51 protein-coding genes and 1 pseudogene (1 of these 52 cut by a window edge) are annotated in these 55705 nt (G+C 68.5%); 30 read left to right on the top strand and 22 right to left on the bottom strand.

The genetic code is table 11. The features are described from left to right. The 3 genes in view from ABEA07_RS16755 to garD are tightly spaced (at most 34 nt apart) and all read left to right on the top strand, a layout consistent with a single transcriptional unit that may run on beyond the window. Positions 1-808, top strand: the 3' portion of a protein-coding gene (locus tag ABEA07_RS16755; RefSeq protein ID WP_345539246.1) for a Bug family tripartite tricarboxylate transporter substrate binding protein. It extends 152 nt beyond the left edge of the window; 808 of the gene's 960 nt are visible here — the last part of the coding sequence; its start codon lies off the left edge, out of view; the stop codon is at positions 806-808. A 34-nt stretch (positions 809-842) separates the two neighbouring features. Continuing rightward, on the top strand, positions 843-2000 hold the full coding sequence (locus tag ABEA07_RS16750; RefSeq protein WP_345539244.1) for an L-talarate/galactarate dehydratase: 1158 nt from the start codon (positions 843-845) through the stop codon (positions 1998-2000). A 16-nt stretch (positions 2001-2016) separates the two neighbouring features. Further along, complete coding sequence (gene garD, locus ABEA07_RS16745; protein ID WP_345539243.1) at positions 2017-3606, top strand: galactarate dehydratase; 1590 nt, start codon at positions 2017-2019, stop codon at positions 3604-3606. Positions 3607-3631: 25 nt separating this feature from the next. Here the strand turns inward: garD and ABEA07_RS16740 are convergent, their stop codons facing one another. Beyond that, positions 3632-4531: a ketopantoate reductase family protein gene (locus ABEA07_RS16740; RefSeq protein WP_345539242.1), complete on the bottom strand. Its 900-nt coding sequence runs from the start codon at positions 4529-4531 to the stop codon at positions 3632-3634. A 159-nt stretch (positions 4532-4690) separates the two neighbouring features. Here ABEA07_RS16740 and ABEA07_RS16735 point away from each other — a divergent pair, with 159 nt between their 5' ends. Next, positions 4691-5068, top strand: a complete 378-nt coding sequence (locus ABEA07_RS16735; RefSeq protein WP_345539241.1) for a nuclear transport factor 2 family protein — start codon at positions 4691-4693, stop codon at positions 5066-5068. Between the two features lie 91 nt (positions 5069-5159). On the opposite strand, the gene ABEA07_RS16730 is transcribed toward ABEA07_RS16735, so the two are convergent. Together ABEA07_RS16730 and ABEA07_RS16725 are read right to left on the bottom strand one after the other, a co-directional pair. Then, the gene (locus ABEA07_RS16730; protein WP_345539240.1) at positions 5160-6383 is read right to left on the bottom strand and encodes a DUF418 domain-containing protein; all 1224 of its coding nucleotides are present in this window, start codon (positions 6381-6383) and stop codon (positions 5160-5162) included. Positions 6384-6423: 40 nt separating this feature from the next. After that, a complete protein-coding gene (locus tag ABEA07_RS16725; protein ID WP_345539238.1) occupies positions 6424-6867 on the bottom strand; it encodes a carboxymuconolactone decarboxylase family protein in 444 nt (147 codons plus the stop codon). Between the two features lie 171 nt (positions 6868-7038). On the opposite strand from ABEA07_RS16725, the gene aspA reads away from it, so the two are divergent. Continuing rightward, a complete protein-coding gene (gene aspA / locus ABEA07_RS16720) occupies positions 7039-8457 on the top strand; it encodes an aspartate ammonia-lyase (RefSeq protein ID WP_345539237.1) in 1419 nt (472 codons plus the stop codon). Here the strand turns inward: aspA and ABEA07_RS16715 are convergent, their stop codons facing one another. Together ABEA07_RS16715 and ABEA07_RS16710 are read right to left on the bottom strand one after the other, a co-directional pair. After that, the gene (locus tag ABEA07_RS16715; protein WP_345539236.1) at positions 8458-8784 is read right to left on the bottom strand and encodes a thioredoxin family protein; all 327 of its coding nucleotides are present in this window, start codon (positions 8782-8784) and stop codon (positions 8458-8460) included. 96 nt (positions 8785-8880) lie between these two features. Beyond that, positions 8881-9996 (bottom strand): helix-turn-helix domain-containing protein, encoded by a 1116-nt coding sequence (locus tag ABEA07_RS16710; protein WP_345539235.1) that lies wholly within the window; start codon positions 9994-9996, stop codon positions 8881-8883. 342 nt (positions 9997-10338) lie between these two features. On the opposite strand from ABEA07_RS16710, the gene ABEA07_RS16705 reads away from it, so the two are divergent. The 7 genes from ABEA07_RS16705 to ABEA07_RS16675 are packed head-to-tail and all read left to right on the top strand — an operon-like array spanning position 10339 to position 17948. Next, on the top strand, positions 10339-10833 hold the full coding sequence (locus tag ABEA07_RS16705; RefSeq protein WP_345539234.1) for a (2Fe-2S)-binding protein: 495 nt from the start codon (positions 10339-10341) through the stop codon (positions 10831-10833). An 11-nt stretch (positions 10834-10844) separates the two neighbouring features. Further along, positions 10845-13289 carry a xanthine dehydrogenase family protein molybdopterin-binding subunit gene (locus tag ABEA07_RS16700; protein WP_345539232.1) on the top strand — a complete coding sequence of 815 codons (2445 nt, stop codon included), beginning with the start codon at positions 10845-10847 and terminating at the stop codon, positions 13287-13289. A gap of 18 nt (positions 13290-13307) precedes the next feature. Next, positions 13308-14099, top strand: a complete 792-nt coding sequence (locus ABEA07_RS16695) for an FAD binding domain-containing protein (protein ID WP_345539231.1) — start codon at positions 13308-13310, stop codon at positions 14097-14099. A gap of 1 nt (position 14100) precedes the next feature. After that, complete coding sequence (locus tag ABEA07_RS16690; RefSeq protein WP_345539229.1) at positions 14101-15027, top strand: AAA family ATPase; 927 nt, start codon at positions 14101-14103, stop codon at positions 15025-15027. A gap of 2 nt (positions 15028-15029) precedes the next feature. Further along, positions 15030-16283: a vWA domain-containing protein gene (locus tag ABEA07_RS16685; RefSeq protein WP_425584146.1), complete on the top strand. Its 1254-nt coding sequence runs from the start codon at positions 15030-15032 to the stop codon at positions 16281-16283. 29 nt (positions 16284-16312) lie between these two features. Then, complete coding sequence (locus tag ABEA07_RS16680) at positions 16313-16912, top strand: SRPBCC family protein (protein ID WP_345539228.1); 600 nt, start codon at positions 16313-16315, stop codon at positions 16910-16912. 25 nt (positions 16913-16937) lie between these two features. Then, positions 16938-17948 carry an XdhC family protein gene (locus ABEA07_RS16675; protein WP_345539226.1) on the top strand — a complete coding sequence of 337 codons (1011 nt, stop codon included), beginning with the start codon at positions 16938-16940 and terminating at the stop codon, positions 17946-17948. 25 nt (positions 17949-17973) lie between these two features. Here the strand turns inward: ABEA07_RS16675 and ABEA07_RS16670 are convergent, their stop codons facing one another. From ABEA07_RS16670 to ABEA07_RS16650, 5 genes are all read right to left on the bottom strand, one after another. Beyond that, positions 17974-18915, bottom strand: a complete 942-nt coding sequence (locus tag ABEA07_RS16670; RefSeq protein WP_345539225.1) for a hypothetical protein — start codon at positions 18913-18915, stop codon at positions 17974-17976. 118 nt (positions 18916-19033) lie between these two features. Then, entirely contained in the window at positions 19034-19252 is a 219-nt protein-coding gene (locus ABEA07_RS16665) for a hypothetical protein (RefSeq protein WP_345539224.1), read from the bottom strand. Positions 19253-19336: 84 nt separating this feature from the next. Beyond that, positions 19337-20974, bottom strand: coding sequence for an alkaline phosphatase family protein (locus ABEA07_RS16660; protein WP_345539223.1), 1638 nt, complete (start codon positions 20972-20974; stop codon positions 19337-19339). Continuing rightward, positions 20971-21558, bottom strand: coding sequence for a YceI family protein (locus tag ABEA07_RS16655; protein WP_345539221.1), 588 nt, complete (start codon positions 21556-21558; stop codon positions 20971-20973). Before ABEA07_RS16655 ends, ABEA07_RS16660 begins: the two co-directional genes overlap by 4 nt. Further along, positions 21555-22334, bottom strand: coding sequence for a CDP-alcohol phosphatidyltransferase family protein (locus ABEA07_RS16650; protein WP_345539219.1), 780 nt, complete (start codon positions 22332-22334; stop codon positions 21555-21557). The genes ABEA07_RS16655 and ABEA07_RS16650 overlap by 4 nt, the downstream gene beginning before the upstream one ends. A 65-nt stretch (positions 22335-22399) precedes the next feature. Between ABEA07_RS16650 and ABEA07_RS16645 the strand changes: the two genes are divergently transcribed. The 5 genes from ABEA07_RS16645 (at position 22400) to ABEA07_RS16625 (ending at position 26822) form a co-directional block, all read left to right on the top strand. After that, positions 22400-23401 carry a zinc-dependent alcohol dehydrogenase gene (locus ABEA07_RS16645; RefSeq protein ID WP_345539218.1) on the top strand — a complete coding sequence of 334 codons (1002 nt, stop codon included), beginning with the start codon at positions 22400-22402 and terminating at the stop codon, positions 23399-23401. A gap of 18 nt (positions 23402-23419) precedes the next feature. Then, entirely contained in the window at positions 23420-23818 is a 399-nt protein-coding gene (locus ABEA07_RS16640) for a 6-pyruvoyl trahydropterin synthase family protein (protein WP_345539217.1), read from the top strand. 5 nt (positions 23819-23823) lie between these two features. Then, complete coding sequence (locus ABEA07_RS16635) at positions 23824-24897, top strand: glycosyltransferase family 4 protein (RefSeq protein ID WP_425584145.1); 1074 nt, start codon at positions 23824-23826, stop codon at positions 24895-24897. Continuing rightward, complete coding sequence (locus ABEA07_RS16630; protein ID WP_345539215.1) at positions 24894-25766, top strand: class I SAM-dependent methyltransferase; 873 nt, start codon at positions 24894-24896, stop codon at positions 25764-25766. The genes ABEA07_RS16635 and ABEA07_RS16630 overlap by 4 nt, the downstream gene beginning before the upstream one ends. 69 nt (positions 25767-25835) lie before the next feature. Beyond that, positions 25836-26822: a quinone oxidoreductase family protein gene (locus tag ABEA07_RS16625; protein WP_345539213.1), complete on the top strand. Its 987-nt coding sequence runs from the start codon at positions 25836-25838 to the stop codon at positions 26820-26822. A 39-nt stretch (positions 26823-26861) separates the two neighbouring features. Here the strand turns inward: ABEA07_RS16625 and ABEA07_RS16620 are convergent, their stop codons facing one another. The 4 genes from ABEA07_RS16620 to ABEA07_RS16605 all read right to left on the bottom strand — a co-directional run bounded on the left by ABEA07_RS16620 (position 26862) and on the right by ABEA07_RS16605 (position 33071). Continuing rightward, positions 26862-28520, bottom strand: a complete 1659-nt coding sequence (locus ABEA07_RS16620) for a Na/Pi cotransporter family protein (RefSeq protein ID WP_345539211.1) — start codon at positions 28518-28520, stop codon at positions 26862-26864. Positions 28521-28562: 42 nt separating this feature from the next. Further along, positions 28563-29066 (bottom strand): signal peptidase II, encoded by a 504-nt coding sequence (gene lspA / locus ABEA07_RS16615; protein WP_345539209.1) that lies wholly within the window; start codon positions 29064-29066, stop codon positions 28563-28565. Next, on the bottom strand, positions 29066-31909 hold the full coding sequence (ileS, locus tag ABEA07_RS16610) for an isoleucine--tRNA ligase (protein WP_345539207.1): 2844 nt from the start codon (positions 31907-31909) through the stop codon (positions 29066-29068). Before ileS ends, lspA begins: the two co-directional genes overlap by 1 nt. Positions 31910-32033: 124 nt before the next feature. Further along, positions 32034-33071 carry a bifunctional riboflavin kinase/FAD synthetase gene (locus ABEA07_RS16605; protein WP_345539206.1) on the bottom strand — a complete coding sequence of 346 codons (1038 nt, stop codon included), beginning with the start codon at positions 33069-33071 and terminating at the stop codon, positions 32034-32036. 168 nt (positions 33072-33239) lie between these two features. On the opposite strand from ABEA07_RS16605, the gene ABEA07_RS16600 reads away from it, so the two are divergent. Continuing rightward, on the top strand, positions 33240-33797 hold the full coding sequence (locus tag ABEA07_RS16600; RefSeq protein WP_345539205.1) for an HNH endonuclease: 558 nt from the start codon (positions 33240-33242) through the stop codon (positions 33795-33797). 9 nt (positions 33798-33806) lie between these two features. Here ABEA07_RS16600 and ABEA07_RS16595 read toward each other — a convergent pair whose 3' ends face one another. The 3 genes from ABEA07_RS16595 to ABEA07_RS16585 form a co-directional block, all read right to left on the bottom strand. Further along, positions 33807-35186 (bottom strand): alpha/beta fold hydrolase, encoded by a 1380-nt coding sequence (locus tag ABEA07_RS16595; RefSeq protein ID WP_345539203.1) that lies wholly within the window; start codon positions 35184-35186, stop codon positions 33807-33809. 90 nt (positions 35187-35276) lie between these two features. Next, a complete protein-coding gene (locus ABEA07_RS16590) occupies positions 35277-36392 on the bottom strand; it encodes an acyl-CoA dehydrogenase family protein (RefSeq protein ID WP_345539202.1) in 1116 nt (371 codons plus the stop codon). Positions 36393-36418: 26 nt separating this feature from the next. Continuing rightward, on the bottom strand, positions 36419-37612 hold the full coding sequence (locus ABEA07_RS16585) for an acyl-CoA dehydrogenase family protein (protein WP_345539201.1): 1194 nt from the start codon (positions 37610-37612) through the stop codon (positions 36419-36421). Between the two features lie 153 nt (positions 37613-37765). On the opposite strand from ABEA07_RS16585, the gene purN reads away from it, so the two are divergent. Further along, complete coding sequence (gene purN, locus ABEA07_RS16580) at positions 37766-38350, top strand: phosphoribosylglycinamide formyltransferase (RefSeq protein ID WP_345539200.1); 585 nt, start codon at positions 37766-37768, stop codon at positions 38348-38350. 73 nt (positions 38351-38423) lie between these two features. On the opposite strand, the gene ABEA07_RS16575 is transcribed toward purN, so the two are convergent. Beyond that, positions 38424-38669, bottom strand: coding sequence for a DUF1653 domain-containing protein (locus ABEA07_RS16575; RefSeq protein ID WP_345539353.1), 246 nt, complete (start codon positions 38667-38669; stop codon positions 38424-38426). A 73-nt stretch (positions 38670-38742) separates the two neighbouring features. Here ABEA07_RS16575 and ABEA07_RS16570 point away from each other — a divergent pair, with 73 nt between their 5' ends. Beyond that, positions 38743-40014: an RsmB/NOP family class I SAM-dependent RNA methyltransferase gene (locus ABEA07_RS16570; RefSeq protein ID WP_345539199.1), complete on the top strand. Its 1272-nt coding sequence runs from the start codon at positions 38743-38745 to the stop codon at positions 40012-40014. 132 nt (positions 40015-40146) lie between these two features. Further along, a complete protein-coding gene (locus tag ABEA07_RS16565; protein ID WP_345539198.1) occupies positions 40147-41361 on the top strand; it encodes a DesA family fatty acid desaturase in 1215 nt (404 codons plus the stop codon). A 237-nt stretch (positions 41362-41598) separates the two neighbouring features. On the opposite strand, the gene rpmG is transcribed toward ABEA07_RS16565, so the two are convergent. From rpmG to trxB, 3 genes are all read right to left on the bottom strand, one after another. After that, positions 41599-41772, bottom strand: coding sequence for a 50S ribosomal protein L33 (gene rpmG / locus ABEA07_RS16560; RefSeq protein ID WP_007830291.1), 174 nt, complete (start codon positions 41770-41772; stop codon positions 41599-41601). A gap of 11 nt (positions 41773-41783) precedes the next feature. Next, positions 41784-42017, bottom strand: a complete 234-nt coding sequence (gene rpmB / locus ABEA07_RS16555) for a 50S ribosomal protein L28 (RefSeq protein WP_159857024.1) — start codon at positions 42015-42017, stop codon at positions 41784-41786. A gap of 180 nt (positions 42018-42197) precedes the next feature. Further along, positions 42198-43160 (bottom strand): thioredoxin-disulfide reductase, encoded by a 963-nt coding sequence (gene trxB, locus ABEA07_RS16550; protein ID WP_345539197.1) that lies wholly within the window; start codon positions 43158-43160, stop codon positions 42198-42200. Positions 43161-43327: 167 nt separating this feature from the next. Between trxB and ABEA07_RS16545 the strand changes: the two genes are divergently transcribed. The 8 genes from ABEA07_RS16545 to ABEA07_RS16510 all read left to right on the top strand — a co-directional run bounded on the left by ABEA07_RS16545 (position 43328) and on the right by ABEA07_RS16510 (position 52459). Beyond that, entirely contained in the window at positions 43328-44002 is a 675-nt protein-coding gene (locus tag ABEA07_RS16545) for a Crp/Fnr family transcriptional regulator (protein ID WP_345539196.1), read from the top strand. A gap of 132 nt (positions 44003-44134) precedes the next feature. After that, a complete protein-coding gene (locus tag ABEA07_RS16540; RefSeq protein ID WP_345539195.1) occupies positions 44135-46528 on the top strand; it encodes a DNA translocase FtsK in 2394 nt (797 codons plus the stop codon). Positions 46529-46538: 10 nt separating this feature from the next. Beyond that, positions 46539-47183 carry an outer membrane lipoprotein periplasmic chaperone LolA gene (lolA, locus tag ABEA07_RS16535; RefSeq protein ID WP_345539194.1) on the top strand — a complete coding sequence of 215 codons (645 nt, stop codon included), beginning with the start codon at positions 46539-46541 and terminating at the stop codon, positions 47181-47183. 83 nt (positions 47184-47266) lie between these two features. Beyond that, a complete protein-coding gene (locus ABEA07_RS16530; protein WP_345539193.1) occupies positions 47267-48556 on the top strand; it encodes a replication-associated recombination protein A in 1290 nt (429 codons plus the stop codon). A 260-nt stretch (positions 48557-48816) separates the two neighbouring features. Next, entirely contained in the window at positions 48817-49746 is a 930-nt protein-coding gene (locus ABEA07_RS16525; protein ID WP_345539191.1) for a branched-chain amino acid ABC transporter permease, read from the top strand. Positions 49747-49759: 13 nt separating this feature from the next. Continuing rightward, positions 49760-50953 carry a branched-chain amino acid ABC transporter permease gene (locus tag ABEA07_RS16520; protein WP_345539189.1) on the top strand — a complete coding sequence of 398 codons (1194 nt, stop codon included), beginning with the start codon at positions 49760-49762 and terminating at the stop codon, positions 50951-50953. Positions 50954-50970: 17 nt separating this feature from the next. Beyond that, positions 50971-51741 carry an ABC transporter ATP-binding protein gene (locus ABEA07_RS16515; protein WP_345539188.1) on the top strand — a complete coding sequence of 257 codons (771 nt, stop codon included), beginning with the start codon at positions 50971-50973 and terminating at the stop codon, positions 51739-51741. Between the two features lies 1 nt (position 51742). After that, positions 51743-52459: an ABC transporter ATP-binding protein gene (locus tag ABEA07_RS16510; RefSeq protein ID WP_345539187.1), complete on the top strand. Its 717-nt coding sequence runs from the start codon at positions 51743-51745 to the stop codon at positions 52457-52459. A gap of 33 nt (positions 52460-52492) precedes the next feature. Here ABEA07_RS16510 and ABEA07_RS16505 read toward each other — a convergent pair whose 3' ends face one another. Beyond that, positions 52493-53470: a Bug family tripartite tricarboxylate transporter substrate binding protein gene (locus tag ABEA07_RS16505; protein ID WP_345539186.1), complete on the bottom strand. Its 978-nt coding sequence runs from the start codon at positions 53468-53470 to the stop codon at positions 52493-52495. 410 nt (positions 53471-53880) lie between these two features. Here ABEA07_RS16505 and ABEA07_RS16500 point away from each other — a divergent pair. Next, positions 53881-55705, top strand: a pseudogene (locus ABEA07_RS16500) (hypothetical protein); the annotation flags it as partial.

Below are 55705 nucleotides of genomic sequence, written 5' to 3'. Positions count from 1 at the left end.
CGAACAACTCAAGCAGAGCTTCCTCGTCGACAACAAGGCAGGCGCGACCGGCACCATCGGCGCCACCTTCGTCAAGCGTGCCGCACCCGACGGCGCGACCTTCCTCGTGACCTCGCTGGGCCCGCTGGTGATCGTGCCGCACCTCGTCAAGAGCCTGCAGTACGACGCGCTGAAGGACTTCGACCTGATCACCGTGGTCGTGCAGTCGCCCAACGTGCTGGTCGTGCCGGCGAACTCGCCGCACAAGAGCCTGGCCGACGTCATCGCCTGGCAGAAGGCCAACCCCGGCAAGATGAGCTTCGCCTCGGCAGGCAACGGCTCCAGCGACCACCTGACCGCCGAGCTGTTCTGGCAGCAGACCGGCACGCAGGGTGTCCACGTGCCCTACAAGGGCGGCGCGCCGGCCCATACCGACCTGATGGGCGGCCAGGTCGATGCCTCGTTCCAGAACGTCAACTCGGTGCTGCAATACATCAAGGCGGGCAAGATGCGCCCGCTGGCCATCACGAGTCCGAAGCGCTCCCCGGTGTTGCCCGATGTGCCCACCCTGGCCGAGGCGGGCGTGAAGAACGTGGAAGTGGCCTCCTGGCAGGCCATCGTCGCGCCCAAGGGCCTGCCGCCCGCCGTCCGCCAGAAGGCGCACGAGGCCTTCGTCCAGGCGATCAACGACCCGAGGGTGAAGGAGCAATTCACCTCGATCGGCTTCGAGATCGTCGCCAACACGCCCGAGCAGTTCGCCACCTTCCAGCAGGCCGAGTACGCGCGCTGGAAGAAGGTGATCGAGACCGGAAAGATCTCGATCGACTGAGCCGCCGCCCGTTGCCTCTTTCCACCGCTTCCCCATGACCGCCTCCACGCCTCCCACGTCCCCCGCCGCCGACAGCATCGCCTGGATCCGCCTGTCGTCGTGCTATCTGCCGCTGGCCAGCCCCATCAGCGATGCCAAGGTCCTCACCGGCCGTCAGAAGCCGATGACCGAGATCGCCATGCTGTTCGCCGAGATCGAGACGAAGGACGGCCACCGCGGCCTGGGCTTCAGCTATTCGAAGCGCGCGGGCGGCCCCGGCCAGTTCGCGCATGCGAAGGAGATCGCGCCGGTGCTGATCGGCGCGGACCCGAGCGACATCTCGAAGCTGTGGACGCAGCTGTGCTGGGCCGGTGCCTCGGTCGGCCGCAGCGGCATGGCGGTGCAGGCCATCGGCGCCTTCGACGTGGCGCTCTACGACCTGAAGGCGCGCCGCGCGGGCCTGTCGCTGTCGAAGTTGCTGGGTTCGCAGCGCGACTCGGTGCGTTGCTACAACACCTCGGGCGGTTTCCTGCACACGCCGATCGAGCAGCTCGTCGTCAACGCCGCGGCCTCGGTCGAGCGGGGCATCGGCGGCATCAAGCTCAAGGTGGGCCAGCCCGACGGCGCGCTCGACATCCGGCGCGTCGAGGCGGTGCGCAGGCAGCTTGGCGACCAGGTGCCGCTGATGATCGACGCCAACCAGCAGTGGGACCGACCGACCGCCCAGCGCATGTGCCGTGTCTTCGAGCCCCTGGGCCTGGTGTGGATCGAGGAGCCGCTGGACGCCTACGACTTCGAGGGCCACGCCGCGCTGGCCGCGACCTTCGACACGCCCATCGCCACCGGCGAGATGCTCACCAGCGGCATCGAGCACGGCGAGCTGATCCGCCACCGTGCCGCCGATTACCTGATGCCCGACGCGCCGCGCGTCGGCGGCATCACGCCCTTCCTCAAGATCGCCGCCCAGGCCGAGCAGGCAGGGCTGGGCCTGGGCCCGCATTTCGCGATGGAATTGCACGTGCACCTGGGCGCGGTGTACGCCTCCGAGCCCTGGGTCGAGCACTTCGACTGGCTGGAGCCCCTGTTCAACGAGCGCCTCGAGATCAAGGAGGGCCGTATGCTCGTGCCGACGCGGCCGGGCCTGGGCCTCAGCCTGAGCGAGCAGGCCCGCGCCTGGACGCGCGAGAGCGCCGAGATCGGTCGGCGCGTTTGACGCAGGAGATTCCCCGATGAACGACACCGTTGCCGCAGCGCCGCTGTACATCGCCATGCACGAGCGCGACAACGTCGCGATCGTGGCCAACGAGGGCGGCCTGCCCGCGGGCACCGTCTTCCCCTCCGGCCTGACCCTGGTGGAGAAGGTGCCGCAAGCGCACAAGGTGGCGCTGGCCGACATCCCGGAGGGCGGCGAAGTGCGCCGCTACGACGTGGTGATCGGCTATGCGCTCAGGCCCATCGCCGCCGGCAGCTGGGTGCACGAGCGCCTGCTGAAGTTGCCCGAGGCGCGCTCGCTCGACGGCCTGCCCATCGCCACCGTCCGGCCGCCGGCTGCGCCGCCCCTGGAGGGCTACACCTTCGAGGGCTACCGCAATCCGGACGGATCGGTGGGCACGCGCAACATCCTCGCCATCACGCAGACCGTGCAGTGCGTGGCCGGCGTCACCGCCTTCGCGGTGCAGCGCATCAAGGCCGAGCTGCTGCCGCGCTTTCCGAACGTGGACGACGTGGTGGCGCTGGAGCATGGCTACGGCTGCGGCGTGGCCATCGACGCGCCGGATGCGGTGGTCCCGATCCGCACCCTGCGCAACATCAGCCTGAACCCCAACTTCGGCGGCGAGCTGATGGTGGTGAGCCTGGGCTGCGAGAAGCTGCAGCCCGAGCGCCTGCTGCCGCCGGGCACCATTCCGCTGGTGGACGAGCGCAACGTCGCCGACGTGGGCGACAGCGCGGACGGCGAGCTCGACGTGGTCTGCCTGCAGGACGAGGCCCACGTCGGCTTCATGTCGATGGTCGACGCGATCCTGCGCCAGGCCGAAGAGCACCTGGAGCGCCTGAACGCCCGCCGGCGCGAGACCGTGCCGGCCAGCGAACTGGTGGTGGGCGTGCAGTGCGGCGGCAGCGACGCCTTCTCGGGCGTCACCGCCAACCCGGCGGTGGGCTTCTGCACCGACCTGCTGGTGCGTGCCGGCGCCACCGTGATGTTCTCGGAAGTCACCGAGGTGCGCGACGGCATCGACCAGCTCACCTCGCGCGCCGCGACGCCCGAGGTGGCCGAGGCCATGGTCCGCGAGATGGCCTGGTACGACGCCTACCTGGACCGCGGCCGCGTGGACCGCAGCGCCAATACCACGCCGGGCAACAAGAAGGGCGGGCTCTCCAACATCGTGGAGAAGGCCATGGGCTCGATCGTGAAGTCGGGCTCCTCCCCGATCGCGGGCGTGGTCGCGCCCGGCGAGAAAGCGCGGCAGAAGGGCCTGCTCTACGCCGCGACGCCGGCCTCGGATTTCATCTGCGGCACGCTGCAACTGGCCGCCGGCATGAACCTGCACGTCTTCACCACCGGCCGCGGCACGCCCTATGGCCTGGCGCAGGTGCCGGTGATCAAGGTCGCCACGCGCAGCGAACTGGCGCGGCGCTGGCATGACCTGATGGACGTCAATGCCGGCCGCATCGCCGACGGCGAGGCCAGCATCGAGGACGTGGGCTGGGAGCTGTTCAGGCTGATGCTCGACGTGGCCAGCGGCCGCAGGAAGACCTGGGCCGAGCGCTGGAAGCTGCACAACGCGCTGGTGCTGTTCAACCCGGCGCCGGTGACCTGAGCCAGTTGCCCTTGCCCCCTTGCCATCAGGCGGCGGCCTGCTTGCCCTCTAGCAGCTTGACAAGCGTGTGCAGCACGCGGTTGGCCGGCGTCGCGACGCCCAGCGCCGCGCCCTGCCGCAGCACGTAGCCGTTGAGGTGGTCGATCTCGCTGCGCTTGCCCCGCGCCAGGTCCTGCGCAGTGGAGGAGTACTGCGTCGGCATGGTCTCGGCGATGCGTTGCACCGCCTGCCATGTGTCGCCCGGCACCGTCACGCCGGCGGCGGCCGCGACCGCCAGGCATTCGTGCACCACATCGCGCATGGTGGCCTGCACGCCTTCGCCCTGGCTGAGGCGGCCGTAGGGCAACTGCGTGATGGCCGACAGCGCGTTGTAGGCGCAGTTGAGGATCAGCTTGGCCCACAGCGCGCCGACCACGTTGTCGGAAACCTGCGTCGGCACGCCGGCGGCGGCCAGCAGCGCTGCCATCTCCTCGCTGCGCGACGAGGGCGCGATCACCAGCTCGCCGCGGCCATGGTGCTTCACGTGGCCGGGGCCGGCCATCTCGGTGGCCACGTAGACCACCGTCGCCGCGACCTCCTGCGGCAGCACGGCCTGCAGGCGCGTGGCGTTGTCGACGCCGTTCTGCAGCGTGAGCACCAGCGCGCCGGCCGGCAGGTGAGGGCGCATCGTTTCGCCGGCGCTTTCGGTGTCGGTGGACTTCACGCAGAAGAGCACCAGCTCCGCACCCTCGACGGCGGCGGTCTCGGTGCTGGCCTCGAGCCGCACATGCTCGTCGAAGTGGAGCGTCTCCAGCCGCAAGCCGTCGCGCCGAACGGCCGCCACGTGGGCCGGCCGGCCGACCAGCACCACCGCATGCCCGGCGCGCGCCAGCATGCCTCCGTAATAGCAACCCACCGCGCCTGCGCCCATCACCGCGATCTTCATGCCATGCTCCTTGCGTTCGGCCCGCATGGTAGGACACCCCATGCTTCGCTGCCTCGCGCGGGCCCATGACCTCCCACGTCATCGACCGGCGGCGCCACTGCGGCGACCATCTCCCCGACCCGCGCCGTTGCGGGTTGTCAACCCAGAGGAGCCATTGCCATGAACACCGCCGCACCGAACGCCAACCACATCGCCGAGCGCTACATCGATGCCTGGAACGAGACCGACGCCGCGCGCCGCCTCGCGCTGCTGGAAGCCCATTGGACCGACGATGCCCGCTACGTGGACCCTGTCATGCAGGGGTCCGGCCGCGACCAGATCAGCGCGTTGATCGCCGGCGTGCACCAGCGCTACCCGGGCTTTCGCTTCAAGCTGAAGGGCGCGGCCGATGCGCACGGCGACCACCTGCGCTTCTCGTGGACCCTGGGACCGAGCGGGGCCGAGGACCTGGTGGAGGGGACGGACTTCGTGGCACTCGAAGGCGGGAAGCTGCGCGCGGTCACCGGTTTTCTGGACAAGGTGCCGGTCGGCGCTTGAAGGCGGGCCGGCGGGATGCGCGATGCGAGGGGCCGGCGCGCGGCGAGTTCGTCGACGACGGCCGCGGATGCAGGTGTGGAGCCGGACTTGCTCAGCGCACCGGCCGATCCCCCGCCCTTTTCATCGTGGGCCATTCACACATCGTCAGCGCCCGCAGGCCCCATTCCACCGGCCCATAGCGAAAGCGCCCCAGCCACCAGGCGCTCACCGCCATCTGGCATCCGAACAGCGCCAAGGTGATCAGCACGCAGCCCGCCGGCGACACGCGCCCCATCAGCCCCAGCCCGTAGCCGCTGAACAGCATCGCGCAGACCAGCGACTGCAGCAGGTAGTTGGACAGTGCCATGCGCCCCGCCGGCGCCAGCGCGGACGCGAGCTTCGAGCCGGCTTCGCGGTGGAACAGCGTCAGCGCGAGCGCGACGTAGGCGAAGGTCAGCGCGGGGGCGGTCATCAGGCTCAACCCCAGTCCGACGAGTTCCCAGCCCGTGCCCGGGCCCCCGAGCGTGGCGGTCGCGTAGAACACCGCACCCGGCACGCCCGCCGCGAGCGCCCAGGTGCCAAGGCGCTGCCGCAGGCCCCCGTAGCGGTCGGTGTGCGCGAACATGCGGCGACGGCCGGCGACGAAGCCGGCCATGAACATGGCCAGTGCGCACGGCCCCTGCACGAGCACGACGATCCACCAGGTGTTGTCCAGCTCTCGCAGGCGCTGGGCCACCACGCTGGCGGGCGAACCCAGCCAGGCTTGCTGGGCAGCGCTGGCGCGCAAGGTGGCGCCGGTGAGGTCGGTCGGCCCGCCGAAGAGCAACTGCGCCAGCCCCATCAGCACCAGCACGACGGCGGGCATCAGCGTGAGCACACAGGCCCGCCGCAGCGCCTGCGTGTCGCTCTGCCGCCGCAGGGCGAGCAGGACCAGCCCGATCATGGCGTAGGTCGCGAGGATGTCTCCGTGGTACAGCCACACCGCATGTGCGGCGCCCAGCAGCCCCAGCCCGAGCAGCCGGCGCAGCATGCGGGGCACGAAGGCGGCGCCGCTGTGCTCGGCCGAGTGCATCTGCAGCGTGAAGCTGTAGCCGAACAGGAAGGAAAAGAGCAGGTAGAACTTGGTCTCGAACAGCAGAGCCACCAGCCAGCGCACGGCCTGATCTGCCGGCCGGCTGAAAATCGGATCGGGCACCGCCGCGCCGTAGTAGGCGGACGCGAAGGTGGCGATGTTGACCATCAGGATGCCCATGAGCGCGAAGCCGCGCAGTGCGTCCAGGTGCAGGAGCCTGGCTGGCTGGGCTGACGTCGCCTTGGCGGCGGGAGGGGCGGGCATGGCGCCGATGTTAGGCGGCGCCGGCGCCGCGCCGCTGATCCTACTGCACAGGGTTTCTGAAGCTGATGTTCAGCAAATTCCAGGCCGTGATCACCGAGATGGCGAAACCGAGTTCGGCGATCTCCTCGTCGGAGAAATGCGCCTTCAAGCGGGCGAATTCCTCGTCGCTCGGGTTCTGCTGCGGAATGGCGGTCACGACTTCCGCCCAGCGCAGGGCGGCGCGCTCGCGCTCGGTGAAGAAAGGCGCCTCGCGCCAGCCGGCCACCGCGTTGATGTGGCGCACGTCCATGTCCTGCGCGACCAGGTCGCGCCAGTGCATGTCGATGCAGAAGGCGCAACCGTTGATCTGCGACACGCGCAGCACCACGATCTCATGGAGGCGCTTGCCCAGCAGGTCCTTGCGGACCGCGCCCGAGAGGGTGTAGAGGGCCTGGAAGGCCTTCGGGGCGAGTTGATGAAAGGGGATGCGGGGAGCGTGAGACATCTGAAATCCTTCGAGTCGGGATGAGGAACGCCGCCCCATGCGGCTTCCATGTCATCAAGACGCAGCTCGCCATGCGTTTGTGACATCGCCAATTGCGCAATGCGTTGTGGCGGGGCCGGTGGCCCGGGAGCACACTCCGGCATCCAAGCCAACGACGCAGAGGAGACAAGCATGGGAAAGACGCGCATCGAACACGACCTCCTGGGTGACCGCGAGGTGCCCGACGAGGCCTACTACGGCGTCCACACGCTGCGGGCGAAGGAGAACTTCCAGATCTCGGGCACCACCATCTCGGCCTTCTCCGAACTGGTGGTGGCGCTGGCCTCGGTGAAGGAAGCAGCGGCGCAGGCGAACACCGAGCTGGGCCTGCTGGCGCCGGAGTTGCGCGATGCCATCGTGGCCGCCTGCGAAGAGATCCGCCACGGCGCGCTGCACGACCAGTTCGTGGTCGACGTGATCCAGGGCGGCGCCGGCACGTCCACCAACATGAATGCGAACGAGGTGGTGTGCAACCGCGCGCTGGAGATCCTCGGCCACCAGCGCGGCGAGTACCAGTACCTGCACCCCAACGAGCACGTCAACATGGCGCAGAGCACCAACGACGTGTATCCCACCGCGATCCGCATCGCCACCTGCTTCGCCATCGAGCGGCTGCTGAGGGCCATGGAGCACCTGCGCGCGGCCTTCGCGCAGAAGGCCACCGAATTCGCGCACCTGCTCAAGATCGGCCGCACCCAGTTGCAGGACGCGGTGCCGATGACCCTGGGCCAGGAGTTCTCGACCTACGCGGTGATGATCGAGGAGGACATCGCGCGGCTGACCGAGGCCTCGGCCCTGATCCGCGAGATCAACCTCGGCGCCACGGCGATCGGCACCGGCATCACCGCGCATCCGGAATACGCCGGGAAGGCGCTGACGGCGCTGCGTCGCATCACCGGGCTGGACCTGTCCACCGCGCCCAACCTGATCGAGGCCACGCAGGACTGCGGCGCTTTCGTGCAGCTGTCCGGTGTGCTCAAGCGCATCGCGGTCAAGCTCTCGAAAACCTGCAACGACCTGCGGCTGTTGTCGAGCGGTCCCCGCTCGGGCCTGGGCGAGATCAACCTGCCGCCGATGCAGGCCGGCTCCTCGATCATGCCGGGCAAGGTCAACCCGGTGATCCCGGAGGTGATGAACCAGGTCTGCTTCGAGGTCTTCGGCAACGACCTGACCGTGACCTTCGCGGCCGAAGCGGGCCAGCTCCAGCTCAATGCCTTCGAGCCGATCATCGCCAGCGCGCTGTTCCGCAGCTTCAAGCATCTGACCAACGGCTGCATGACGCTGGCCAACCTGTGCGTCAAGGGCATCACCGCCAATCCGGACCGGCTGCGCGAGAGCATCGAGCGCTCCATCGCGCTGGTCACCGCGCTCAATCCGATCATCGGCTACAAGCAGGCGACCGAGGTCGCGGCCGAAGCGTATGCGAACGGAACCAACGTGCGCGAGGTGGTCCTCCAGCGCGGGCTGATGACCGAGGCCGAGCTGGAGGAGGCACTGCGTCACGAGGTGCTGACGCAGCCGCGCGCCTACGAGCGCGCGAACAAGGGCTGATCAGGCCGGCTGCACGAGGCGGGCGAGCTCGTCCGAGATCGCCGCCGCGCTGGTCGGGCGCACCACGCGCCCCAGCTCGCGGCCGTCGCGCAGGAAGACCAGCGTGGGCCAGAGCTTGATGCCGAAGGAGCGGCCCAGCGGGCGGCCGCTGCCGTCCTCGATCTTCAGGTGGCGCAGCGGCGGGGCGGCGGACAGCGCCTGCTCGATGAGCGGTTGCGCACCCTTGCAGATGCCGCACCAGGGGGCGCCGAATTCGAGCACCGTGGGGCCGGGAAGGGCGTCGACTTCTTCGCGCGAGGGCTCGACGCTGGCGTAGTGGGAGTTCATGGCCGGATTCTGGCCGCGCCGACCGGCGCGTGCAGGCGCGGGGATTTCCGGGACTGTTGTCGGCCGGGTCCGACTGGCCCACTGTGCCGGTTTCGCTCAGGTGCCGTTGCGGGCCCGGTTGAGCGTGCGGTAGACCGTGGCGCGGCTGATGCCCAGGGCGCGCGCCGCCTCCGCCACATTGCCGCGCGCGTCGTCCACGGCGCGGCGGATCAGCGCGGCCTCGACGTCGCGCAGGCGCGGGCGGCCCGGGCCTGCCGCCGGCGCCGCCTGGCCGGCGGGAAGCTGCGGCCTGGCCTGCACGCGCAGGCCGGACCACAGTGGCACCTCGAGCACCGCATCGCCACGCCGCGCGGCATCGAACAGCATCTGCGGCGGCAGTGCGAAAAGCTCGTGGCATTGCGGTGCCGGCTGCATGCTGCCGGGCTGGTTCAGCATCTGGCGTGCGGGCATGTTGGCGCCGGTCACGCGGCCGTCCTCGTCCATGCACAGCAGTCCTTCGCTGACCGGGCCCGCGCCGGCACCAGGCCAGTCCAGGCGCAGCAGCAGGGCGCATGGCTGGGCCAGCACCAGCGCGTTCTCGATGCTGCGTGCCGACAGAGTCGCCAGGTGGCGCAGCTCGGGTCGTTCCATGGCCTGCACGCCGGTCAGGTCCAGCATGCCGATGCAGTCGCCCCGGGGGCCGAACAGCGGGGCGCCGGCGCAGCTGTAGACGCTGGTGTCCTCGAAGAAATGCTCGCCACGGTGCAGCCACACCGATTCGCGCTCGGCCAGCGCGGCGCCGATGGCGGTGGTGCCGACCGCGCGCTCGGACAGGTCGACGCCGATGCGCGCGATGCTGCGCGCGTGGCGGGCCGCGCTGTCGCTGCCGCCGGGCAGGGCGCCGGTCTCGATCACGATGCCGTCGGCGTCGGTCAGGATCGCGAAGTAGCGCGTGTCGGCGATCGCGCGCGAGAGCCGGTCCAGCACGGGCCGCGCCGCGGCGAGCAGCTCACGGTTGCGTTCCGCGACGCGCTGCGCGGCCTGGCGCGACACCGGGTCGAAGCCCACGCGTTGCTGCGGCCGGTGACCGGCCGCCAGGCAGCGCTGCCAGGAGCGCAGCAGCCAGGGCTCGATCCGGCTGCCGTGCGCAGAGGGCTCGCCCTCGATCCATTCGCGCCGGGTCTGGGCGATGGCAATGGAACGCTCGGGCAGGGGCTTGGAAGGGACGCTCATCGTGGGGCTGGGGGTCGTCGACGCCGTGCGGGGGGCCGTTGCAGGCCGGGCATTGTTTCATTTTGAGAATTTCAGGCGCGAGCGGCAAGCGCCTAGGGTTTTGCCTAGGGTGGCGCCCCGGGGCGGCGTCCACCATTCCAGGTGCATAGTCCACTGAAACACTGAATTCGACTGGTGCAGTCCGCCCGATACGGGCGCGCTGCGGCGTTGCAAATGCTCGCGATTCCGGCGGGTATCGCTGCGCTTTGCGCCTTGCATCGCATCCCGTCTCGGGCGGCCCTCACCCGTCATTTCAATGTTTCAGTGGACTAGAACAAGCCAACTTCAAACGGAGAAAGCCACATGCAGGTTTCATTCACCGTCAACGGCCGCGAGGTCACGGTCGACGCGCCGCCCAACACTTTCCTCGTGCAAGCGATCCGCGAGCACCTCCGCCTGACCGGCACGCACGTGGGCTGCGACACCGCGCAATGCGGTGCCTGCACGATCCACGTGAACGGCCGCGCGGTGAAGTCCTGCAACGTGCTGGTGGGGCAGATGGCCGGCGCGAAGATCACCACCATCGAGGGCATCGCCCAGCCCGACGGCACCATGCACCCGATGCAGGCGGCCTTCAAGGAGTGCCATGGCCTGCAATGCGGCTTCTGCACCCCCGGCATGGTGATGAGCGCGATCGACCTGTGCACCCACCATCCCAAGGCCAGCGAGACCGAGGTGCGCGAACTGCTGGACGGCAACCTGTGCCGTTGCACCGGCTACCAGAACATCGTCAAGGCCGTGATGATGGGCGGCGAGGCGATGGCCGCCGAGTCCGCCAAGACCACGGCCGCTGCCTGAGGAGAACAGCCATGGGCGCACCCGACTTCGCGAAGCTGCCGCACATCGGCGAGGCTCTCAAGCGCAAGGAAGATTACCGCTTCCTCACCGGCGCGGGCCAGTACACCGACGACGTGGAACTGGCCAACCAGTGCCACGCCGTGTTCCTGAGGTCGCCGCACGCGCATGCGGCGATCAAGTCCATCGACACCTCGGCCGCGCTGAAGATGCCCGGCGTGGTCGGCATCTTCAGCGGCAAGGACATCGACGGGAAGATGGGCGGCCTGCCCTGCGGCTGGCTGATCAACAACCCCGACGGCACGCCGATGAAGGAGCCGCCGCATCCCGTCCTGGCCATCGGCAAGGTGCGCTACGTGGGCGACCACGTCGCCATCGTCGTGGCCGAGACGGTGGAGCAGGCCAAGAACGCCGCCGAGGCGGTGGTGGTCGACTACGAGGAACTGCCGGCGCTGGTGAGCGTGGCGGATGCCGCGAAGAAGAGCAGCGGCGTCACCCTGCACGACGCCGCGCCCGACAACCAGTGCTACAAGTGGGCGATCGGCGACAAGGCGGCGGTGGATGCCACCTTCGCCAAGGCCGCGCACGTGACCAAGCTGGACCTGGTCAACAACCGGCTGGTGCCCAACCCGATGGAGCCCCGCGTGGCCATCGGCAGCTACAACCGCGCCAACGACGAGTACACGCTCTACGTGGCCAACCAGAACCCGCATGTCGAGCGCCTGCTGATGACGGCCTTCGTGCTGGGCCTGCCCGAGCACAAGGTGCGCGTGATCGCGCCGGACGTCGGGGGCGGCTTCGGCTCGAAGATCTTCCTCTACGCGGAGGATGTGGCGCTGACCTGGGCCGCCAGGCAGCTCAACCGCAGCATCAAGTGGACCGGCGAGCGTTCCGAGTGCTTCCTGTCCGATGCCCATGGCCGCGACCATGTGAGCCACGCCGAGATGGCGATGGACAAGGATGGCAAGTTCCTCGCCCTGCGCGTGCACACCGACGCCAACCTGGGCGCGTACCTGTCGACCTTCTCGACCGCGGTGCCGACCATCCTCTACGCCACGCTGCTGGCGGGCCAGTACACCACGCCGCAGATCTACGTGGAGGTGGATGCCTGGTTCACCAACACCGCGCCGGTGGATGCCTACCGCGGGGCCGGCCGGCCCGAGGCGACCTATCTCCTGGAGCGCCTGGTCTCGCGCTGCGCCTGGGAGATGAACCTGGGCCAGGACGAGATCCGCAAGCGCAACTTCATCACCCAGTTCCCCTACCAGACGCCGGTGGCACTGCAGTACGACACGGGCGACTTCCATGCCTCCATGGACAAGGCGAAGGAACTGGCCGAGGTGGCGGGCTTCGCCGAGCGCAGGAAGGCGTCCGAGGCCAAGGGCAGGCTGCGCGGCATCGGCTATTCCAGCTACATCGAGGCCTGCGGCATCGCGCCCTCGAACATCGCGGGCGCCCTGGGCGCGCGCGCGGGCCTGTTCGAATGCGGCGAGATCCGCGTGCATCCGACCGGCAGCGTGACCGTGTTCACCGGCTCGCACAGCCACGGCCAGGGCCACGAGACCACCTTCGCGCAGGTGGTGGCGGCGCGCCTGGGCATTCCGGTGGAGAACGTGGACGTGGTGCATGGCGACACCGGCCGCGTGCCCTTCGGCATGGGCACCTACGGCTCGCGCTCCATCTCGGTCGGCGGCGCGGCCATCATGAAGGCGCTGGACAAGATCGAGACCAAGGCCAAGAAGATCGCCGCCCACCTGATGGAGGCCAGCGATGCCGACGTGGAGTTCGCCAATGGCGAGTTCACCGTGAAGGGCACCGACAAGAAGATCCCCTTCGGCCAGGTGGCGCTCACGGCCTACGTGCCGCACAACTTCCCCCTGGACAAGCTGGAGCCGGGCCTGGACGAAACCGCGTTCTACGACCCGACCAACTTCACCTTCCCCGGCGGCACGTACATCTGCGAGGTGGAGGTCGACAGGGAGACGGGCGAGGTGAAGATCGACCGCTTCACCGCGGTGGACGACTTCGGCACCATCATCAACCCGCTGATCGTCGAGGGCCAGGTGCACGGCGGCATCGTGCAGGGCCTGGGCCAGGCGCTGATGGAGAACTGCGTTTACGACAAGGAGAGCGGCCAGCTGCTGACCGGCAGCTTCATGGACTACGCCATGCCGCGCGCCGACGACTTCCCCACCTTCAGGCTGGACACCACCTGCACGCCCTGCACCCACAACCCGCTGGGCACCAAGGGCTGCGGGGAGGCCGGTGCCATCGGCTCGCCGCCGGCGCTGATCAACGCGGTGCTGGATGCCCTGGCGCCGTTGGGCGTCAAGGATTTCGACATGCCGGCTTCGCCTCACCGCGTGTGGGAAGCCATCCGCAACGGGCGCCCCAGCGCGGACCAGGAACCCCAGGCGCCCGCCCTGACCGCGAGCACGCAAGGCCGTCCGGCGCCCTGACCACGGAGGAAACAAGCCATGTACGCATTCACCCTCGAACGTCCCGCCACCGTGGCCGATGCGGCCAAGCTGGCGGCTGCCGGCGGCAAGCCGCTGGCCGGCGGGCAGACGCTGCTCGCCTCGATGAAGCTGCGCCTGGCGGCTCCGGAGCAACTCGTCGACCTCAGCGGCATCCAGGAGCTGTCCGGCATCAAGAAGGAGGGCAACGCCCTCGTGATCGGCGCCATGACGCGCCACCTCGACGTGGGCGCCAGCGCCGAGGTCAAGTCCGCCTTCCCGGCCCTGGCCTGGCTGGCCGACCACATCGGCGACCGGCAGGTGCGTGCCATGGGCACCATCGGCGGCTCGCTGGCCAACAACGACCCCTCGGCCTGCTACCCCAGCGCGGTGCTGGGCTCGGGCGCCACGGTGGTCACCAACCAGCGCGAGATCGCGGCGGACGATTTCTTCCAGGGCCTGTTCACCACGGCGCTGCAGGACGGCGAGCTGATCACCGCGGTGCGCTTTACGATCCCGAAGCGCGCGGCCTACGAGAAGCTGCGCCAGAAGGCCTCGAACTTCCCGCTGGTCGGCATCTTCGTGACGCAGGGCGATGCCGGGGTGCGCGTGGCCGTCACCGGCGCGGGCAACGGCGTGTTCCGGCACAAGGGGCTGGAGGATGCGCTGGCGAAGAGCTTCACCCCCGAGGCCGCGGCCGGCGTCAAGATCGATGCCGAGGGGCTCAACAGCGACCTGCACGCCAGCGCCGCCTACCGAGCCAACCTCATCAGCGTACTCACGCAGCGGGCGGTCAGAAAGGCCTTGGGCTAGGATGACCGATCCAACGCCTGCAACGACCACCCCGTTCCCCACCATCGACGCGGTCGTGCAGGCGCTGCAGGGCGCCGGCTACTTCGCCGACCGGCGGCTGGCGACGGCGGTCTTCCTCGCGCTGCGGCTGCAGCGCCCGCTGCTGCTGGAAGGCGAGCCGGGCGTGGGCAAGACGGAGCTGGCCAAGGCGCTGTCCACCGCGCTGAAACGCGAGCTGCTGCGCCTGCAGTGCTACGACGGGCTGGAGCAGCGCGAGGCGCTCTACGAATGGAACTACGCCGCGCAGCTGCTGCACATGCGCGCGGCCGAGGCGCACGGCGCGGCGCGCGACGTGGAGGCCGAGGTCTACCAGCCGCACTACCTGATCCGCCGTCCGCTGCTGCAGGCCCTGCAGGCACCGGCGCCGGGCGCGGTGCTGCTGATCGACGAGGTGGACCGCGCCGACGAGCCTTTCGAGGCCTTCCTGCTCGAGTACCTGGGCGAGTACCAGGTCAGCATCCCCGAGCTGGGCACGGTGCGGGCACTGGTGCCGCCCGTCACGCTGCTCACCAGCAACCGCACGCGGGAACTCAACGACGCGGTCAAGCGCCGCTGCCTCTACCACTGGCTGGACTACCCCGAGCGCGATCGCGAGCTGGCGATCGTCCGGGCGCAGGTGCCGGGGGCGAGCCAGCGCCTGTCCGACCAGGTCGCCAGCTTCGTGGCCCGGCTGCGCGGTGCGCCTTACGCCGACGCCTTCCAGCGCGCGCCCGGCATCGCGGAGAGCGTGGAGTGGGCCCGTGCGCTGGTCGCGCTCGACACGCTGGAACTCGACCCGGAGATCGTCGTCGACACCGCCGGCATTCTCTTCAAGCAGCGCGACGACGTGGCCGCCCTCACGCAGGAACTGGCGGCCGAGCTGCTGCGGACCGAGGAGGCCGCGCCGTGAGCATGGCCGCTGCGCAGGCGACGACCCCCGCCGAAGGCGAAGGCACACCCGCCCGCCGCGCGGTGAGCCAGCTGGGCGACGCGCGGCGCGGCAAGCTGGCCGACAACATGACCGGCTTCGGCCGGGCGCTGCGGCGCGCCGGGGTGCGCACGGACTCGGCGCGCATCGCGCTGGCGGCCGAGGCGGCGCTGCTGGTCGGCGTCGACAGCCGTCACGATCTCGCGGCGGCGATGGAGGCGGTGATGATCAGCCGCGAGCAGGACCGCGGTGTGTTCCGGGAACTCTTCGACGCCTGGTTCCGCGACCCGGAGCTGGCCAACAAGCTGCTGGCCCAGATGCTGCCCAGCGCCGAAGGTCGGGCGGAGCCGCCCAAGCGCCGGCCGCGTGTGCGCGAGGCGCTGGCCGCCCCGCGCGATGCCGCGCAGCCCGCGCAGAACGAGCGCGAGGTGGAGTTCGATGCCGCGATGACGGCCAGCGACCGCACCCGCCTGCACCATGCCGACTTCAACGCCCTGGGTGCCGCCGAGTACCGGCTGGTGGAGCGGCTGGCGCGCGACGTGGCACTGCCGGTGCCCACCGTGGCGGCGCGCCGGCTGCACCCGGCGGGCAATGCAGGCGCGCACTCGCGCATGAACTGGCCGGGCGTCTGGCACGAGGCCGGCCGCACCGGCGGCGAGATGTTCAGGCTGCCCCGGCTGGCGCGGCGCCGGCAGCCCCTGCCGCTGCTGGTGCTGATCGACGTCTCGGGCTCGATGGAACGCTACGCGCGCCTGCTGCTGGCCTTCCTGCATGCGGCGACGCGCCGCGCCGGCCGCCGCGACGTGTTCGCCTTCGGTACCCAGCTGACCGACCTGACGCCGGCCTTCCGCATCGCCGACACCGACGCCATGCTGGCCGCGGCCGGCGCGGCGATCGCCGATTTCGCCGGCGGCACCCGCCTGGGCGGATCGCTGGCCGAGCTGCGCAAAGGGCACGCGCGCCGCCTGAGCGGCCGCCGCACGCTGGTACTGGTGATCAGCGATGGCCTGGACACCGGCGAGCCCGAGGTGCTCGAGCAGGAACTGCAATGGCTCAAGCGCCATGCGCGGTGCGTGCTGTGGCTCAATCCGCTGCTGCGCTTCGAGGGCTATGCCCCGCTGGCGCGCGGGGCTGCCGTGCTGCACCGCCATGCGGACGCGATGCTCGCGGTCCACAATCTCAGCGCATTGGAACAATTGGCCTCGAGCCTGGCCGCGCTGATGCGCTGCGGCCGCTGACACCAGACACCCCGGAAGGACCCCACACCATGGAAATGCTCGGCAACCGCCGCCTCGGCATCACGCAGCAACAGGCCTGGGAGGCGCTCAACGATCCCGAGACCTTGAAGAAATGCATCCCCGGCTGCGACAAGTTCGAGCCCGTCGGCGACAACCAGTACAGCGTGGCGCTGGCCGTCAAGATCGGCCCGGTCTCGGCCAAGTTCAACGGCAAGGTGGCGCTGGCCGACATCCTGCCGCCCGACAGCTACAAGCTGTCTTTCGAGGGGCAGGGCGGGGTGGCGGGTTTCGCCAAGGGCGCTTCGAGCGTCACGCTCAGGCCCGTGACCGACGGCGAAGGGCCGGCCTGCGATCTGGACTACACGGTGCAGGCCCAGGTGGGCGGCAAGATCGCGCAGCTCGGGCAGCGCCTGATCGACGGCGCCGCCAAGTCGACGGCGGACGATTTCTTCAAGCGCTTCGAGGCCGAGATGCAGGCGCGCTACGGGCCGCCGCCGGCTGCGGCCGAGAGCGCCCCCGAGGAGGCTGAGGAGAAAACCGGCGCGATGGCCGGCCTGATGCGCAAGATGGGTTTCGGCAAGAAGAGCGACAAGCCGGAAGCGGGCGCGGGCGAAAAGCCGGCGGAATAGACCACACACCACGCGGCACACGACGATGGAAAACCTCGACGTCATGGTTCTTCGCACCCTGCGCGACTGGCGGCTGGCGGGCGAGCGCGCGCTGCTGACGACGGTGGTGCGCACCTGGGGCTCCTCGCCGCGACCGGTCGGCTCCATCATGGCGCTGGCCGAAAGCGGCGCGGTGGTCGGGTCGGTCTCGGGCGGTTGCATCGAGGACGACCTGATCGCTCGCTACACCCGGGCCCACGGCGCGCAGGAAGGCATGCCCTCCGGCCCGCCCACGCTGATCAAGTACGGCATCACTGCCGACGAGGCACACCGCTTCGGCCTGCCCTGCGGCGGCACGCTGGAGCTGCTGCTCGAATACGACCCCGATGCCGCTTCGCTGGCCGCGCTGGTGGAGTCGCTGGAGCAGGGGCGGCTGATGCGGCGCACGGTGATGCTGGCCGATGGCGCGGTGCAACTGGCCGAGGCCACGGCGCCGGCGGAGCTGACGGTGGACGACAAGACGCTGGTCAACACCTTCGGTCCCGAGTACCGCATGCTGTTGATCGGTGCCGGCCAGCTGGCCGAGTACCTGTCGACCATGGCCAAGTTCAGCGGCTTCGCCGTCACCCTGTGCGACCCGCGGGCCGAGTACCGCACCGGCTGGACCACGCCGGGCGTGACCATCAGCACCGAGATGCCCGACGACGCGGTGCAGGCCTTCAAGCCCGACCGCCGCAGCTGCGTGGTCGCGCTGACGCACGATCCCAAGCTCGACGACCTGGCGCTGCTCGAAGCCCTGCAGAGCGAGGCCTTCTACGTCGGCGCGATCGGCTCGCGCCGCAATGCCCAAGCCCGGCGCGAACGGATGATCGAGCACTTCGACCAGACCGAGCAGTCGCTGGCGCGGCTGCGCGGCCCCATCGGCATCTACGTCGGCAGCAAGACGCCGCCCGAGATCGCCGTCAGCGTGATGGCGGAGATCCTGGCGGTGAAGAACGGCGTGACGCTGCCGCGCGAGATGGAGGTGGCGGTGGCCAAGGCCGCCGCCATGGGTTGAGCGCCGCAGCCGTTGACGCCGCCGATCAGCGGTACCCGGGCTCGTTGGCGTTGTGGATGATCCAGATCAGGTAGCCGTTCGTGAAGTCACCCATGCCGCCGCCCGCGAAGATCAGGCGGCCCTGGCCCTTGTAGGTCATCTCGAAGCGATGCCGGTCGGCACCGAAATAGAAGGGAATCCAGGCCTTGCCCGTGACGTAGGCGCCCTGGTCGGTCGGCGGGCCGGCCAGGTCGGTCACCTGGCGCACCGGCATGCCGATCTGCAGCTTGGTGAACTTGCTGTTCGGCGCGGGGTTGCCCGTGATCTCGCCCTCGTAGTCGTTGAGGCCCTTGACGGTGCGCCCGCTGCCGGCCTCGACCTTGGATGAGTCGACCACGTTGCCCTGGGCGTCCATGCCGGGCTTCACGGGGCCGCCCGGCCGGGCGGCAGGCGCGGGCTGGGGCGCCGGTGCAAGCGCGGCGGATGCCGTGGCGGGCGCGGGCGCCGCGGCGGTCGTGACGGGCTCGGCCACGGCGGGCGCGCAGCGTTCGAGATCGACGATCCTCTGCCGGGGCTTGGCGACGACGCGGTAGTCCCGCACCGTCGTCGTGACCTCACCGCCCGCGAAGCCGCCGCCCACGGTCCTGCAGCGGAAGTAGATCCGGTCCGCCTCCTCGACCACGTACAGGCCGGCCGGTGCCTGGCGGCCCTGGGTCCGTGCGAGGGTGAGCGAGACGGTCTGGCCGACCAGTTCCTGCTTCACCTGCTTCACGCTGCCGGTGGCGAGCAAGCCGGTCAAGGCCTGGTAATCGAGGCCGGCGGGCGCCGCTGGCGGCGCGGGCGGTGCAACCGGTGCCGGTGCGGCCTGCGGCGCGGGCGCCGGTGCCGCATCAGGGGTCGGCGTGCGGGAGGCGGTCGAGCAGCCCGCGATCAGGACGGAGGCCGCGGCGGCCGCGGCCAGTGCGGGCAGGGGGATTCTCGAAGTCAATGTCTGAAACTCCATGGGAATGCAGAAAGCGAAAAGACGCCGCGCCGAAAAGGCGCGGCGGGGGGAGGGATGGGAAGCGCCGTCCGCTGGGTGCGCGCGCGAAGGCACGCGGCCAGGGTCAGTGCTTGCGCAGCCCGGCGAGGAAGGTGGTGCTGCGGCCGAAGGCGCGCTGCAGCTGCTTGGATTCGCGGGCTTCCTCGCGGGCCCGGGAGAAGACGAAGCTGGCGGTCACCGCGGCGAGGCAGGCACCGACTGCAATCAGAAATCCGGTGAAGGAACCGAGCCACCAGGCGGCGAGGGGGACGGCGATGCTGGCGAGAAGAAGTAGGGCGCGCATGGGTGACACCGTAGCAGAGGCGGGACGCAGACTGCGTGAACTACTTCTCGGAATCGGCCCGCGCCTTCCCTTTTGCGTGCTGCTTCATTCGGCGGTGCCGGGCAGTCCGGCCGCGGGGGCGCCGAAGACGGCGAGCAGCATCGGCGTGAGGGCATGCATGTCCACGGCCGCAGGGCCGGGAGGCGGCAGCAGACCCGGCCGGAAGCCATGCGCCTCCAGGCGCTTGAGCAACGCGGCATCGGCGCTGATGGCGTGCACGGGCACGTCCCAGGAAGCGCCCGCGCCGCTGACGCTGGCCAGCGGCTGGTGGTCGCCGATGACGATGGTGAGCATGCCGCGCGGCGCGCGATGCGCAAGGTAGTCGCCCAGCCACTCGAAGGTGTAGGCGAGGGATTCGAGGTAGGGCGTCACCGGTGCCTGCCAGGACACCGGCTGGGCCAGCGCCTGCGCGAGGTCGGAGGGCGTGTAGGCCCGATCGCCCGTGAGCCGGGTCCAGTCGGGCACATACGGTGGCAGCGGCCGGAAGGGCGCGTGGCTGGCGAGCGTGGGAAAGACGACGAAGCGCGGTGGGCGCGTGCCGGGCGGCTGCGCCAGTTCCTGCGCATGCAGCAGCGCCATCGAGGCCTGGTCCGGTACGCGCCAATAGCCGAAAGCCGGGCCGCGGTAGCCGGTGCCGTCGGCGTCGACATAGCGGTCGAAGCCGTAGAAGCGGCCTTCGGGCCAGGGCCGGTGCAGGCCGGGCATCCAGTTCACCGTGCGCCAGCCGTGAGACCGGAAATGGCCTGCCAGCGACGGCCGTTCGGTGGCCAGCAGCAACTCGTAGGCGCCGGGGTCGTGTGTGTCCACACCGGTCAGCAGGGCGGCATGGGCCAGCCAGGAGGCGCCGCCGTAGGTGGGCGAACGCACCCGGGCCGACACCACCTGCAGCCCGCCCGCGGCGATGGCTTGCGCAAGGCGTTCGCGCGCGGGTGCGAGGGCCGCGGCCTGCTGCGGGTTGTCGAGCGTGGTGGCGCCGTAGGACTCGGCAAAGAGCAGCAGCACGTCGGCGCCGTGCAGTCCCGCCAGTCCCTCCTGCGCGAAGTCCGGGCTGGGGGGGAGCTGGGCCGCCGAGCGGCCCGGCAGCAACTGGCCTGCCAGGACTTCGGCCTGATGCGCGAGGATCGGCGCCACGGGCATCGAGAAGAACCAGCGCGTGTCGCGTCCGCCTATGCCATGCGCCGCGAAGCAGGCCGCGAGCACCACGCCTGCCAACCCGATCGCGCGGCGTGGCGGCGTCCATGCCAGCGCCTGTGCGAGGGCGCACCAGCAGGCCAGCGCGATCCGGTACAGCAGCAGAGGCAGCGCCAGGAGCGCCAGCATGCCGAGCGCGAGCTGCCAGGCGGCGAAGTCGCCCATGCGCAGTACCTCCAGCGCATGGCGGCCGTCCCAGTACAGGTTGATCTGCCGGCCGAACACGGCGGACGTCGTCACGTCCAGGTAGCGCGCGACGGTCCAGACGGCCGTCGCGGCGGCCAGCAGGCGCAGGACGTGCGCGCCGGCCCGGCCGCGCCAGGCGATCCATGCGGTGAGCGCCACCAGCGCCATCGACAACTCGAAGGACAAGCGCAGGGCGGGGCTGGGCCACAACCCGGGGCCGTGGTTCTCCATCGTCAACAGCGCGTTGAGCACGGCGAAAGGCAGCGCGAAGCGCGCCGCCCAGCCGGGCCGACGCTGCGATGTCATTTGCGCTGCGCCTCGAACTCGATGATCAACGGCACCTCGTCACCCACCCAGCCGTTGGCGACCCCGTAGTTCATGCCGTAGGCACTGCGCTTGAAGCTGCCCCGGGCCGACACGCCCATCACGTAGCTCTTGTCGATGGGCGAGGGCCCGCTCTTGTTCCAGGTCGCCTGAATGGTGAGCGGCTGCGAGCGGCCCAGCAGTTCGAGCTGGCCCGCGATCTCGAAGCTTCGGTCGCCCGTGCGCCTGGCGCCGTTGGCGGTGAACACCATGCGCGGGAACTCGCTGGAATTGAGGAAGTCCGCGCTGCGCAAGTGACGGTCGCGACTGCCGACGTTGGTGAACACGCTCTGCGTGTCGACCTCGATGCGCAGCGCGCCGAGCGTGGCGGTGGCCTCGTCGAAGGTGTAGCTGCCGCGCGCCGCGCGGAACATGCCCAGCACTTTGGCGTAGCCGATGTGCTCGACCAGGAAGGCGATCGTGATGTGGTCCGGATCGAGCTCGTAACGGGCCGGCTCGGCACGGACCGGCGCGGCGGCCGCGAACAGGGCGAGCAGGGCGGCGGACAGGTCGCGTGCAGCTTTCATCGAAGGGTCTCCAGGTGCAGGTGGCGCCGGCGCATCAGCCAGGCGATGTCGATGGCGAAGGAGGCGGCGAGCAACGCCAGGCTGGCGGCCGCCAGGGCGTGGCTCCAGGGCGGCGCGACGGCGGGGGCGAGGCAGGCGATCAGCGCGCAGATCTGCACCACGCACGCCGTCTTGCGCCGCAGGCTGGGCGGCAGGGTGCGCGCCAGCCAGGGCCAGGGCCGGGCCGCCAGCAGGAAGACGTAGCGCATCAGGCCGGCGGCGACGATCCACGCGCCGGCTTTGCCGAAATGGAGCACCAGCAGCGACAGAACGAGCACCAGCAAGGCGTCGGTTTCCATGTCGAAGCGCGCCCCGAAAGCGCTGGTGAGGCCGCCGCGCCGCGCCAGCGGGCCGTCGAGGGCGTCGAGCAGTGCGGCGATGGCAGCCAGCGCCACGCATGTCCAGGCCAAGCGTTCGTCCGCCCTCTCGCCGATCGCCGCGGCGAGCACGCAGATCATGGCCAGCCGTGCCAGCGTCACGCGATTGGCTGCGCCGAAGCGTCCGTTGGGCGCATGCGCACCCAGGCTCCACAGCACCAGGGCGAAGGCGGCGGCGAAGGCCAGCAGTGTCTTGAAATGGAACCAGGGGCCGAGCGCGCCCAGCAGGGCCAGCAGGACGGCGATCGCGGCCAGCAGCAGGAAGCAGGGCAGGGCCGCGCGCCATGCATCACGCCGCAGTGAGGCGAGCTGCCATGCGTCCGCGGCGGATGCCTCGCCGGAAGGTGATCGCGTGAGCATCGTCTTCATTAAGATCGGTGGCCGAACACATCTCGCCCGCTGCGCGCGGGCGACTGAAGAAGAGCATGCCAGCATTTCATCCCCGCGTCCCCTCGGGCGAGCCCCGTGCCTGCTGGATCGAGGCGGCCGGGCGCGCCGGCCTGCGGCCGGTCACGCTCGCCGCGCCGGGACCGCACGAGGTCCGGGTGCGCGCGCTGCACAGCGGCATCAGCCGCGGCACCGAAGCGCTGGTCTTTCGCGGCGAAGTGCCGGAAAGCGAATACGAGCGCATGCGTGCGCCCTTCCAGGAGGGCAGCTTCCCGGCGCCGCTCAAGTATGGTTATGCCAGCGTGGGCGTGGTCGAGCAGGGCGCGCCGGAGCTCCTCGGTCGAACGGTCTTCTGCCTTCATCCGCATCAAAGCCATTACGTGGTACCGGCCGCGGCGGTTCACGTCCTGCCCGACAGCCTGCCGCCCGCACGGGCGGTGCTGGCGGCCAACATGGAGACGGCGGTCAACGCGCTATGGGATGCGGCGCCTCGCCTGGGCGATCGCATCGCGGTGGTCGGTGCGGGCGTCGTGGGGCTGCTGGTGGGCTGGCTGGCGGGGCGGTTGCCGGGGTGTTCGGTGCAGATGGTCGACACGAACCCTGGGCGCAGGGCCGTCGCCCGGCAATTGGGCCTCGGCTTCGCAACGCCTGACGCCGCGGCGCCCGATGCCGATGCGGTCGTGCATGCCAGCGGAAGCGGCGAGGGCCTGGCCACTGCCTTGAGGCTGGCGGCCTTCGAAGCCACGGTGCTGGAGCTGAGCTGGTACGGGCAGCGTGCCGTCACCCTGCCGCTGGGTGAGGCTTTCCACGCGCGCCGGCTCACGCTGCGCAGCTCGCAGGTGGGGCAGGTGGCGACCGCCCAGCGGGCCCGCTGGAACCGCGGGCGGCGCATGGCGCTGGCGCTCGGGCTGCTGTGCGACCCGGTGCTGGATGTGCTGGTGACCGATGCCGCCGACTTCGAGGAACTGCCGGCGGTGCTGGCGCGGCTGGCCGCGGGCGGCGCGTCCCACACCCTGTGCCATCGCATCGACTATCCCTGACCCGATCGGAGCCAAGCCATGTACACCGTCAACGTCCGCGATCATTTCATGATCGCCCACAGCTTTCGCGGCGAGGCCTTCGGGCCGGCCCAGCGCCTGCACGGCGCCACCTACGTGGTGGACCTGGAGATGCGGCGCGCCGAACTCGATGCCGATGGCGTGGTGGTCGACATCGCGCTGGCGGCCGAGGTCCTCAAGCAGGTGCTGGCCGAATTCAATCTGCGCAACCTCGATGACGACCCGGCCTTCGCGGGCCGCAACACCACCACCGAATTCATGGCCCGCGTGATCTTCGATCGCGTCGCGGCACGCATCGCGGCGGGCGAGATGGGGCCGCATGCGGGCGGTCTGTCGGGCATGCGCGTGCGGCTCAACGAATCGCACGTGGCCTGGGCGGCCTACGAGGGCACGCTTTGACGTTGATGCAGCCGGGGCGCTGCGCCTTCCTGCTGCCGGGCGACCCGGAGACCCGCACCGGCGGCTACACCTATGACCGCCACATCGTCGCAGGCCTGCGCGCGCTGGGATGGGAGGTCGAGCTGCAGAGCCTGGGTGCGGGTTATCCGTCGCCCGATGCGACCGCGCTGGCGCGGGCCGCGCGCGTGGTGGAAGCCTTGCCCGACGGCGCGCTGGCGGTCGTCGACGGTCTTGCTTTCGGCGTGTTGCCCGATCTGGCAGGGCAGCACGCGCAGCGGCTTTGCTGGGTCGCGCTGGTCCACCATCCGCTGGCGCTGGAAACGGGGCTTCACGCGGACGCACAGCGCCTGCTCTTCGACAGCGAGCGGCGGGCGCTGGCCCATGCGCGCGGCGTGATCGTCACCAGCCCGTCCACCGCGCGCGCGCTGGCGGCCTTCGGGGTCGAGGCCGGCCGCATCGCGGTGGTCGAACCCGGCACCGCGCCCGCGCCGCTCTCGGCGGGATCGGGCGGCGAGGGGTTGTCGCTGCTCTGCGTCGCCACCGTCACGCCGCGCAAGGGGCATGCCCTGCTGGTCGAGGCACTGGCCGGGCTGAAGGACCGGCCCTGGGTCCTGCATTGCGCCGGCAGCCTGTCGATGGACGGCGCCTGCGCGTCGGCCTTGCGCAAGGCCATCGAGCACCATGGCCTGCAGGCGCGCGTGCTCCTGCACGGCGAACAGGACGAGGCCGGGCTGCGCGCGCTCTATGCGAAGGCCGATGCTTTCGTGCTGCCTTCCTTCCACGAGGGCTACGGCATGGCCTTGGCCGAGGCCTTGGCGCATGGGCTTCCGGTGGTCAGCACGCGGGCCGGCGCCATCCCCGACACGGTGCCGGCGGAGGCGGGCCTGCTGGTCGCGCCGGGGGAGGTGCCCGCGTTGCGCGAGGCGCTGCGGCTCCTGATGGACGACGGCGCGTCCCGGGCGCGCCTGGCCGCCGGCGCGCGCACCGCACGTGCTCGCCTGCCGGACTGGGCACGCAGCAGCGAGCGCTTCGGCGCGGCGCTGAGCGCCTTCGCGCGGCAGCCGAAGGCACGGCCATGAGCGGCTTCAGCGCCGAGTGGCTGGCGCTGCGCGAGCCCCACGATCTCGCCGCGCGTGCCGCGGCCGCCGTCGCACTGGACCTGCCCGCCGTGGCGGCCGGAATGCGCCGCGGCGCGCAGCCGCTGGAGGTGCTGGACCTGGCCTGCGGCACCGGCGCGAACCTGCGCGCGCTCGCGCCGCGCCTGGGCGGCGCGCAGCGCTGGTGCCTGGTCGACCATGATCCGCGGCTGCTGGCCGAACTGCCTCGCGTCTTCGCCGCGTGGTCGCGCGAACAGGGCCTGGTGCTGCGCGAGGACGGCGGGCGTCTTCACATCGAGGGGCCCGACTGGCAGGCCGAGATCGGATGGCGCCGCATCGATCTGGCCGGCGCGCTGGATGCGGTGCCCTTCGGTCATGCACAGCTCGTCACCGCGGCCGCGCTGCTGGACCTGGTGTCCGCCCCCTGGCTGGATGCACTCTTCGGGCGAACGCGACAGGCGGGCGCGGCGATGTTCTTCGCCCTCAGTGTCGATGGGCGTGTGGGTTGGGAGCCCCCCTTCGAGGAAGACGATGCCGTGCATCGGCTGTTCGCCGCGCACCAGCGGCGGGACAAGGGCTTCGGCCCGGCGCTGGGGGGCGAAGCCCCGTCGGTGGCGGCCGACCGCCTGGAAGCCTTGGGCTACGCTGTCGCGCAGTCGCGCAGCGATTGGCAAATCCAAGAGGGCGCCATGCTGCAGGCCTTGGCCGAGGGCATGGCCGATGCGGCGCTGGAGCAGGCGGAGGATGGAGGCGCGCGAACGCGGGTCCAGGCATGGCGTACGCGGCGGCTGGCAGCGGTGCCGCGCACCCGCATGCAAGTGGGGCACGTGGACCTTCTGGCGATGCCTTGAGCGCGGGATCGCGGCTGTGTCTACGATGTGCGTCTTTTCGCCATCACAACACACAGCAAAGGACAAGCCATGCGCAGCCAAGCCGTTCGCATCGACCGCCCCGGCGGTCCCGAGGAACTGAAGATCGTCGAGGTGGAGGTCGGTGAGCCCGGGCCGGGCGAGATCCGCATCCGCCACCACGCGGTCGGCCTCAATTTCATCGACACCTATCAGCGCAGCGGCCTCTACCCCTTCCCGATGCCGCTGCAATTGGGCATGGAAGCGGCCGGCGTGGTGGAGGCGGTAGGCGAGGGCGTCACGCACCTGAAAGCCGGCGACCGCGCCGCCTACGCCAGCCAGCCGCCCGGCGCCTACAGCGAACTGCGCGTGATGCCGGCGAAGAACGTGTGCCGCCTGCCCGACGCCATCGCCTTCGAGACCGGTGCGGCCATGATGCTCAAGGGCATGACCGTGCAGTACCTGCTGAAGAAGACCTTGCCGGCCGAGGGGCTGCAGCCGGGCGACTTCGTCCTGTTTCATGCGGCCGCCGGCGGCGTGGGCCTGATCGCCTGCCAGTGGGCCAAGGCCCTGGGCCTGAAGCTGATCGGCACCGCGGGCACGGACGCCAAGTGCCAGCTGGCACTGGAGCACGGCGCGGCGCATGCGATCAATTACAGCAAGGAGAACTTTGCCGAGCGCGTGAAGGAGATCACCGGCGGGCAGGGCGTGAAGGTGGTCTACGACTCGGTCGGAAAGGACACCTTCGAAGGCTCGCTGGACTGCCTGCGGCCCTTCGGCCTGCTGGCGATCTTCGGCAACGGCTCCGGGCCGGTGCCCGCCTTCAACCTCGGCCTGCTCGCGTCCAAGGGCTCGCTCTACGTGACCCGGCCCACGCTGTTCTCGCACATGGCCACCCGCGAGCGCACGCAGGCCATGGCGGACGACCTGTTCGCGGTGGTGGAGAGCGGCGCAGTGAAGATCCCGATCGCCCAGCGCTACAGGCTGGCCGACGTGCAGCAGGCGCACCGCGACCTGGAGGCGCGCAAGACCACGGGGTGCACGATCCTGACGCTGTAGCCGCCGGGGCCAGGGCGACGCCGTGCCGCTCCGGAGGCCCTACTCGATCGGGCTCAGCCGTGACTCGCGCATGCGCGTGCGCGCGAGCGCCCCCGCCGAATCCAGGATCGGGTAGGCGATCGAGCAGATGTGCGAGTTGATCCGTTTCAGGTCGCTGATCAGGTCGATGTGAAGCGAGCTGGTCTCGATGCTGGAGGTGGTGCGCTCCGACAGCCGCTCCAGGTGCGTGGTCGCATAGGCGCGCTCCAGGTCGCGGAAGCGCGCCTTTTCCTCGAGCAGCTTCTGCGCGTCGCGCACGTTGGCGTTCAGGAACACGCTCATCGACAGGCGCAGGTTGGCGACCAGCCGCTCGTGCATCTCGACGATCTCGCGCATGCCGGCGTCGGAGAAGCTGCGCTGCTTCTTGATCTTCTTGTCCTCGATGTCGATGATCACCCGCTCGATGATGTCGCCGATCTGCTCCATGTTGATGGTGAAGCTGATGATGTCGGTCCAGCGGCGGCTTTCTTCCTCGCCCAGCGCCTCGCGCGAGATCTTGGTCAGGTAGTACTTGATGGCCGAGTAGAGCTCGTCCACCGTGTCGTCCATCTTGCGCAGCTCGGCGGCCAGGCGCAGGTCGTTGTCGCGGATCACCTTGAGCATGCCGATCAGCATGGTCTCGACGATGTCGGCCTGGTGCAGCGCCTCGCGGGCGGCGTTGGAGATGGCCAGCGTGGGGGTGGACAGGGCGGAAGGGTCCAGGTGCTGCGGCCGCTGCATGGCCAGCGGCTCGGCCGGCACCGGCAGCAGACGCTTGACCGCGGCGGCCACCCAGTCCGTGAAGCCGATGAAGCCGAGGCTGATGATCACGTTGAAGGCCAGGTGGAACAGCACCACCAGCTGCGTCGCGTCCGAGATGTAGGGCCGGGCCTCGCGCAGGTAGAGCCCGACGAAAGGGGCCACGACCGCCACGCCGAGCAGCTTGAACAGCAGGTTGCCGATGGTGACCTGCCGCACCGGGATGGCCGACTTGGCGGTGGTCAGCACTGCCAGCAGGCCGCTGCCCAGGTTGGCGCCGAGCACCAGACCCAGCGCCACGTCCAGCGGCACCACGGCGGAACTGGCCATGGCCGCGACCAGCAGCACCACGGCCAGGCTGGAATAGGCGGCGATGGCTAGCGTTGCGCCGATGGTGATCTCGAGCAGGACGTCGCTGCCCAGCGAGGCCAGCAGCTCCATCACCGGCGGGGAGGAGAAGAGAGGCCCGGTGGCCTGCACCACCAGCTGCAGCGCCAGCAGCATCAAACCCAGGCCGATCAGCACCCGCCCGACGCGGCCGCCCGGTGTGGAGCCGCGCGAGATGAAGAGCACCACGCCCACGAAGATGAAGAGCGGGGACAGCCAGGAGAGGTCCGCCGAGAACAGCACGGACATCAGCGCCGTGCCGATGTCGGCGCCGCGCATCACGGCCAGCGCGGCCGGCAGCGCCACCAGGCCCTGGCCGACGAAGGAGGAGGTCATCAGCGAGGTGGCCGTGCTGGACTGCACCAGCGCCGTGACCCCGATGCCCGAGAGCGCCGCCGTGAAGCGGTTGCGCATGCTGTGCACCAGGATCTTGCGCAGACTGGCGCCGAAGACGCGCAGCACGCCCGTGCGAACGAGATGGGTACCCCATACCAGCAGCGCGATGGCCGCCAGCAGATTCAACAGATGCTTCATTGGACGACGAAGACTATACGCGCCGTCATCGGCAAAACGCCGTCAGCGACGGGCGCGCATGCGCAGCAGTTCGTCGAGGATGAGACAGATGGCGCCGAGCGTGATCGCGCTGTCGGCCAGGTTGAAGGCGGGGAAGTGCCGTCCGCCCAGGTGGAAGTCCAGGAAGTCGACCACGTAGCCGTGCATCATGCGGTCCACCACGTTGCCGATGGCCCCGCCCAGGATGCAGGCCAGCGAAAAGGAGAACAGCTTCTGGCCGGCGTGCGACCGCAGCATCCAGACGATGAACACCGCCGCGGCCACGCCGATGGCGGTGAAGAACCAGCGCTGCCAGCCCGCCGCATCCGCGAGGAAGGAAAAGGCGGCACCGGTGTTGTGGGCGCGCACGATGTTGAAGAAGCCGGTGACGTAGGTCGCGTCGCCCAGCTTGTAGGCGCCCAGGATCAGCGTCTTGGTGATCTGGTCGAGGACGAGGATCAACGCGGCCAGCGCCAGCCAGGGCCAGATGCCGGCCCGTGGCGGCGCGATGGAGCGGATGGCGGGCATCAGGCGGCGCTCCTGGCTTCTCCGGCGCCGAACAGGTTGCTGGTGCAGCGGCCACACAGGGCCGGGTGCGCCGGGTCGTGGCCGACGTCCTCGCGCCAGTGCCAGCAGCGCTCGCACTTGGTTGCCGTGCTCGGCGTCACTTCCGCCGCCAGCGCCTCGCCCTGCGCCAGCGTGATGGCCGAGGTGATGAAGACGAACTTCAAGTCCTCGCCCAGCGAGGCCAGCAGCGGGTGGTCGTCGGCCGGCACCGTGAGCGCCACCTTCGCCTGCAGCGAGGAGCCGAGCTGGCCGGCGGCTCGCACGGTCTCGATGTCCTTGTTGACCGCGTCGCGGACCGCGCGGATGCGGGTCCATTTGGCCAGCAGCGCCTCGTCGGGCTGGCCCAGGTCGCAGTAGACCTGGGTGAAGATCGACTCGCCGTTGCCGCAGAACTTCCAGGCCTCCTCGGCCGTGAAGCTCAGGAAGGGCGCCATCCAGCGCAGCATCGCCTGGGTGATGTGCCACAGGGCGGTCTGGGCGCTGCGGCGCGCGCGCGAGCCGGGCGCCGTGGTGTAGAGGCGGTCCTTCAGGACGTCCAGGTAGAACGCACCCAGGTCCTCCGAGCAGTAGACCTGCAGCTTGGCCACCACCGGGTGGAACTCGTACACCTTGTAGTGGGCCAGGATCTCGGCCTGGAACTGCGCGGCCCGTGAGAGTGCGTAGCGGTCGATCTCGAACAACTGGCCGTGCGGCACCGCGTCCTTCGCGATGTCGAAGTCGCTGGTGTTGGCCAGCAGGAAGCGCAGCGTGTTGCGGATGCGGCGGTAGGCATCGACCACGCGGGCGAGGATCTTGTCGTCGCCGGCGATGTCGCCCGAGTAGTCGCTGGCCGCCACCCACAGGCGGATGATCTCGGCTCCCAGCTTCTTGTTGACCTCCTGCGGCTCGATGCCGTTGCCGAGCGACTTGCTCATCTTGCGGCCCTGGCTGTCGACGGTGAAACCGTGGGTCAGCAGGCCCTTGTAGGGCGCGCGGCCGTATAGCGCGCAGGCGATCAGCAGCGAGGAGTGGAACCAGCCGCGGTGCTGGTCATGGCCTTCGAGATAGAGGTCGGCCTCGGGGCCGCTGTCGTGGTGCACGCCGGGGTGCGTGCCGCGCAGCACGTGGGAGAAGGTGGAGCCCGAGTCGAACCACACCTCGAGGATATCGGTGCTCTTGGTGTAGTGCGGCGCGTCCTCGGGCCCGAGGATCTCCTCGGCCGTGACGCGGCTCCAGGCCTCGATGCCACCCTTCTCGACGATGTCGGCGGCCTGGTCGAGGATTTCCATCGTGCGCGGATGCAGCTCGCCCGAGTCCTTGTGCAGGAAAAAGGGGATCGGCACGCCCCAGCTACGCTGGCGGCTGATGCACCAGTCGGGCCGGTTGGCGATCATGTCGTGCAGTCGCGCCTTGCCGTTCTCGGGGTAGAAGCTCGTTTCCTCGATGGCGTCGAGCGCCATCCGGCGCAGGGTCTTGGGCGCCTTGTCCTTGGTGAACACGCCCTCGCCCTCGTCCATGCGGACGAACCACTGGGCGGCCGCGCGGTAGATCACCGGCGACTTGTGGCGCCAGCAGTGCGGGTAGCTGTGCGTGATGGTTTCGGTGGCCAGGAGCCGGTCCGCATCGCGCAGGGCCTGGATGATGTGCGGCACCGCCTTCCAGATGTGCTCACCGCCGAACAGGGGAAAGTCGGCCGCGTAGGCGCCGTTGCCCTGCACCGGGTTGAGGATGTCGTCGTAGGCCAGCCCGTGCGAGACGCAGGAGTTGAAGTCGTCCAGGCCGTAGGCGGGCGAGGAGTGCACGATGCCGGTGCCGTCCTCCGCCGTGGCGTAGTCGGCCAGGTAGACGGGCGACAGGCGGCGGTAGCCGGGATCGGCGTCGTAGAGCGGGTGCTCGAATTCGAGGCCGCCCAGCTTCTCGCCCTTGACCGTGGCGAGCACCCGGCCGTCCAGCGCATAGCGGTTCATGCACATCTCGACCAGCGAGGCGGCCAGCACCAGCAGGCCGCGGTCGGTGTCGACCAGGGCGTAGTCCAGCTCGGGGTTGAGGTTGAGCGCCTGGTTGGCGGGGATGGTCCAGGCGGTCGTGGTCCAGATGACGGCGAAGGCGTCCTTGGCCAGCGACGGCAGGCCGAAGGCGGCTGCCAGCCCGGCGGGATCGTGGGCCTTGAAGGCCACGTCGACGGTGTTCGACTTCTTGTCCGCGTACTCGATCTCGAACTCGGCCAGCGAGGAGCCGCAGTCGAAGCACCAGTAGACTGGCTTGAGGCCCCGGTAGACGAAGCCGCGCTCGATCACGCGCTTGAAGGCGCGCAGCTCGCCGGCCTCGTTGGCGAAGTCCATGGTCTTGTAGGGATGGTCCCACTCGCCCAGCACGCCCAGACGCTGGAAGTCGGTCATCTGCTGCGCGATCTGCTCGGTGGCGTAGGCGCGGCTCTTGGCTTGCATCTCGTCACGGCCGAGGTTGCGGCCGTGCTTCTTCTCGATCGCGTTCTCGATCGGCAGGCCGTGGCAGTCCCAGCCCGGCACGTAGAGCGCGTCGTAGCCCTCGAGCTGGCGCGCCTTGGTGATCATGTCCTTGAGGATCTTGTTGACGGCATGGCCCATGTGGATCTGGCCGTTGGCGTAGGGCGGACCGTCGTGCAGGATGAACTTGGGGGCACCGCGGCGGGCCAGTCGCAGGCGGTGGTAGCGGCCTTCGTCGTTCCATTCCTCGACCCAGCCCGGCTCGCGCTTGGGCAGGTCGCCTCGCATGGGGAAGGGCGTGTCGGGCAGGTTGAGGGTGGCGCGGTAGTCGGTGGTGGTGGAGGCAGCGTCGGCAGACATGATGGGAGTTCGAAACAGAGAGGCTTGGACAGGCTCGGCCCGAACCTTTGCGGATGCGTCGGTGCGAGGGAATCAGGCCGTCCGCCCCGAGCTTGCAGAAGGGCGGTGGCTCGGGCGGGCCCGGCTAAATTCGATCGCGCGTGGTCTGGCGACGGGTCTCGGCGTGCGTGGAAGCGAAGAAAGCACGTGCGTCGCGGCCATCCTTCGCGATGCCCGCCGTCAGGGCCTCGAGGCTGGTGTAGCGCAATTCGTCGTGCAGTTTGTGCAGCAGTTCCACGCGGACGAGTTTACCGTAGGCCCCTTCTTCGCCCAGGCGGGCAGGCCAATCGAGGCAGTGGGTCTCGAGCAGCACCCGGCCGCCGTTGACGTCGTTGGCGTCCAGCGAAGGCCGAACACCCAGGTTGGCCACGCCATGCAGCGGATGGTTGTCGAGCCCGTGCACCAGGACTGCGAAGATGCCGCTGGCGGCCGGCTTCCAGTGCTTGAAGCGCAGGTTGAGGGTGCGGAAGCCGTCGTTGCGCCCGGGAGCCGAGGCGCCGAGGGCGCGCCCCAGCTTGCGGCCATGCACCACGTGGCCGGAGATCGCGTAGGGGCGGCCGAGCAGGGCCTGCACGTCGGCCATCCGGCCCTCGGCGAGGGCCTCGCGGACCGCGGAACTGGACACCCGCAGGCCGTGGACCTCGTAGCTGTTCATGCGGGCCACGTCGAAGCCGTTCGCATCGCCCGCCGCGTCCAGCATGGCGTAGTCGCCGGCGCGCTTGGCGCCGAAGCGGAAGTCGTCGCCCACCAGCACGTAGCGCGTGCCCAGGCCTTCGATGAGCACGTGTCGGATGAAGTCTTCGGGGGTCTGCGAGGCCAAGCGCGAATCGAAGGGCAGCACGATCGTCTGGTCGACACCGCAGGCGGCCAGCGCACCGAGCTTGTCGCGCAGCGTGCCGATGCGCGCCGGCGCGAGTTCCGGGCGCTTGGTGATCTGCGCGAAGTAGTCGCGCGGGTGCGGCTCGAAGGTGAGCACGCAGCTGGGCAGCCCGCGCTGCCGCGCCTCGGTATTGAGCAGCCCCAGCATGGCCTGGTGGCCACGGTGGACGCCATCGAAGTTGCCGATGGTCAGGGCGCAGGCCGGAGCCACACCCGGATGCCTGAAACCCCGGAAAACCTGCATCGTTCGATATCTTTTTGATAGCACGCCGGCCCGTTGAATAGGCACATGGAGCGCTTTTTGTCACAAAGCCGGTATATTGTGACGCAGTACATCCTCCGCCGGTCCGGCCCGGCGCCCGATGTCCCGGTCTTTCCGTGGTTCTTCTTCCCTTTTTGTGAGGAGGCGTGTGTGAAGGTCTTGAAGCTCTCGGCCCAGGGGCTGCCCCAGTCGTGGATTTCGCTGGAACAGGCGGTGATCCACTACGCGGCGGACGAGGTGCGCTGGGAGGTGGGCGCGCAGGTGGCGCTCTTCCGTGGCGGGCACAACGCGATCACTGGAGAACAATCGCAGATCGCGGTCAACAGCATCATCGGCACCAAGGGCGTGCCGCGCATCAATCCCTTCGCCCTGCGGCCGGGGCTGACCAACAGCAAGCTCTTCGCGCGCGACCGCAACATCTGTGCCTACTGCGGTGGCCACTTCCAGGATGAGGATCTCACGCGCGAGCACATCATCCCCTTCGCGCAGAACGGCGTGGACAGCTGGATGAACGTGGTCACGGCCTGCAAGCCCTGCAATCACCGCAAGAGCAGCCGTACGCCGGAGCAGGCCAACATGCCGCTGCTGTATGCGCCCTACGTGCCTTCGCTGTGGGAGGACTTCATCCTGCGCAACCGGCGCATCCTGGCGGACCAGATGGAGTTCTTGATGGCGCACCTGCCGCACAACTCCCGCCTGCACGGGTAAAGGCGCGGGTCAGTAGCTCAGTTCGAGGACGCTGATCGCGCCCTGCGCGGCCGGCCAGGTCTGCCCGGCGATGCGTTCGCCGTTGAATTCGCCGGTGATGCTGCGCTGCGCATCGCTGGCGAACCTGATCTTTGCGCTCGAGACGCCGGCGCCCTGCGGTGGCACGCCGGGCAGCGTGGTTTGCCCGTCGAGTCGCATGGTGTCGCGCTGCGCATCGAAGTAGCCGCGTGGCCGGGTGAAGATCACGACCGCCTTGGCATCGCGATCCGCCTCCGCCAGGCGCTCGGGCCGCAGGTGCACGACGGCGCTGGAACGGGGGAAAGGGCTGCGGTAGATGTGCGTGGTGGCATAGCCCGGCGCGCTCAGCACGAATTCATAGGCCGTCGCCGGCTGCGCCTGAAAGGGTCCCCACCGGCCGTCCCGGCCGATGGTTTGGTCCCAGGCCGCCTGTCCGCGCCGCGCGCCGGTGGACCGATCGACGGCGAAGATGGCCAAGCGCGCGCCGGACAGCGGCAGGTTGTTGACGAAACCACCGCTGGTCGGATTGAGCGGATCGAGCCCCAGGCCGGTGACCCGGCCCGAGAGCACGACCTTGTCTTCGGGCACGGGCGACAGGGTACGGGGCGCCTGGTTCGTCAGAAAGCGCCAGGTCGCATCGAAGGCCGCCGGCGAGAAGGAGGTCTCGCGATGGTCGATGCGCGGCAGCGCGATGTTGGTGGCGCCCTTGAGCGCCGGGCCGTCAAAGCCGATGTTGGTCGCGGTGCCCCGGGCGCCGATCCACACGCCGTCTGGCTGGGCGTACTTGTCGTTGTTGTCGGAGCGGATCGTCAGCCACTTCACGCCGGGCGTGACCTCGTCGCCGGCAGCATTCTTGGGCGCGTTGAGCTGCTCCATGAAGGGACTCAGGCCGGAGAACTCGCTGCCTTCGCGCAAGCCCTTGACGGCCCAGATGCCATGAGCGGGGTTGCCGCCCAGCACCACGTGGCTCACGACCTTGTCGCCCCCGCCGTTCTGCACGTAGTTCCGGATGGTGTTGCCGCCGCGCGAGTTGCCGATCAGCACCACCTTGCGCGCACCGGTGGCCTTGAGCACGCGCTCGACCTCCGTGCGGAGGAAAGCCATCGACTCGGCGGTCGAACTGCGCCCCGGCTGGGCCACGCCGTCGTCGTCGCGGGCCAGCGGGTAGGGTTGATCCAACGCGAAAAGCCGCTCGCGCGGCCAGCCGTTGGACTCGAAGCGCCAGAGCGTGGTCTGCCACAGCGCCGCCGAGTCGCCGTTCCCGTGCATGAAGACGATCGGCGGGCGCTCGTCGGAGGAGGGCACGGAGCTGCAGGCGGCGAGCATGGTCGTGGCGAGGCCGAGGGCGATCAGGTGTCGGCGAGTGTGCATGAAGGAATTGGCTCCAGTTCAATGGAAAGCGCCCGCCGGCACAGAGACCGGCGGGCGCGCTGCGTGCTGAAGATATGGCAGTGGGTGCCGTCAGGCGAAAACGCCTGCCGTGTCCTGCATTCTTGCCGATACCTCGCCAAGGTGGTGCAGCGTGTCGCCGTACACCATCTCCAGCTGGGTGAGCTTGCGGAAGTAGTGGCTGCCGGCGTATTCGTCCGTCACGCCGATGCCGCCGTGCAACTGCACCGACTGCTGGCCGACGAAGCGCATCGACACGCCCAGTTGGTACTTGGCACGCGCGATCGCCTGGCGGCGTTCGGCCGCCGGTGCGTTGAGCTTCAGGGTGGCGTAGTAGCTCATGGAGCGGGCGAGCTCCAGCTGCATCTTCATGTCGGCCACGCGATGGCGCAGCGCCTGGAAGCTGGCGATCGGCACGCCGAACTGCTTGCGCGTGTTCATGTACTCGACGGTGAGTGCGAGAGTGCGATCCATGGCGCCCACGCCTTCGGCGCACACGGCGGCGATGCCGATGTCGACCGCATGCTCGAGCACGGGCAGGCCGTCCTTCGCGATCAGGGTCGCCGCGGCCTGGTCGAACACGACTTCGGCAGCGCGGCTGCCGTCCTGCGTGCCATAGCCCCGCGCGGCCACGCCATCTTCGGAGCGCGGCACGAGGAAGAGGGCGATCCGGCCCTCGAACTGCGCGGGCACGATGAAGGCGTCGGCCTCGTCGCCGGCGGGCACCAGGCTCTTGGTGCCGCTCAGCCGCCAGCCGTCGCCGTCCTGAGTGGCGACGGCCTCGCAGACGTCGAGCCGGTAACGCGCCTTGCGCTCCTGGTGCGCCAGCACTACCAGGGCCTGGCCGCCGGCGATCCGCGGCAGCCAGCTGTCGCGCGTGTCCTCGTCGGCATGGCCGGCGAGCACGGCACCGGCGACGAAGGACTGGGCCAACGGCTCCAGAACGATCCCGCGGCCGAGTTCTTCCATGACCACCATGCCTTCGACCGGGCCCATGCCGAGGCCACCCTCGTCCTCGGGGATGTAGAGGCCCCCCAGGCCCAGCTCCGCCAGTTCGTCCCACGCCTCGCGCGAGAAGCCGCCTGCCGTCTCGATGGCGCGGCGCCGCTCGAATCCGTAGCCCTTCTCGACCCACTTGGCGACCGCGTCACGCAGTTGCTGCTGGTCATCGCTGAAATTGAAGTCCATGGTCTCGTTCCTTCCTGCTATGGCGCTCAACCGAGGACGGTCTGAGCGACGATGTTGCGCTGCACTTCGTTGCTGCCGCCGTAGATGGTGGTCTTGCGCATGTTGAAGTAGGTGGTGGCCAGCGGCGCCAGCTCCGGGTGGCCGCCCGGGAAGTCGCCCTGCCATCCCGCGGCCATGGCCTCGCGGATCAGCGGCAGCGCGAAGGGGCCGCCCGCCAGCATCATGAGTTCGGTATAGCGCTGCTGGATCTCGCTGCCCTTGATCTTGAGCAGGCCGGCGATGTCGAGCGAGTTCTTGCCCGACGTGGCGGCGGACAGCACGCGCAGCACGAGCATCTCGAGCGCGACCACGTCGACCTCCAGCCTGGCGATCTCGTCGCGGAAGCGCTGGTCCTCCCAGACGCCCTCGCGCTTGGCGATGCGCTTGAGGCGCTCCAGCTCGCGCTTGGCGCGGTTCACGTCGGCGATGTTGGTGCGTTCGTGCGACAGCAGGTGCTTGGCGTAGGTCCAGCCCTTGTTCTCTTCGCCGATGAGGTTCTCGGCCGGTACCTCGACGTTGTCGAAGAACACCTCGTTGACTTCGTGTCCGCCATCCATCAGCTTGATGGGACGCACGCTGACGCCGGGCGACTTCATGTCGATCAGGAGGAAGCTGATACCGGTCTGCGGCTTGCCTTCGTTGCTGGTGCGCACGAGGCAGAAGATCCAGTCGCCGTACTGGCCCAGCGTGGTCCAGGTCTTCTGGCCGTTCACGATGTAGCGGTCGCCCTTGCCGTCCGTCACGCGTTGGGCCCGGGTCTTGAGCGAGGCAAGGTCGGAGCCCGAGCCGGGCTCGCTGTAGCCCTGGCTCCACCACACCTCCCCACTGGCGATGCCGGGCAGGAAGCGCTTGTGCTGCTCGGCGTTGCCGAAGGCCTGGATCACCGGCGCCACCATCACCGGGCCGAAGGGCACGATGCGCGGGGCGCCGGCCAGGGCGGTTTCTTCCTCGAACAGATGTTTCTGCACGGCGCTCCAGCCGGGGCCGCCGAACTCGACCGGCCAGCCGTAGCCCAGCCAGCCTTTCTTGCCGAGGATCTTGGCCCAGCGCTGCAGATCGTCGCGCGTGAGTTCCAGTGCGTTGTGGACCTTGTGGGAGATGTCCTGGGGGAGGTTGTCCTTGACCCAGGCGCGAATCTCTTCGCGGAACTTCTGTTCCTCGGGCGTGAAGCTCAAATCCATGCGTGCCTCGCTGTGTTGGCCGGGCGCCGTGGGGAGGCGGCGCGTCCGGGATTCGTCGAACCGATCGGTTTTAGCACGGTCGTGCTTGTATGCGGTGTCCGCGCGGCGACAAAGCCACTGAGGGGAAACGCGGGCACGATAATCCCGCCTCCCATGAAGAACATCGTGATCCTGATTTCCGGCGGCGGCTCCAACATGATGGCCATCGTGCGGGCCGCCGAGCGTGAGCAGTGGGCCCGGCGCTTCGACGCCAGGGTGGCTGCGGTGATCAGCAACAAGGCGGACGCCGCAGGCCTGGCGCTGGCGCAGGCGCAGGGCGTCGCGACGGCGGTCGTGCGGCACCAGGACTATCCCAGCCGCGAGGCCTTCGATGCGGCGCTGGCGCAGGCGATCGATGTGCATGCGCCGGCGCTGGTGGTGCTGGCGGGGTTCATGCGCATCCTCACACCGGGATTCGTGATGCGCTATGAGGGGCGGCTGCTCAACATCCATCCCTCGCTCCTGCCGGCTTTTCCAGGGCTCCATACCCACCGCCGGGCGATCGAGGCGGGCTGCCGCGTGTCCGGGGTCACGGTGCACCAGGTCACGACCGAACTCGACCATGGGCCGATCCTGGCGCAGGCCGTGGTACCGGTACTGCCGGACGACACGCCCGAAGCATTGGCCGAGCGTGTGCTCGCGCAGGAGCATTGGATCTATCCGCAGGCCATTGCCCGATGGCTCTCCGAAACAGATTGACGCAATTCTCTTTTTGCGAGGACTGCCACTGACATCCTCTGCGGACGAGGGGCGGCAAGGGCTCCCCGCTTCCTCAGCCGATCCGGGCGAAGCGTGGCCTTGGCTCTCCGTCGATCTCCACGGTCTCGCCGAACATCGCGGCCGGTCGCACCCAGAGGCCGCGTGCGCCGTAAAGCGCGCGGTACAGCGTCATCGGTTCGAGGGTTTCGCTGTGGCGCACAGGGCCCAGCACTTTGTATTCGCCGCCCTTGTAGTGGCGGTAGCGGCCGGGCGGGGTTTCGATCAGGGGCGGGAGGTCGTCGTCGGTCGCGCTGGTCATGGTCTCGGGTCGTCCAAGATCGGAGTGGATGGCGCCGATTTTGTCGGCCTCGTGCGCGGAGACAATCGGGGACATGCATCCCCGAGCCCTCCTCGATGCCTGCGCCGAACTGGTCGGCCTGGCCCTGAAATTCGATCATCCCGCCGACCAGGTTGTCTCCCGCTACTTCCGCGAGCATCGCGCGCTGGGGCCGCGCGAGCGCGCGACGTTGGCCGAGACCGTCTACACCGTGCTGCGCAGGAAGCTGCTGTTCGACCACTTCGCGCCCTCCGGCAGCGGCCCGAAGGAGCGGCGCATGGCGATCCTCGGCTTCCATGGCCCGCGCGACTTCCTGAAAAGCGCCTTGAGCGACGTGGAGAAGCGGTGGCTCGACCAGTGCGATGCCGTCCGCCCGGACGACCTGCTCGACCGGCATCGCCACAACCTGCCGGAATGGCTTGTGGCGCCGCTCAAGGCCCAATTGGGCGACGAGTTCCCGGCGTTGGCGGAAAGCCTGCAGCAGCCCGCTCCCCTGGATCTGCGGGTGAACGCACTGACCGACAAGCGCGCCGATGTCCAGAAGGAACTGGGCCTTGCCGGCATCCGGGCCGAACCTGCCCCGTTCTCGCCATGGGGGTTGCGCATCGACGGCAAGCCAGCGCTCGCCAAGCTGGATGCCTTCGCTCGCGGCGCCGTCGAGGTGCAGGACGAGGGCTCCCAGCTGCTGGCCCTGCTCCTAGACGCCAAGCGAGGCGAGATGGTGGTGGACTTCTGCGCTGGTGCCGGCGGCAAGACGCTGGCCATCGGTGCCACCATGCGAAGCACCGGCCGGCTCTATGCCTTCGACACCTCGGCACACCGGCTCGATGCGCTCAAGCCGCGGCTGGCGCGCAGCAAGCTGTCGAACGTCCATCCGGCGGCCATCGCGCACGAGCGTGACGAGCGCATCAAGCGCCTGGCCGGCAAGATCGACCGGGTGCTCGTGGACGCACCCTGCTCGGGGCTGGGCACGCTGCGGCGCAACCCGGACCTCAAGTGGCGGCAGACGCCCGCCGCGATCGAGGAGCTGAAGGCCAAGCAGACCGCGATCCTGCAAGGCGCGGCGCGACTGGTGAAGTCCGGCGGGCGGCTGGTCTATGCCACTTGCAGCGTGCTGCCGGAAGAGAACGAGGCCATCGCGGAGGCGTTCGGTGCGGCGCATCCGGATTTCGAAGTCCGGGACGTGGTCCCCCTCCTCGAAGGACTGAAGGTGGCCGACGCCAGACGGCTGGGCGCGGGCGGCGGGGAGGGCACGCGCTACCTCCGCCTCTGGCCGCATCGCCACGCCACCGACGGGTTTTTCGCCGCCGTCTGGCAGCGGAAGTAGGTCGAAACCCTCACAGAGGGGCCATGACTTGTTCTAAATCAAGGATTTAGCCCCCTTTTTATGGGGCTGCCCTTTAAAATCGCTTGTTACTTGAAGGCTGCACCTTCGTGCGGCCATGGAGCACCAAACTCAATGTTTTTCCCTGACTCTGCCATCCTGAGCGCGGCCGTCGATTGGCTCGCGAACGGTTTGTGGGACCTCACGTGGTGGCAGATCGTCCTGTACACACTGGTCACGACCCACATCACCATCGTCGCGGTCACCGTGTTCCTGCATCGCACCCAGGCCCACCGCGCCATGGACCTGCACGCGATCCCCTCGCATTTCTTCCGCTTCTGGCTCTGGATCGGCACCGGCATGGTGACGCGCGAGTGGGTGGCCATCCACCGCAAGCATCACGCCAAGTGCGAGACCGAAGACGACCCTCACAGCCCGCAGACGCGCGGCATCGACACCGTCATGTGGCGTGGCGCCGAGCTCTATCGCGCCGAGGCGAAGAACAAGGAAACCATCGCCAAGTTCAGCCACGGCACGCCGAACGATTGGATGGAGAACAACGTCTACAGCCGTTTCGGCTGGCAGGGCGTCGGTCTCATGCTGATCCTGAACCTGGCGTTGTTCGGCGCGCTGGGTGCCACCGTGTGGGCGGTGCAAATGCTATGGATCCCGTTCTGGGCTGCCGGCGTCGTGAACGGCCTGGGCCACTACTGGGGCTACCGCAACTTCGAGGCACCTGACGCCAGCACCAACCTGTCGCCCTGGGGCCTCATCATCGGCGGCGAAGAACTGCACAACAACCACCACACCTATCCGACCTCTGCCAAGTTCTCTGTCAAGAAGTACGAGTTCGACATCGGCTGGGCCTATATCAGCCTGATGCAGAAGATCGGCTGGGCCAAGGTCAAGAAGCTGCCCCCGCGGCTGCTGATGGGCGATGTCCGGCCGGTGGCTGACGAAAAGACCCTCGAGGCCCTTATCGCCAACCGTTACGAGGTGATGGCCCGCTATGCGCGCGAGATGCGTCGTGCAACCCGCCATGAACTGGCGCTGCTCAGGGAGAAGGGCGCCGACCTTTCGGCGCTGAAGGTGGCCAAGCGCTGGCTGCACCGCGACGACGACAAGGTGCCTGCCAACGCCCGCTTGAACCTGGTGCAAGCACGTGCTGCCCATCCGGTGCTCGACAAGATGGTGACCATGCGCGAGGAACTGCGCCAGATGTGGCTCAACACGTCGCAGTCGCGCGAGCAGTTGGCCGCTGATCTGGCTGCATGGTGCCATCGTGCGGAGGCCAGCGGCATCGCAGGGCTGCGCGATTTCTCAACGCGTCTGCGTGCGGCACGCGCCTGAACGGCGGAGACGGGTTCTCGAAGCAAAAAAAGCCGGCCCAAGGGTCGGCTTTTTTCATGTGCGTGCAGCTTGGCATGCGGGCGGCGAACGTTTTTTGACGCGCCGCGGGCAGCCGGTCCCAAAGTGTTGATCTTTACGATCTTGTCGCGTACACACGGCCTGTTTGCCTGGTCCAGATTGGGGCAACAAAAAACCCGCTGGGAGTGCCAGCGGGTTTTCAGTGAAGGCCAGGCTGAATTACTTCAGCTTGATTTCCTTGTATTCGACATGCTTGCGTGCTTTCGGGTCGAATTTCATGATCGACATCTTCTCGGGCATCGTCTTCTTGTTCTTGCTGGTGGTATAGAAGTGGCCGGTACCCGCGGTGGATTCCAGCTTGATCTTTTCACGTCCGCCTTTGCTCGTGGCCATGGTTCAGCTCCTTAAGCTTGGCCGCGCGCGCGGAGGTCGGCGAGCACGGCGTCAATGCCCTTCTTGTCGATCAAGCGCAGCGCGGCGCTCGAAACGCGGAGGCGAACCCAGCGGTTTTCGCTTTCGACAAAGAAACGGCGGTATTGCAGGTTCGGCAGGAACCGGCGCTTGGTTTTGTTGTTGGCGTGGGAAACATTGTTCCCAACCATCGGGCCTTTGCCCGTGACGTCGCATACGCGTGCCATGTGAAGCTCTTTCTTGAACAGCTGGCACCCGGCGCAAGGAGACACGGCGGGTGGGTTGCAGCTTGACCTCGCCAGAAGCGGGTGGCGGTATCCCGGCTTTGCCGCTGGGCTAGGACCCCGCATGAAACAGGGCCGAATTCGGCAAAGCCTTGGATTATAGCCTCAGGCCCGGCAGCCGCGTCAGAGCGTTCCTTCCTGCTCAAGGAAGCGCTGGGCGTCCAGTGCTGCCATGCAGCCGGTGCCTGCACTGGTGATGGCCTGCCGATACACGTGGTCCTGCACGTCGCCGGCCGCGAACACGCCGGGAATGCTGGTCATGGTCGCGAAGCCCTGCAGGCCGGATCGGGTGAGGATGTACCCGTCCTTCATCTCCAACTGGCCCTGGAAAATGTCGGTGTTCGGATGGTGGCCGATGGCGATGAAACAACCTTTGAGGTCCATCTGCTCGGTTTCGCCGGTCTCGGTGTTTTTCAGGCGGATGCCGGTCACGCCCGTGTCGTCGCCCAGGACTTCGTCCAGCGTCCGGTGCAACTTGAGTTCAATCTTGCCTTCCTTGACCTTTTCGTAGAGCTTGTCCACCAGGATGGGCTCTGCCCGAAACTTGTCGCGGCGGTGCACCAGCGTGACCTTGCTCGCGATGTTCGACAGGTAGAGCGCCTCCTCCACCGCGGTATTGCCGCCGCCGACCACGCAGACTTCTTGCTCTCGATAGAAAAAGCCATCGCAGGTCGCGCACCCGGAAACGCCTCGGCCCATGAACTGCTGTTCCGAATCGAGGCCCAGGTACATGGCCGAGGCGCCTGTGGCGATCACCAGCGCGTCGCAGGTGTAGATGGCGCTGTCGCCGGTGAGCGTGAAGGGGCGCTTGCTCAGGTCCACCTTGTTGATGTGGTCGAACACGATCTCGGTCTTGAAGCGCTCGGCGTGTTCCAGGAAGCGCTGCATCAGGTCGGGGCCCTGGACGCCGTGCACGTCCGCCGGCCAGTTGTCGACCTCCGTGGTGGTCATGAGCTGGCCACCCTGGGCCATGCCGGTGATCAGCAAGGGTTGCAAATTGGCGCGTGCGGCATAGACGGCGGCCGTGTAACCGGCTGGCCCGGAGCCCAGAATGAGTACCTTCGCGTGGCGTGTAGGGGACGACATGAGTAGAAAACCTAGGTTTGACGCTGCATCAGCGTGTACATTTTCAAGGGTGATAGCTATGGAGTATCACTGTTCGGTTCAATACCGGGCGAGAAGGTGTTTTCAATGCGTGCGATTGTATTAATGCATAGGCTGCCCAATCGCGCGGTAGATCCGGGGATTGATGAATGTCGATGCTTTCCAATCTTGAATTGCTTCGCCGCGTGCCGCTGTTCGCCGCGCTGACGCCGGCCCAATCGGCGAGCATTGCCGACGCGATCGTCAAGAAGCGCTTCAAGCGCGCCGAGGTCATTGTCGAGCAGGGCAAAAAGTCGGATGCGCTTTACATCATCCTCACGGGCCGCGCCCGAGTCATGAGCACCGACAGCCGCGGCCGCGAGGTCATTCTCGCGACCCTGCACCCGGGCGACTACATCGGAGAGATGAGCCTGATCGACGACGAGCCGCACTCGGCCACCGTCCGCACCGAGATCCAGACTGACGTTCTCACCCTCGGCCGCGAGGCCTTCTCGCGCTGCCTGCCCGAGAACTCCTCCATGGCCTACAACATCATGCGGGGCCTCGTCGGGCGCCTGCGCCATGCGGACCGCAAGATCGAATCGCTCGCGCTGATGGACGTCTACGGCCGCGTCGCGCGTTCGCTGCTCGAGTTCGCGGTGGACGACGGCGCCGGCAACCTCAAGGTGCGTGACAAGATCTCGCGCCAGGACCTGGCCAAGATGGTGGGAGCGTCGCGCGAGATGGTGAGCCGGGTCATGAAGGACCTCGAAGAGCGAGGTTTCGTCCAGACCCAGCCCGACGGCTCCATGATCGTCAAGGACCGGCTCTCATCGCTGGCCTGATTTCCCAGCCGGCGCCGTGGAGCGCGCCGGCCTCCCCATCGCAATGCCCGCCGGCAACGCGGCCGCCATTGTGTTCGTTGTAGTTTTCACGCGCTGCCGGCCTGCTCCTGCTGGCTGGCGGTGTTGCCTTTCATGACTTATTCGCTCAACACCCTCCAGTCGTCCGCATCGAGCGATCCGCCGCCGGCGCGGGTGCGCGCGATGCGCTTCGCGCACGAGATCACGCTGATCGCCGGCTTCGTGGCGCTGCTGTTCTGGCTGCTCGCCATGCTGAGCTTCACCCCTTCCGATGCGGCCTGGTCGACCTCGGGCACCGGCGGCGAGGTGAAGAACTGGGGCGGCCGCATCGGCGCCTGGCTGGCCGACGCCAGCTATTTCCTGGCAGGCTATTCGGTCTGGTGGTGCCTGGCGGCCGCCTTGCGCGCCTGGCTGTCCTCCCTGGCCGGGTGGATGCGCGGCGGCGAGGCCGGCGCTGCGGAGCAGCCGCCGCGTGGCCGCTTCAACCGCAGCCGCCTGGCTTTCTGGTTCGGGCTGGTGTTGCTGCTGTGCGCCAGCGCGGTGCTCGAATGGTCGCGCCTGTACCGGCTCGAAGCGCATCTGCCGGGCCATGGCGGCGGCGTGCTGGGCTACCTGGTCGGCCCGGCCAGCGTCAAATGGATGGGCTTCACCGGCTCGGCGCTGATCGCCATCGCCGCCGGGGTGATCGGTTCGGCGCTGGTTTTCCGCTTCTCCTGGAGCCAGATTGCCGAACGCATCGGTTCGCGCGTGTATTCGCTGTTTGAATCCCGCCGCGAGAAGCGTGAAATCGCCGAGGACATCGCGATGGGCAAGAAGGCCGTGCGCGAGCGCGAGCGCGACGAGGCGGCCGCCGAGACGGAGCGGGACAGCGAGCCGCAACTGATCGATGACGAACTGCGCGTCGCCCCCCGGCCCAAGCGCCGTCCGCCGCCGCCGCCGGTGCAGATCGAGCCGGCCATGACCGAGGTACCCAAGAGCGACCGTGTCGCCAAGGAGCGGCAGAAGCCCTTGTTCCGCGAACTGCCGGACAGCAAGCTGCCCCAGGTCGATCTGCTCGATGCACCGCAGGGCCGCCAGGAAACCGTCTCGGCCGATACGCTGGAGATGACCTCGCGCCTGATCGAGAAGAAGCTCAAGGACTTCGGCGTGGAGGTCCGCGTGGTGCTGGCTTCGCCGGGTCCGGTGATCACGCGCTACGAGATCGAGCCGGCCACGGGGGTCAAGGGCTCCCAGATCGTCAACCTGGCCAAGGACCTGGCCCGCTCGCTGTCCCTGATCTCCATCCGGGTGGTCGAGACCATCCCGGGCAAGAACTACATGGCACTGGAGCTTCCCAACGCCAAGCGCCAGTCGATCCGTCTCAGCGAAATCCTGGGCTCGCAGGTTTACAACGAAGGCAAGTCCATGCTCACCATGGGCCTGGGCAAGGACATCGTCGGCAATCCGGTGGTCGCCGACCTCGCCAAGATGCCGCACGTGCTGGTGGCCGGCACCACCGGCTCCGGCAAGTCGGTCGGGATCAACGCCATGATCCTGAGCCTGCTCTACAAGGCCGAGGCCCGCGACGTCCGCCTTCTGATGATCGACCCCAAGATGCTGGAAATGTCGGTCTACGAAGGCATCCCGCACCTGCTCGCGCCGGTGGTGACGGACATGCGCCAGGCCGCGCACGGCCTCAACTGGTGCGTGGCCGAGATGGAGCGCCGCTACAAGCTGATGAGCAAGCTGGGCGTGCGCAACCTCGCCGGCTACAACACCAAGATCGACGAGGCCAAGGCGCGCGAGGAGTTCATCTACAACCCCTTCAGCCTCACGCCGGACGATCCCGAGCCGCTCAAGCGCGAACCGCACATCGTGGTGGTCATCGACGAATTGGCCGACCTGATGATGGTGGTCGGCAAGAAGATCGAAGAGCTGATCGCCCGCCTGGCCCAGAAGGCACGGGCCGCCGGCATCCACCTGATCCTCGCCACCCAGCGCCCCAGCGTGGACGTCATCACCGGCCTGATCAAGGCCAACATTCCGACCCGCATCGCCTTCCAGGTCTCCAGCAAGATCGACTCGCGCACCATCCTCGACCAGATGGGCGCCGAGGCCCTGCTGGGGATGGGCGACATGCTTTACATGGCCAGCGGCACCGGCCTGCCGGTGCGCGTGCATGGCGCCTTCGTCAGCGACGACGAGGTGCACCGTGTCGTCGCTTACCTCAAGTCACAAGGGGAACCGGACTACATCGAAGGGGTGCTCGAAGGTGGAACCGTCGACGGTGAAGGCGATCTACTGGGCGAAGGTGGCGGCGGCGAGGGTGAGAAAGACCCGATGTACGACCAGGCGGTCGAGGTCGTGCTCAAGCATCGCAAGGCCAGCATCTCCCTGGTGCAGCGCCACCTCAAGATCGGCTACAACCGCGCCGCGCGGCTGGTCGAGGACATGGAACACGCCGGGCTCGTGAGTGCCATGAGCGGGAGCGGCCAGCGAGAGATCCTCGTCCCGGCGCGCGCCGAATGATGAAAGAAGGATGCCGTTGAAGAAACTGTTTGTCATCGCATGCACGGCGGCGCTCGCCGCGAGTGCGAGTGCCTGGGCGGGCGGGATGGAGAGCCTCGAAGCCTTCGTGAAGAACGCGAAGTCCGGCCGTGCCGAGTTCACACAGACCGTGACGGCACCGCCGAGGGAAGGGCAGACCGCGCGCGCCAAGGTGTCGAACGGCACCTTCGAATTCCAGCGCCCGGGCAAGTTCAGGTTCGACTACAAGAAGCCCTTTGCGCAGAGCATCGTGGCCGACGGCGAGACGCTCTCGCTCTATGACGCCGACCTCAACCAGGTCACGCAGCGCAAGCAGGCGCAGGCCCTCGGCTCGACACCCGCCGCGCTGATCGCCGCCGCGGCCGACCTGCGCGCACTGCAGGCAGACTTCTCTCTGGAGGACTCGCCCGAGCGCGACGGCCTGCAGTGGGTGAAGGCCACGCCCAAGAGCAAGGAGGGGCAACTGCAGAGCGTGCAGATCGGCTTCCAGGGCGAGGCCCTGGCGGCCCTCGAGATCCTCGACAGCTTCGGCCAGCGCTCCGTGCTCAAGTTCAGCAAGGTCGAGCTCAACCCCTCCCTGCCCGCCGGCACCTTCCAGTTCAAGCCGCCGGCCGGCGCCGACGTGCTTCGCCAGTAATCGCCTCCCCGCCCGCTTGCCTGCCTTTCCGCGAGGCGCGGCGAGGCGGTGGGTGCCGGAGCATGCGCGACACTACGGCTTCCATGGCCACCACCACCCATCAGCCCCTGGCCGAGCGCCTGCGCCCCAAGAATCTGGGCGAGGTCATCGGCCAGCAGCATCTGCTCGGTCCCGGCATGCCGCTGCGTATCGCCTTCGAATCGGGCCAGCCGCATTCCTGCATCCTCTGGGGCCCGCCGGGCACCGGCAAGACGACCATCGCACGGCTGATGGCAGATGCCTTCGATGCCCAGTTCCTCAGCATCAGCGCGGTGCTGGGCGGCGTGAAGGACATCCGGGATGCCGTCGATCGCGCCACCGCCGCGCGCGACGGCCTGGAGCAGCGCCGCACCATCGTCTTCGTCGACGAGGTGCATCGCTTCAACAAGAGCCAGCAGGACGCCTTCCTGCCGCATGTCGAATCGGGCCTCTTCACCTTCATCGGCGCCACCACCGAAAACCCTTCCTTCGAGGTGAACTCGGCGCTGCTGTCGCGTGCCGCGGTGTACGTGTTGAAATCCCTCGGCGAGGACGAGCTGCGCCAGATCATCCGGCGCGCGCAGAACATCCAGGCCGTGCCCGCCATCGAGGCCAAGGCGGAAGACCGCCTCGTGGCCTATGCCGACGGCGACGCGCGCCGGCTGCTCAACACGCTGGAAACCCTCGCCGTCGCCGCTGCCGCCGAGAAGCGCACGGACATCGGCGACGAATGGCTGCTGCGCGTGCTCGGCGAGCGCATGCGCCGCTACGACAAGGGCGGCGAGCAGTTCTACGACACCATCTCCGCGCTGCACAAATCCGTGCGCGGCAGCGATCCTGACGCCTCGCTCTACTGGTTCGTGCGCATGCTCGACGGCGGCGCCGACCCGCGCTACATGGCGCGCCGCCTGGTGCGCATGGCCAGCGAGGACATCGGCCTGGCCGACCCGCGCGCGCTGCGCCTGGCTCTCGACGCCGCGGAGGTCTACGAGCGCCTCGGCTCGCCGGAAGGTGAACTGGCGCTGGCCGAATGCGTGGTCTACCTGGCCGTCGCGCCCAAGTCGAACGCGGTCTATCAGGCTTACAACGAGGTGCGCGCGTTCGTGAAGCAGGACGGCACGCGGCCCGTGCCGATGCACCTGCGCAATGCGCCCACGAAGCTGATGAAGCAGCTCGACTACGGAAAGGGCTACCGCTACGCGCACGACGAAGAGGGCGGTTTCGCCGCCGGCGAGCGCTACCTGCCCGAGGGCATCGATCCGCCTCCCTTCTACCGCCCGGTCGAGCGCGGCCTCGAGATCCGCATCGCGGAAAAATTGCGCGAGCTGCGCAGGCGCAACGATCAAGCCCGCTGACGCCCCGCGGCCGGCCCGATACGGGGTGTGTCAGCGCCGATACACCCGCGCGCGCATCGTGATCGGAACGCGGCGCACCAGCGGGAAAACCCCGGTCGCCGCGCGCCGAAATGGCGATCCGGCGTGACTACAATCCCGCCCACAAACCCGCCTTCGACACATGCTGGCGGGTTTTTTGCTAAGCGAAGCCAGGGCGCCGAACCGGCGCTTCCGGTACGTCGGGGCCTACAAGGGCACGTTCTCCAGATAAGGGATTCTCTATGGACATCTTGCTGCAGCAGATCATCAACGGTCTGGTTCTCGGCAGCATGTACGCCTTGATAGCCTTGGGCTACACCATGGTGTACGGCATCATCAACCTCATCAACTTCGCCCACGGCGAAGTGCTCATGGTCGGTGCGCTGACCAGTTGGACCATCATCGGCTGGATGCAGTCCGCGATGCCCGGCACGCCAGGCTGGATCATCCTCATCATCGCCCTCATCATCGCCTGCGTGGTCGCCGCCACGCTCAACTTCACGATCGAGAAGGTGGCCTACCGCCCGTTGCGCAACAGCCCCAAGCTGGCGCCGCTGATCACCGCCATCGGCATGTCCATCCTGCTGCAGACGATCGCCATGATCATCTGGAAGCCCACCAACAAGGCCTACCCGACCCTGCTGCCCACCACCCCCATCCACGTGGGCGGCGCGGTGATCTCGCCCACCCAGGTCATGATCCTCAGCGTCACCGCCTTCTGCCTGGTGGTGCTGATGTGGCTGGTCAACTACACCAAGCTCGGCCGCGCGATGCGCGCCACCGCCGAGAACCCGCGCGTCGCGGCACTGATGGGCATCCGCCCCGACATGGTCATCTCCGCCACCTTCATCATCGGCGCCGTCCTGGCGGCCGTGGCCGGCGTAATGTATGCCTCGAACTATGGCATCGCGCAGCACGCGATGGGCTTCATTCCCGGCCTCAAGGCCTTCACCGCGGCGGTGTTTGGCGGCATCGGCAACCTCGCGGGCGCGGTGGTGGGCGGCATCCTGCTGGGCTTGATCGAGGCCATCGGCTCCGGCTACATCGGTGCGCTCACCGGGGACATCCTCGGCAGCCACTACAGCGACATCTTCGCCTTCATCGTGCTGATCATCATGCTCACGCTGCGGCCCTCGGGCCTGCTCGGCGAGCGGGTGGCGGACCGGGCCTGAGGGAGCACGTGCCATGAACGACAACGGCAAGAAAGTCCTCGTCTGCATCGTTGCGGCCATCGGCTTGCTGGTGCTGCCGCTGCTGCTGCAGAGCCAGGGCAACGCCTGGGTGCGCATCGCCGACATCGCGCTGCTCTACGTCCTGCTGGCCCTGGGCCTGAACATCGTGGTCGGCTATGCCGGCCTGCTGGACCTGGGCTACGTGGCCTTCTTCGCGATCGGGGCCTACCTGTTCGCGCTGCTCGGCTCGCCGCACCTGACGGACACCTTCCCTGCGATGAAGGCCATGTTCCCCAACGGCCTTCACAGTTCTCTGCTGCTCGTGATTCCGGGCGCCTTTGCGCTCGCGGCGCTGTTCGGCGTGCTGCTGGGCGCCCCGACGCTGAAGCTGCGCGGCGACTACCTCGCCATCGTGACGCTGGGCTTCGGCGAGATCATCCGCGTGTTCCTGAACAACCTGGACCACCCGTTCAACCTCACGAACGGGCCCAAGGGCATCACGGGCATCGATGCCGTCCATTTCTGGGGGCTGAACCTGGGCAAGCCGCTGAAGATCGGCGACTTCACGATGTCCTCGGTCACGCTCTACTACTACCTGTTCCTCGCGCTGGTGCTGGTCACGATCGTCATCTCGCACCGCCTGCAGCTCTCCCGCATCGGCCGTGCATGGATGGCCATCCGCGAGGACGAGATCGCCGCCAAGGCCATGGGCATCAACACCCGCAACATGAAGCTGCTGGCCTTCGGCATGGGCGCCAGCTTCGGCGGCGTCTCCGGCGCCATGTTCGCGGCCTTCCAGGGCTTCGTCTCGCCCGAATCCTTCAGCCTGATGGAGTCGGTCATGATCGTCGCCATGGTGGTGCTGGGCGGCATTGGCCACCTGCCGGGTGTGATCCTGGGCGCCGTGCTGCTGGCCGCGCTGCCCGAAGTGCTTCGCTACGTCGCCGGCCCGCTGCAGGCCATGACCGACGGGCGGCTCGATGCTTCCATCCTGCGCCAGCTCTTCATCGCGCTGGCCATGATCATCATCATGCTGGTGCGTCCGCGCGGCCTCTGGCCCTCGCCGGAGCACGGCAAGTCCCTGCAGCGCAAGGGCGCGCCCAAGGCCCCGGTGCCCGGCTCCACGCAGGCGCACCCGCCTGGCGTGCCCACGCCGGCCGACGAGGTGCCGGGCGAGGCCTCGCGTCCCATGTCGATCAATCCGTGAACGAGGGGAGCAGCAGCATGACTGACATCATCCTCGACGTCCGTGGCATCTCCAAGCGCTTCGGCGGCCTGCAGGCCCTGTCCGACGTGGGTATCAAGATCACCCGCGGCCAGGTCTATGGCCTGATCGGGCCCAATGGCGCCGGCAAGACCACCTTCTTCAACGTCATCACCGGCCTCTACACACCCGACAGCGGCAGCTTCGAGCTCGGCGGCAAGCCCTACCAGCCGACTGCGGTGCACGAGGTCGCCAAGGCCGGCATTGCCCGCACCTTCCAGAACATCCGGCTCTTCGCGGAAATGACCGCGCTCGAGAACGTGATGGTGGGCCGCCACGTGCGCACCCAGTCGGGCGTGCTGGGCGCGATTTTCCGCACCGGCAGCTTCAAGGCCGAGGAAGAGGCCATCGCCACGCGCGCCCACGAGTTGCTCGACTACGTCGGTATCGGCAAGTACGCCGACTACAAGGCGCGCACCCTGAGCTACGGCGACCAGCGCCGCCTCGAGATCGCCCGGGCCCTCGCCACCGACCCGCAGCTCATCGCGCTCGATGAGCCCGCCGCCGGCATGAACGCCACCGAGAAGGTGCTGCTGCGCGAACTGATCGACCGCATTCGCAAGGACAACCGCACCATCCTGCTGATCGAGCACGACGTGAAGCTGGTGATGGGCCTGTGCGACCGCGTGACCGTGCTCGACTACGGCAAGCAGATCGCGGAGGGCACGCCCGCCGAAGTACAGCGCAACGACAAGGTGATCGAGGCTTACCTCGGCACGGGAGGACACTGAAATGGCTCAGACCCTTTTGAAGGTAAGCGGCCTCAAGGTTGCGTACGGCGGCATCCAGGCGGTGAAGGGTGTGGACTTCGAGGTCCGCGAAGGCGAGCTGGTCTCGCTGATCGGCTCCAACGGCGCCGGCAAGACCACCACCATGAAGGCCATCACCGGCACCTTGCCTTTCGCCGCGGGCGACATCGAGTTTCTCGGCAAGAGCATCAAGGGCCGCGGCGCCTGGGACCTGGTCGCCGACGGCCTGGTGATGGTGCCCGAGGGCCGCGGCGTATTCACGCGCATGACCATCACCGAGAACCTGCAGATCGGCGCTTACATCCGCAAGGACAAGGCCGAGATCGCCAAGGACGTCGACCGCGTGTTCGCCACCTTCCCGCGTCTCAAGGAGCGCGCCACGCAGCTGGCCGGCACCATGTCGGGCGGCGAGCAGCAGATGCTGGCGATGGGCCGGGCGCTGATGGCGCGCCCCAAGGTGCTGCTGCTCGACGAGCCTTCGATGGGCCTGTCGCCGATCATGGTCGACAAGATCTTCGAGGTGGTGAAGCAGGTCTATGACCAGGGCGTCACCGTGATGCTGGTGGAGCAGAACGCCAGTCGCGCGCTGCAACTGGCCGATCGCGGCTACGTGATGGAGTCCGGGCTCATCACCATGAGCGGCGATGCCAAGGCGATGCTGAGCGACCCGAAAGTCCGAGCCGCCTACCTCGGCGAATGACGGCGGCGGCCGCCAGGCCGCCGAGCGTCCTTTTCAATCGACCTTTGCGCCGGTCGCCTTGACGACCTTTTCGTACTTCGCCAGTTCGCTCTTCATGAAGGCGCCGAACTGCGCCGGGGTGCTCGACACGGGCTCGGCCAGCAGGGTGGCGAAGCGGGTCTTCGTTTCCGGCGCGTTGAGGGCGGCGACGAAGGCGCGGTTGAGCTTCTCCACCACCGGCGCGGGCGTGCCGGCCGGTGCCACCAGGCCCCACCAGGTGTCGATCGAGAAGCCCTTGAGCGTGGCCGCCACCGTCGGCACCTCGGGCAGCGCGTTGCTGCGCTCGGCGGTCGTCACGGCGATCGCCTTGAGCTTGCCCGAGCGGATGTTGGGCGCGGCGGTCGCGAGGTTGTCGAAGTTGAAGTCCACCTGGCCCGACAGCAGCGCCAGCTGCGCCGGGTTGCCGCCGTTGTAGGGGATGTGCACGGCGAAGATGCCGGCTTCCTTCTTGAACATCTCGCCCGCGAGGTGGCCGGCGCTGCCGTTGCCGCCGCTGCCGTAGTTGAGCTTTCCGGGGTTGGCCTTCGCGTACGCGATCAGGTCGCGCAGGCTCTCGATCTTCAGGCGCTTGGCGGTCTCGGCATTCATCACCAGGACGTTGGGCACGCGGACCATCTGCGTGATCGGCGCGAAGGCGGTGGCGGCGTCGAAGGGCATCTTGCTGTAGAGCCACGGATTGACCGCGTTGGTGGCGGTTGCCGCGATGCCGATGGTGAGCCCGTCCGGTGCGGCCTTCGCCACCGCGTCGGCACCGATGTTGCCGCCCGCGCCGGGCTTGTTCTCGATGATGACCGTGCCGAGTTCGTCCTTCACCCGCTCCGCCAGCGCGCGCGCCGTGACGTCGATGGGGCCGCCGGCGGCATAGGGCACGACCAGGCGGATCGGGGCGTTAGCGGGTTGGGCACCGACGGGCGCGGCGATCAGCAGCGCGGACGAGGCAAGAACTGTAAGGAGAAAGTCTCTGTTTTTCATGCTTTGGATTGTGATGGAAGTATTCGTATGTGAAATAAGTCACGCCGATCCGGCGGTAGGTGTAACGCTTCGCTCAAAAAATGTCCCGATCCGTAATATCGGATGGCCACACCGGGGATGAAGAATAACAACCGTAAGTAATTAGAACTTACGTTGGATACGGTAGCCAGGGACTGCCTCACCCCGGATTTCAAAAATTTCTGGAGGGGAATCGGATGAAGGTCATGGCGAAGGGCACGCTTGTGCTCGTAACGGCTGCGGGCGCGTTGGCGGGTTGCGGAGGGGGCAGCGGAGGAGGGGGAGGCGGAAGCGGAGGGTTCGGCGTCTCACAGATCGCCGATGCGGCCGCGTTGGCCGCCGCGGCACCAGCGGCCGCCCCGGCTGCTGGCGGCAACGCATCGAAGGAGGACGTGTCGGCCGAGAAGGCGCTGGATTCGAGCTGGACCCGGATTGCCAGGGAAGATCAACGGTTCACGCTGGCCTCCGCCACGCTCGTCCAGTACGGCGCGAAGACCACCTTCACGAGCAAGACGCTCTCGGGCAGAGTGACCTGCAACAACGCCACGTTCGGCGACCCGCTGCCCTATGTGGAGAAAGCCTGCTACGTCCAGACCGGCGCTGCCGCTCCGCTCCCTGCACCGGCACCCGCACCTGCACCGGCACCTGCACCGGCACCTGCGCCTGCGCCTGCGCCTGCACCGGCGCCTGCTCCCGCTCCTGCACCGGCACCTGCGCCTGCACCGGCACCGGCACCGGCACCGGCACCCGTCGCCGGTACTTATCTCGCGCCGGAAGGCGCATCCTTCACGGTCGCATCCGCAACGCAGGTGCGTTACGGCGCCAACAGCTCCTGGATCACCAAGACGGTGACCGGCACCGCACCGTGCACGAACGAATATTTCGGCAAGGATCCCTTGCCCTTCACGGTGAAGGCTTGCTATTCCAGTGGTGCTGCGTCCGCTCCGGCACCGGCGGCACCTGCTCCGGCTCCCGCGCCCGCTCCGGCCCCTGCTCCGGCCCCTGCCCCGGCCCCTGCTCCGGCTCCTGCTCCAGCTCCAGCTCCAGCTCCGGCTCCAGCTCCAGCTCCAGCTCCAGCTCCAGCTCCGGCTCCGGCTCCGGCTCCGGCTCCGGCTCCCATCTCCGGTGACGTCGTCGACAGCACCGGCAAAGTGGTGGCCGACGCCTACCGCGCCATGGCCCCCCGCCTGGCCAAGGTCGAAGGCCTGGCCTACCGCTACGGCAACGCCCCGGCCGTGAACAACAGCGGCATCCCCACGCTGTACCAGCGTGGGGACCAGACCATGAGCTATCACGACGGCACGTGGCAAGTGGGCGGCCCGGTCCTGGCCGACGCGGGTCTGTACTCCACCAACCAGGCCCACGTGGGCTTCGTCGCGGACGATCCCAACGCACGCCTGGGCGTGGGCGATCTGACGATCACGGCGATCGACCACAACACCTTCACGCAAAAGCCGCAGCTGCCCTGGCAGAACGCGGCGGCGTGGGACGGCAGCGCCGGTCGCAACAACTACAACACCACCACCTACAAGGCGGCCGGCCTCACCACCGGCAATCCTGTGGCGGTGGCCCGTTGCGGCGGCCGCACCGGCTTCTGCGCGACCTCGCTGGTGGCCTTCAACGACGGCCTGATCGGCACGGCCGGCTCCAACACGGCCAACAACCGTGCCTCGGTCAAGCTGCCGGCCAACAAGGTGCCCACCGGCATCGCCATCACCAACACCAGCGAATACGCGCTGGTCACGGTGTGGGACACGACGGCGCTCAAGGGCCAGGTGGCTGTCATCTCGCTGGCGGGCCTGTGCAACAACTGCGACCCGTACAACCCCAACGGCGGCAACGCGACCGGCATCCGCAACACCACCTACGACCGCTGGTACGACTGGTGGCACGAGTGGTTCGGTGTCTACCCCGGCCTGCCGAACATGGGCAACATCGCCTTCATGAAGGTGCTGGGCTACGTGGACCTGCCGGGCATGAACGCGCCGACGGAAATTGCGGTGACCACCGGCTTCGACCAGTTCCAGACGGCGCTGCCGGAGAAGTACGGCGAGTTCATGGGCCAGACCTACTCGCCGCTGACCGACGGGGCCAAGCGCGCCAGCTTCGCGCCGGGGGGCCAGAACTACAACCGCTATGCCAAGGCGGGCGTCGCCGTGGTGATCTCCAAGTCGGAGAAGAAGGCTGCCTTCATCGACCTGAAGCCGCTGTTCTCGT

The sequence above is a fragment of the Variovorax defluvii genome (assembly GCF_039541515.1).
GTDB lineage: Bacteria > Pseudomonadota > Gammaproteobacteria > Burkholderiales > Burkholderiaceae_C > Variovorax > Variovorax defluvii.
The sequence above is the reverse complement of the archived record's forward strand: the minus strand, read 5'-3'. Positions and strand labels throughout refer to the sequence as shown.

What these genes read in the sequence shown, in the direction of transcription:
- ABEA07_RS16750 (WP_345539244.1), top strand. Translation starts at nt 843, where the DNA reads ATGACCGCCTCCACGCCTCCCACGTCCCCCGCCGCCGACAGCATCGCC.
- garD (WP_345539243.1), top strand. Translation starts at nt 2,017, where the DNA reads ATGAACGACACCGTTGCCGCAGCGCCGCTGTACATCGCCATGCACGAG.
- ABEA07_RS16740 (WP_345539242.1), bottom strand. Translation starts at nt 4,531, where the DNA reads ATGAAGATCGCGGTGATGGGCGCAGGCGCGGTGGGTTGCTATTACGGA.
- ABEA07_RS16735 (WP_345539241.1), top strand. Translation starts at nt 4,691, where the DNA reads ATGAACACCGCCGCACCGAACGCCAACCACATCGCCGAGCGCTACATC.
- ABEA07_RS16730 (WP_345539240.1), bottom strand. Translation starts at nt 6,383, where the DNA reads ATGCCCGCCCCTCCCGCCGCCAAGGCGACGTCAGCCCAGCCAGCCAGG.
- ABEA07_RS16725 (WP_345539238.1), bottom strand. Translation starts at nt 6,867, where the DNA reads ATGTCTCACGCTCCCCGCATCCCCTTTCATCAACTCGCCCCGAAGGCC.
- aspA (WP_345539237.1), top strand. Translation starts at nt 7,039, where the DNA reads ATGGGAAAGACGCGCATCGAACACGACCTCCTGGGTGACCGCGAGGTG.
- ABEA07_RS16715 (WP_345539236.1), bottom strand. Translation starts at nt 8,784, where the DNA reads ATGAACTCCCACTACGCCAGCGTCGAGCCCTCGCGCGAAGAAGTCGAC.
- ABEA07_RS16710 (WP_345539235.1), bottom strand. Translation starts at nt 9,996, where the DNA reads ATGAGCGTCCCTTCCAAGCCCCTGCCCGAGCGTTCCATTGCCATCGCC.
- ABEA07_RS16705 (WP_345539234.1), top strand. Translation starts at nt 10,339, where the DNA reads ATGCAGGTTTCATTCACCGTCAACGGCCGCGAGGTCACGGTCGACGCG.
- ABEA07_RS16700 (WP_345539232.1), top strand. Translation starts at nt 10,845, where the DNA reads ATGGGCGCACCCGACTTCGCGAAGCTGCCGCACATCGGCGAGGCTCTC.
- ABEA07_RS16695 (WP_345539231.1), top strand. Translation starts at nt 13,308, where the DNA reads ATGTACGCATTCACCCTCGAACGTCCCGCCACCGTGGCCGATGCGGCC.
- ABEA07_RS16690 (WP_345539229.1), top strand. Translation starts at nt 14,101, where the DNA reads ATGACCGATCCAACGCCTGCAACGACCACCCCGTTCCCCACCATCGAC.
- ABEA07_RS16685 (WP_425584146.1), top strand. Translation starts at nt 15,030, where the DNA reads ATGGCCGCTGCGCAGGCGACGACCCCCGCCGAAGGCGAAGGCACACCC.
- ABEA07_RS16680 (WP_345539228.1), top strand. Translation starts at nt 16,313, where the DNA reads ATGGAAATGCTCGGCAACCGCCGCCTCGGCATCACGCAGCAACAGGCC.
- ABEA07_RS16675 (WP_345539226.1), top strand. Translation starts at nt 16,938, where the DNA reads ATGGAAAACCTCGACGTCATGGTTCTTCGCACCCTGCGCGACTGGCGG.
- ABEA07_RS16665 (WP_345539224.1), bottom strand. Translation starts at nt 19,252, where the DNA reads ATGCGCGCCCTACTTCTTCTCGCCAGCATCGCCGTCCCCCTCGCCGCC.
- ABEA07_RS16660 (WP_345539223.1), bottom strand. Translation starts at nt 20,974, where the DNA reads ATGACATCGCAGCGTCGGCCCGGCTGGGCGGCGCGCTTCGCGCTGCCT.
- ABEA07_RS16655 (WP_345539221.1), bottom strand. Translation starts at nt 21,558, where the DNA reads ATGAAAGCTGCACGCGACCTGTCCGCCGCCCTGCTCGCCCTGTTCGCG.
- ABEA07_RS16650 (WP_345539219.1), bottom strand. Translation starts at nt 22,334, where the DNA reads ATGCTCACGCGATCACCTTCCGGCGAGGCATCCGCCGCGGACGCATGG.
- ABEA07_RS16645 (WP_345539218.1), top strand. Translation starts at nt 22,400, where the DNA reads ATGCCAGCATTTCATCCCCGCGTCCCCTCGGGCGAGCCCCGTGCCTGC.
- ABEA07_RS16640 (WP_345539217.1), top strand. Translation starts at nt 23,420, where the DNA reads ATGTACACCGTCAACGTCCGCGATCATTTCATGATCGCCCACAGCTTT.
- ABEA07_RS16635 (WP_425584145.1), top strand. Translation starts at nt 23,824, where the DNA reads ATGCAGCCGGGGCGCTGCGCCTTCCTGCTGCCGGGCGACCCGGAGACC.
- ABEA07_RS16630 (WP_345539215.1), top strand. Translation starts at nt 24,894, where the DNA reads ATGAGCGGCTTCAGCGCCGAGTGGCTGGCGCTGCGCGAGCCCCACGAT.
- ABEA07_RS16625 (WP_345539213.1), top strand. Translation starts at nt 25,836, where the DNA reads ATGCGCAGCCAAGCCGTTCGCATCGACCGCCCCGGCGGTCCCGAGGAA.
- ABEA07_RS16620 (WP_345539211.1), bottom strand. Translation starts at nt 28,520, where the DNA reads ATGAAGCATCTGTTGAATCTGCTGGCGGCCATCGCGCTGCTGGTATGG.
- lspA (WP_345539209.1), bottom strand. Translation starts at nt 29,066, where the DNA reads ATGCCCGCCATCCGCTCCATCGCGCCGCCACGGGCCGGCATCTGGCCC.
- ileS (WP_345539207.1), bottom strand. Translation starts at nt 31,909, where the DNA reads ATGTCTGCCGACGCTGCCTCCACCACCACCGACTACCGCGCCACCCTC.
- ABEA07_RS16605 (WP_345539206.1), bottom strand. Translation starts at nt 33,071, where the DNA reads ATGCAGGTTTTCCGGGGTTTCAGGCATCCGGGTGTGGCTCCGGCCTGC.
- ABEA07_RS16595 (WP_345539203.1), bottom strand. Translation starts at nt 35,186, where the DNA reads ATGCACACTCGCCGACACCTGATCGCCCTCGGCCTCGCCACGACCATG.
- ABEA07_RS16590 (WP_345539202.1), bottom strand. Translation starts at nt 36,392, where the DNA reads ATGGACTTCAATTTCAGCGATGACCAGCAGCAACTGCGTGACGCGGTC.
- ABEA07_RS16585 (WP_345539201.1), bottom strand. Translation starts at nt 37,612, where the DNA reads ATGGATTTGAGCTTCACGCCCGAGGAACAGAAGTTCCGCGAAGAGATT.
- purN (WP_345539200.1), top strand. Translation starts at nt 37,766, where the DNA reads ATGAAGAACATCGTGATCCTGATTTCCGGCGGCGGCTCCAACATGATG.
- ABEA07_RS16575 (WP_345539353.1), bottom strand. Translation starts at nt 38,669, where the DNA reads ATGACCAGCGCGACCGACGACGACCTCCCGCCCCTGATCGAAACCCCG.
- ABEA07_RS16570 (WP_345539199.1), top strand. Translation starts at nt 38,743, where the DNA reads ATGCATCCCCGAGCCCTCCTCGATGCCTGCGCCGAACTGGTCGGCCTG.
- ABEA07_RS16565 (WP_345539198.1), top strand. Translation starts at nt 40,147, where the DNA reads ATGTTTTTCCCTGACTCTGCCATCCTGAGCGCGGCCGTCGATTGGCTC.
- rpmG (WP_007830291.1), bottom strand. Translation starts at nt 41,772, where the DNA reads ATGGCCACGAGCAAAGGCGGACGTGAAAAGATCAAGCTGGAATCCACC.
- rpmB (WP_159857024.1), bottom strand. Translation starts at nt 42,017, where the DNA reads ATGGCACGCGTATGCGACGTCACGGGCAAAGGCCCGATGGTTGGGAAC.
- trxB (WP_345539197.1), bottom strand. Translation starts at nt 43,160, where the DNA reads ATGTCGTCCCCTACACGCCACGCGAAGGTACTCATTCTGGGCTCCGGG.
- ABEA07_RS16545 (WP_345539196.1), top strand. Translation starts at nt 43,328, where the DNA reads ATGTCGATGCTTTCCAATCTTGAATTGCTTCGCCGCGTGCCGCTGTTC.
- ABEA07_RS16540 (WP_345539195.1), top strand. Translation starts at nt 44,135, where the DNA reads ATGACTTATTCGCTCAACACCCTCCAGTCGTCCGCATCGAGCGATCCG.
- lolA (WP_345539194.1), top strand. Translation starts at nt 46,539, where the DNA reads ATGCCGTTGAAGAAACTGTTTGTCATCGCATGCACGGCGGCGCTCGCC.
- ABEA07_RS16530 (WP_345539193.1), top strand. Translation starts at nt 47,267, where the DNA reads ATGGCCACCACCACCCATCAGCCCCTGGCCGAGCGCCTGCGCCCCAAG.
- ABEA07_RS16525 (WP_345539191.1), top strand. Translation starts at nt 48,817, where the DNA reads ATGGACATCTTGCTGCAGCAGATCATCAACGGTCTGGTTCTCGGCAGC.
- ABEA07_RS16520 (WP_345539189.1), top strand. Translation starts at nt 49,760, where the DNA reads ATGAACGACAACGGCAAGAAAGTCCTCGTCTGCATCGTTGCGGCCATC.
- ABEA07_RS16515 (WP_345539188.1), top strand. Translation starts at nt 50,971, where the DNA reads ATGACTGACATCATCCTCGACGTCCGTGGCATCTCCAAGCGCTTCGGC.
- ABEA07_RS16510 (WP_345539187.1), top strand. Translation starts at nt 51,743, where the DNA reads ATGGCTCAGACCCTTTTGAAGGTAAGCGGCCTCAAGGTTGCGTACGGC.
- ABEA07_RS16505 (WP_345539186.1), bottom strand. Translation starts at nt 53,470, where the DNA reads ATGAAAAACAGAGACTTTCTCCTTACAGTTCTTGCCTCGTCCGCGCTG.